Genomic DNA, 41,363 nt, shown 5'->3' with positions numbered 1-41,363 from the left:
TATCGCCCAAACTGGTTAAATTTTAACAGTGACAACTACCCTGCCAGATAGGGATGTCTCCACACTTCTATTTAAGCATTTCAATGTATCAAATAGAGACGAGTTAATCACTTACATAAAGCTCAATGGGAAACTCGACCCCGTAACGAAATCTTACGTCTTCGCAGCCACGTCAGACAAACCTGCGACGATCTATAACTCAAACAAAGATGTAATTCATTCATCTTACAGCTCCAATAGTAAGTATAAGATCCAAGCTAAACCTTTAATTGAAACTGGCTTGACGATACAAGACTATGGCGTCGAAGACACAACAACAAGTGTTCAAGTCGTATTAAATAGAAGTGATGTCAAAGTTACCGTAGGAAGTGAAGAGTTTTCTCTAACCAAAGCCTCTTCAACAAATAAAATAAACCATTGCAAAATGGATAGCGCAGCGAATTCATCAGGTCACTTAGTAACGATTGCAAACTGTACAGAAAGCCGCCTTCAAGGTGACGTGGTACAATTGGTGAATTACAAGCGAACGACAAAAACACCCTTAATTGGTGGAACTCCCTCAGTAAAGAACTCCATTACTAAGACTTCGAACTTTGAATTCAATGCTAAGCAAAGTACGCTAATTACTAAGTAATTTTACACATTGCAAAAAGAAGCCCTACTTAACACTGTAGGGCTTCATCTTTATTTATTCTGCTTAAGTTTCATTTAAGCTGTCCAGACTAAATTAGTCAGCCTTGCGCACCAAAAAGTGATCGAGCATAATTTTTTCACCTGTACTTTGAAGAGGCTTAAATTCAATGACTAACTGATCGCCTTTCTGTTCAAATGCATTCACTTTCAAAAACAGACTTTCTTTGTCCGCTTTAATGTTATGAGCGACCTGACGACCATTAACAAACACATCAAATGCAGGCGCTTTAGAATTTACAGGTATCACTGTTTCAAAAGTGTACTTTTCCCCTTCTATCGCATAAGCGGTGTTATAAATACCACCATCCGCCGTCCAGTAAGTCGCATTGAAGTCCATACTTCCCGCTTTCCAGTAGCTGTAAAACGCGTGAAGATCTTCAATGTCATTCTGGGTCGTCGGTGTCCATTTTACATCAGCAAGATTTACAGGTTTCGTATAGCTAAAACCATGCTCTTGCATGTCACTTTGTAATGAATCCAATCTTCCCAAAACATCATCGAAGGTATCTTGCCAACCAAGCTCACCATAATATTGAAGCCCTATCTCCCCAATAATATAAAACTCACCATCTCTCTCAATCGTGATACCAGAGCCTGAATCCCCATGGATAATTAACCACTGCAAGTTACTTTGAGGCATGATCACTGGGTCATATTTGTACTCAGCTAACCATTTTTTGTCTGTGTCGTTGTACTTAACAAACTTTTTGCCGCCATTACGTCCGTTATAGTTGCCAAAGCCAACGCTATTTACTTCATAGACTTCTGAATGATCAAACATCCCTTTCTCGGGCAACTTCGCCGGCTTGATACCGGTGATAGGCGTATCTAAGCGCACCAAAGCGAAGTCGTAAATACCATCGGTAAATTCATACTCCCCCCACTCACCATCAGGGTCAGTAGTCGCACGTGACGTATGAACAACATTGTACTTACCATTCTTATCTTTTTCATAAGAAGAACAAGTTACCGCATTTTCATATCCTTCACTTTTTGAACCTGACACATGATTTGCTGTGATAACCCAATACGGGTCGATTAAAGTGGCCGACCCTGCATTCATGTGGCAAGCAAAATCAAATTGAGTTTGTAAGGCAAACGCTTTGTGTTGAGTAACCGAGCGATCCATCTTGCCTATGCCCGCCTGCGCTGAAAAAGTAGCAACGATCGCTGATACCAAAATAATTTTTTTCATGTTACTGAGCCTCTCTCAATTGGATAGCTTCAATAGCGTGGTAACCCTGTCTAGCTTCAAAGTCGAACTGTCTATGTTGACGTGTATAAGTGATTTCGACGATATCATCAGGAGATTGGGATTCGAAAACTATCGTATTTTTGACACTGGTCATGTGAAAGGAGATATCATTTTTAATAGTGATACATTGCTTTTTAACACATGCGGTTACATCAGCAGAAGAGAGCCAATTGTGTGTATAAAGCTCTACAGAAAATCGCCCGCCTTTACCTGGCTGAACGTCAAAAGAGAAACCACTAGTGCCGACAAGTAAACCAGAAAAAGCTAGCTCTTGGTTGTAATCTGTAGAATCACCACCCTGCCAGTAATAACGGTTACCAATTGCGTTTTTGGTCTCTGAATTAGAAACTTGTCGTAATTCACCAATAACGTTTACGTCACCAATTAAAGCACTATTGGGTTTATCTTTTCTTTGATGCTCTCCATACAAGAAAACCCAATCTAAACCGTTCAAGTCAACGTCTCTTGCGTAACGATACTTGCCATCATTAAGTTCATAACCGATGAACTCACTAGCGATCGACAAAGTATCTGTACCAATTTCTGAAACATTACTTAATTTATTTAAATCGACCTCAACCTCACTGGCCGCTGCATTGGTTGTTAGCAATGCCAACATGCAGAGGTTCAATTTTGCACATTTTAATCTCATATTTTCGCCTCAGTATTAGTTCCAAGTAATTGTAGGCTAAAGATAAGTTGAAAATGTAAGGTGCTGTAAGGGCTTTGTTCATCACGATTCAAACCTCACCGACTGATAGTTGGCACGAATAACTACAAACCCAACCATACCAATAGTTAATGATGATAAATGGCGTTTGCCAAGCTTTTGACTAAAGGTGATTTACTTTCCAAGTAGTGACTCGACGCTCCTTACATATGCTTACAATAGGTATGGATAGTAATTGTATGTCATTAAGAATTTTTATTTCACGACGATAACAGCGATACCTATGCAAGTTCGTTTCATGTATACAACGAAAAAGCCCCACCAAATCATGGAGGGGCTCTGAAAGATCATTTTTGTGTACTCAAAAACTTAGTCGACATCTTGGTCGATAGCGTATTTTATCGCGAGACCGCAGATTGCCATCATAACGAATGGGATGGCGGCAGTCGTGTATTCTGCCCATGCCATATCAGCGAATGCTTTTGCCAGTAGTACGTGGCCGAGGATTAACAGAAGTGCACACACAATAGCAACGATAATCAACTTAACTTCGTTGCCCATAGTCATTTTCAACATAACGGTATCTCCAATATTTGGTCTATCGATATTGAATCACAACTCGTTGGTCAAGAAGGCGTACAGTTGCATCGGAATCAGTCCGTACAGTTGGAATCATTGTCTTTTTTATGAGTGACTTACGGTTTTACGAGTGCGTAAGTTGATGCGCAAGTTTACCAAGTAAGAGCAGCGCTTGCTCTTTCTCTGCTGTGAGTTCATAAGAGAAGTTCAATCTAATCGCGTTGTCTACTCTGCCCAACTCGCTAAAGAGGTCTCCAGAGGCGACGCTAATGCCTTGAGCAATCGCTAACTGATGGAATTGTTGACTGTCGAATTTGGCAGAAAAACGAATCCATACAAAGTAGCCGCCAGCTGGATCTTCTATCTCGATGGAATGTGGGAAATATTGCTTAATGACCTCTATAAATCGCTTTTTTCTCATTAGAAGATTTTTACGCAATTTACGAAGGTGATTGTCGTAGCTTTCGTGTGTCAAGAAGTGCGCAACACCAAGCTGCACAGGAGCACTACTCGACAGCGTAGAAAGAAGCTGAAGTTTTTGAATCGCATCGTTAAAACGCGAACTCACCACCCAACCAACACGATAGCCAGGGCATAAACTCTTAGAGTAAGAGCCGCATAGCAACACTAAGTCTGTTTTATCAAATGCTTTTAGCGGTTTAGGTTTATGCCCTTCGAAATATAGGTCGCCGTAAACATCATCTTCGATAATATAAGTCTTGTATTGTTCAGCAACCTCAACCACTCGGCGCTTCGCATCTTCAGACAAACTTGTCCCTGTCGGGTTTTGAAACGTCGTCATCAGCCAACACGCTTTCACATCCTGGTTTTGTAGTGCGCTTTCAAACTGCTCAATATTCAATCCATTGATTGGACAAACATCCACTTCGATAGGGTTGAGTCCTAACCTCTCGACAGCTTGCAGAGCACCATAGAAAGCGGGAGATTCAATCACAACGTAGTCACCGGGCTTGGTTACAGTTTGAAGGCTCAAGTTAAGCGCTTCCATCGCACCAGAAGTAATCACGATATCTTGATGGTTGACGGTAATACCTTGCTGCAGGTAACGTTGAGCGATTTGTCTTCTTAGGGACTCACTGCCCGGTGGCAGATTATTGATCACACTAGCACCTGTCATCTTCCTTCCCGCACTGGCGAGGTTTCGAGTCAAGGTAGGCAAAGGAAAAAGGTCAGGATCTGGGAATGCTGATCCAAAAGGAATAACCCCCTCTGCCGAACTCGATTTCAAAAAGTCGAATAAGCGATCATTAATGGCTTTCTTTTTGTGTACTAACGGCAGTTCATAATCAACGCCGTCCACACGTGGTGCAACAAAGTAGCCCGACTGAGGCTTAGCGATGATCCACCCTTCACTTTCTAACAATTGGTAGGCTTGTAAGACAGTACTATTGCTGACGCTGTAATTGCGACAACTCATGCGGACGGAAGGGATCTTTTCTCCTGAACGCCACGTGTTGTTCGCTATCTGAGTTCGAATATCCTTTGCAAGCTCTTCATAACGCGCCATCTAATTGTACTACCTAGAGAAATTCTAATAAGCCTGAGATTTTATCACTAACGTTAACAACTATTGCTGCTATCCATATGATTGAGCCTAATTTCTATAATAGTGTGAATTGGTTCACAGATAACTTTGTATGCTTTGCTAAGTTTGTAACCAAGGCGAGAGCCAAGTTCGTTCTACGCCTCTATAATTTGATGTAATCCAAAAAACATGCGAGATAAAAATGAAAAAAATAGAAGCAGACCAGTTAAGTTATAAAGGAGAGTCAAACGGTGTTCATAGTTGGACAACACCGAGTGGCCAGCCATATTACTGGCACCCAGACTGGCTCCATATCGCTGAAGATGCAACAGGCTCACATCCAAAGCAGGAGATCGATGTCGATCAAGACCAAGCACCAACTGAGAAACACGCGGTGTCTGCTATTCTGAAACACCTAAACCAATGGGCATCAGACAAACTAGCATCTCACCCAGACATTGAAACCAACTCAATTGAATCTGAAATCAATCTGAAAAAGTAATTTGATTAGAGGTAAGTAGTCGTCAATCACTCTCGACTTTACTCAAATATATCGACTGAATAGTCTCGTATTTCAACCGGGACTATTCAAGTGTCTTCATAAAAACTGCCGTAATAACACCCATCTAGCTAACAATTATCTAACACAAACCAATTTTTTGTATCATTCAACAAAAGCTATCGATAGAATCCCCGACCTTATTCACACTCGCTATACTAGCCATACATACCTACCAACCTCGTGAATTAATACACAAAATACATATTCGTAAACTTAGGAATAGTTGCGAGACCTTAAGATGAAAATGAACAAAGGCTTATCGATGGATACTTCAAATTACAATCAATCGCTAACGACTCAATTATACGTCATCGCTGGCGTGCTATTTGGCACCTACGGCAGTCGGGTATGCCCGATGCTCGAAAGCTTAACGACGTTAGAAATTTTCACCCAAGTCAGTAGTGTCTTTATCTTATTGTGGCTAGCGCGTCATTATTTGCTATCGCAACACACCTTAGTCAAACAAGGTCGATTTGCACAACTCGATACTATGTTGTTCTTTGCCGCGAGTATTCCTTTCGCGCTCTACTACAACCTAAGCTACGACTTCACGATAGACAGTAACTTGAAAGTGCTGTTCGGCATGAGCCTATTTGGTTTCTTTACCGGTACCATTCTTCAACTGAAAGCGAAGCTTAGCCAAATAGATGAAATGGAGATGACTGGGCAATTTGACTTCCACCTGATAGGTGAAAGAAGTTCACTGGTTAAACAAATGATTGGTTTGGTCATCGTGCTTCTGGTAACACTGACCACCATGCTGACTATGGTGGCCGTCAAAGACATCTTCTGGCTAGAACACAACCCCGGCCGTTTGCTAGATGGTACGGGCAAGATCAGCGTGATCAAAGAGTTCATTTATTTGGCGGTTGTACTAGGTGGATACGCGATAACCATCATGACTCTATGGAGCCAGCTGATTAGACGTATTCTTCTAAGCCAAGAGCACGCATTAAGTAAAGTAACTAATGGTGAGCCAGGCGTTCGCTTACCTATATTTAGCTACAACGAGCTTGGGTCAATAGCATCTATGACCAATACCATGCTTGATAGCCTCGAAAACGCTCAAGACGAAGTAAAAACCACACGTGACGTCGCGATTGTTAGCTTATCTGCACTAGCTGAATCTCGAGACAATGAAACTGGCGCCCATATTTTACGAACTCAAGAATACGTAAAGGTACTCGCACTGGAGCTCAGCAAATCTGAAGCTCACGCGATCTTATTAACACCCAACTATATCGAGCTGCTTTATAAATCTGCCCCACTGCATGATGTAGGTAAGGTTGGAGTACCTGACAGTGTGCTGCTAAAACCGGGCAAACTGACGGATGAAGAGTTTGAGATAATGAAAGGTCACCCTGCTATTGGCGCCGAAGCGTTATCTATTGCAGAAAAGCAATTGGGAAGCAGTTCTTTCTTAAGAGTCGCGAAAGAGATTTCTCTCACTCACCACGAGAAATGGAATGGCAGCGGTTATCCCAACCAACTGTCTGGGGAAGATATTCCTCTGTCCGGCCGCTTAATGGCATTGGCCGATGTTTATGACGCATTAATATCGAAGCGAGTCTACAAGCCAGCCTTTACTCATGAGCAAGCGAAACAGATTATCTTGGAGGGCAATGGGACCCATTTTGACCCGCAAGTTGTCCAAGCTTTTCTGGCCGTCGAACAAGAGTTCGTTTCAATTGCCGCGACCTACAAGGATGGAAAAAACATGCAAAGTGAACTTGAACGAGAAAGCTTTGTTGCTCAACCTGCTTAGTCTTTTCGAAAACCACTAACTATACAGGCTCCGACTATACAGGTTACAGTAAGTTATGGGGTGTTATACAGGCTACAATAGTTATATAGGTTAGGCCGCAGAGTGATTTTTTGAGTAAGATTCTATAAAAAACCAGCATATATATGCTGGTTTTTTTTGGTTTAGAAGAAACACTATCTTAGTAGTTGTACACCACCAAGAGCTACACCTGGGTTCTTCCCTTTGCTATCCAGATTTTCTACTTCATATGCCCATTTTAGGGTCGTGGTATCGTCTGGTAAATCAACTTGGTGAATACCGTAGCGGCCTACCTTAGTGCCTCTAGGTACACTGACTGAAGAAGAACCGATAGAAGGTAAGCTAGACCACTGATTCCCTGATTTTGCTAACGCGCCATCAATAATATTGTCACCAACGCTATATGCCTTCCATACTTCAGTGCCATTCGCGAATAATTTAAGCGTACCTTTTGGTACGTCTTGAGCACCAGTCCAGCCTTTTCCAATAACAGCGGCTCTAAAACGAATGGCCTTCCAGCTTTGTCCGCTTTCAGCTGTAACTGACACTTCAGGCTTTTTATCTTCACCACCAAGGTAGAGGTGACCTTCCCAGTTAGTGATATCGGCAGGGTTTTGTGTCCAACTATGATTAAATTGGTCAGTTGTATTGCCATCATCCCAACCAAACAGACAATCCCCATTCTTAGTGACTGTACATTGAGGGTAATTAGCACCAGAGTTTGCTTCAGCATAACTGAAAGATAAGTTCTGAATACCCGTTTTGAGTGAGTTACGAACAGACCATACTTTTCCGGTTTTACCATCAAAATCAATGCGCCAATATAAAACATCGCTTGCTGGGTCTAGATTGACAGTGTGCGAACCTGAAGCAGCAGAACTAGCACCTGATTGAACTTCTAACCAAGTGCTATTATCTGTACTGGTATACACTTTGTAAGCACTTGATTTAGATACTTTCCAAGTGAACTTATGGTTACCCTTGAATGGGAACGATTGTCCATTATATGGTCGCGGTGTATACGCATACTTTAAGCTATCATTAGCAAGCGCCACCATGTCACCATCAGACAAAGCAAATGAGCGCATCTCGATATTATCAACCAAGATATTACCTGCTTTTTGCTCAGACTTTATATTAGCTGTAGCATCTTTGCCTGCATCCATCCAAGGCTTAGAAATGATCAACCCTTGGCTTGTGCCCGCAGACAAACGGCTACCCGCCCCCCAAACACCCGCATAACCATCAGCCAACTCCATATCATCGCTTTCTTCTTTACTGCGACTGTAGTTGTTAACTAGCGTAGCTTGCTTTCCATTAACCCAAATAGAAACTTTTTGAGTGGTACGATCAACACGCACTGCGACAGTATTCCATTGACTGAGGTTAAGTGCCTCTTTGGTTGTAACAGACACCTTTCTAAGGTCACTTCCACCCGCATAAGCAGCAAGTTGACGCGAAATCATGAACCACTCTAGTGTTCCTTCGTTCGTTAACTTAAGTTGGAACCCATCAACCCAAATGCCCTTACTAACGAGATCAATTGGATGTTCTAGCTTGACTTTAGGTTTCACTTTGAGTGACAAAGTAAAATCGTCTTCACCGAAATCGAAATCATGTCCGTAGTGGAACTTATACTTATAAGATTCCTGAACATCGTTCTCTAGTAAGTTAGATTTTACTGACTCGTAAGCACCTAGTTTTAGTATTTTCGAATTCGCGTAACCTTGGTTAACCCAAACTTCAGAAACTTCCTGCTTACTCGACTCTTTTACAACAGCAACTTGTCCTGCCAATCCTGTTTGAGCGTTCACCATCCATAAGTCATCAACAGGTGCGTCTTCAAAATCGAAACGAGCATATAGATCTGGAGTCGTAACCTTGACATGAACAACGTCACGATCGAACAGTTTCTTGCCATCAGTAATGATGTAGTGGAACTCATCCTCACCAATAAAGCCTTTTGGTGCTTTATAGGTGACTTTCCCATTTGTGATACTGAGCTCAGCACCTTGTGCCGAGTATTTATCAACGTTGTGGATAGAAATCTTATCGCCATTAGCATCTACGTCATTTTTCATGACATCTAATGCCGTCGTGCTATCACGTTTTACACTAAAGTGGTCAATTTTAGCCGAAGGAGGCAGAGGGTAATCCGCAGGTCCAACAAGATTTCTTCTTAGACGGTTATTTTTATAAATATTGAAATTGATATCGTCAACGTGCGCTTCACCACCTTGAATTCCGTGGCCTTCAGCAGAAGTACTATGCCCTGTGCCTAAGTAGTGCGCGGTTTCATGCAATACAACGCCATCAGCACCAATGATGTCACCTGGAGAGCGAACAATACTTCCGAAGTTTACACCTAGAATCCAGTTACCTTTCAGCCACAACATTCTATGTTTAAGGTCCCAACCTCGCGTTTTTCTTTGTTCATCCCACCATTTTATAGCAGCGACTCTAATGGGTTCATTCTCGTGTTGGTACCCCCAAGTCTTACAAGCGTCATGAGAAGCGCTTTTTTTACAAGTTTGGTAATGGTCGTCCAGATAGCCCCAAGTTTCTATCAACACATCATTGACAGAGAAACGTAACAAAGCATCTCGACTCAAAACATAATCAACCAAGTTAATGTAGTAGTCGACGAGCACCATCGCATCATCCAAGTTGCTATCCGCTTCTTGAACAAACGCTTGGTAAGAGACATGAACTGCCACTTTTACTTTGTGCAGCTGAACTTGCGTTTTGTCTTTAGCAATTAAGTTATCTAAACCCGATGTTGGTGCACTCGGGTGCTCATCTACGGTTTTAATTGCTTTTTGCATGTTGTCTAAAATTGCAGACTGCGGCGTAACCGAAGCTAAGTTTTGAGCTGTTGCTGTTAGCTTCTTAGCGGAAAGACCGCTTATGATGTCCGCTTTTTCAATTGTCCATACTCTTTGACTACCACGGAACGCTGTCACATAGAGTTTATTTTTACTGGTCAGTGCGGCAATAACTTGCGTATTCTCATCACTGGTATCAACACCACGATAAACACGAATCGCTGGCGTATTAATAGTACTGGATGGTGCATTCCCATTAATACGGTGATCCCAAAGATATACTTTCATATCGGGCTCTCTGATCGAGTAACGATGGAGCTCTAACGTACGCTTTTTACCATTAACCGTAATTGCCACTGAAAGATCTGGGGGTGATGCTTTCGTAGGGTTGTAGACCATAGGTTTATGGCCTTCGTTTTTGCTATCTTTGCACCCACCAGCCATGACTACCGCTAGTACCACAAAACATAGACTCAGTATTTTATTCATTCTATGTGGTTCCCTTATATCGACCAGTCTAAAGATGAATAAAAACCATAGTAATAGCAATGAATTACGTTGAACAAAACAACGCCAACGTACAGCCTATCAAAGGACTGTCTTTCAAAAGGGAGCATGATTTAACTACGTAAATAAAAAAGCCCAGCGTACAAATACGCTGGGCTATTAAAGTTTAAAAGAAAAGTACTACCTTATTAGTTGTACGCCTCCTATAACGGCTCCGGGGGTCATTCCTTTGCTATCTAAGCGTGAGCTTTCATATTCCCATTCGAGCTGTGTGACATTTGCAGGGAGATCAATAAAGTGAACGCCATACATATCAGATTTCACTTTACGAGGTACACTTACTGAGTAAGTACCGATAGAAGGCAGTGACGCCCACTCTGTACCTGCTTTAGTCCAAACCTCATCACCGATATTATAAGCTTTCCATACTTCCTTCCCATTTGCATACAGCTTCAGTGTACCTGAAGGGTAATCGTCCGCACCGGTCCAACCTTTGCCCGCCGCAGCTGCTCGAAAACGAACACCAGACCACTCACCGGTTGGAGTATCAACTTGTAAGCTCAACGTTTTTTGTTTACCACCAAGATATATATGGCCTTCCCAGTTAGTAGTCCCGCCGTTGTCAATTGTCCAAGTATTACCATATAAGTCGTTATAACCATTTTGCGTTGCTGGCCAACCAAATAAGCAGGTTACACCTGATTTGACTTCACAATCAGGTATTGCGGCACCGTTACTAATTTCAGAGTGACTGAATGCGACTTCTTGACGACCATTAACTAGATTATTTCGAACCGACCACACTTCGCCGACAGAACCGTTCACGTCGACACGCCAATAAAGCGCCTCATCGGAGGCATTGAGCGCGACAGTATGTGAACCCGAACTACCATTACCAATTTTTTCAGTAGACCAAGACTTTCCATCACGGCTAATCATTAACTTGTAAGCCGATGACTTAGACAATTTCCAGCTCAGTGTTTTGCTTCCTGAGAAAGCAATGCCTTCACCATTATATGGACGCGGTGCATAAGGATACACATAATTGTTGTTGGTCAATTTTGATATCTGATCATCTGTAAGTGCAAATGACCTCAACTCTACGTTATCGATACGCAAATAGCGGCTCTGGCTTTTTTGTAACTCCTGCTTGTGTACTTCGTCCGTATCCCACCATGCTTGCCCGATAGTCAAACCTTGACTGATACTTGACGCTCTTCGGCTACCTCCGCCCCATAAACCAGCATAACCTTTAGGAAGATTAACCTCATTTTGCGCTTCATCGACAAGCGACTGTTTAACCCCATCAACCCATAAGCTTGCTTGATTCGTTGTTCGGTCAACTCGCACAGCAATTGCATGCCATGCGCTATCAGCAGGTAAAGGTGACTCCGTCGTCATTGTTACAATGCGGTAATCAGTACCGCCTTTATGCATAGCGTATTGACGAGACTTCATGTACCACTTTAGTTTTCCATCTTTCAGTAGTCGTAAGTGGTAGCCTTCTCTCTCCATTCCACGGTTAACCAAATTAATGTCATGAAGAAGTCTAGTTCCAACTTTCACTTTCAATGAAACCGTGAAGCTATCATCACCGAGATCAAATGCATGACCGTAATGAGTATTATATTTAAACGACTCAGGTACATCGTATTTGCTTTTGATTGACCTTACCGCTTCATGAGCGCCCAGCGTTAATGTCTTTCCATAGGAATCGTTAGTCACTGATTGTGAGTAATCAACCCAAACATCCTTCCCTGAACGCCAATCACGACTAACATGAAGCTGACTTGCTAGTCCGGTCTGTTCGTTAGGAATCCAAAAATCTTCAATCGCGCTTTCAAATCCGAATCTAGCGTACAAACCAGGGCTTGTTACTCTTAAATGAACCTCTTCACGATCATACAATTGTTTTCCATGATGCTTAGTTGAGTCAGTGATTTGATAAAAGAACGAATCTTCTCCCACAAACCCTTTCGGTGGGGTATAGACCAGTTTATCTCCGACGATCTTAACTTGACCGCCTTGAACGGTAAGCGAGTCCACTTTATTTATCGATATCGAATCACCATTTGCATCAAAGTCATTTTTCAACACATCTAATGTTTTCGCTGTATCACGCAACACACCAAAGTGATCAATTTTAGCCGATGGGGGTAACGGGTAATCAGCAGGGCCAACAATCGCTCGTCTGGCTACACGGTTTTTGTAACCGACAAAACCAATATCTCCCACGTGCGCTTCACCACCTTGTGAGGTTTCTTCCTCGCCACCAGTATGGTGCCCCGTACCTAAATAGTGTGAGGTTTCGTGTAAAACAACACCATCCGCTTGAATCAATTGACCCATCGAGCGAACATAAGATCCCCAGTTCACACCAACAACCCCACTGCCTACCAAATCAATCATGCGATGTCGAACATCCCAATGGCGCGTTTTTCTTTGGGCATCCACCCAACGTCGTGTTGCGTTTTTAATTGAGGTATTCTCATTTTGGTAACCCCAGTCTTTACATCTATCGTGACTGCTACTCTTTATACAGTTATTGTAGTGACTCCTTAAATGCCCCCATGTTTCAATAAGAACATCTTGCATAGAGAATCGAATTAACGCATCACGACTATACACATAGTCCACTAAGTTTATGTAGTAATCAGCTAAAACCATAGCATCATCAAAGTTACCGTCAGCTTGCTCTTTAAAAGTCTGGTAACTAATTTGAACAAATGCATTTATCTTACTCAGTTTAATGTCTGACATATTTGTTGGTAAGATATTGTCTAGACCCGAAACTGGGTTATCCGGATTTTTGTCTATTGGCTTAATCGACTTCTGAACCGCATCTAATATACTGTTTTGTCGAGACACAGAAGAAAAGCTAGACTTCAGCGGTTGAATAGTACCCGCTGATTTACCACCAGTTACCGCTGCATCCTTGATCGACCAAACTCGGTGGCTACCACGAAAAGCAGTTACATATAATTTATTTTTAGTGGTAAGAGCCGCTATAACTTGAGTATTCTCATCACTCGTATCAACGCCTCGGTAAACACGAATGTCCGGAGTTTTAATAGTACTCGAAGGGGCGTTCCCGTTAATACGATGATCCCATAGATATACTTTCATATCGGGCTCACGAATAGAGTAGCGATTCAGCTCTAACGTACGCTTTTTTCCATTAACAATAATTTCAACAGAAAGCTCTGACGGTGATGCTTTCGTTGGCTTATAGACCATAGGTTTATGGCCTTCATTTTTGCTATCTTTACAGCCCCCAGCAGTGACCACTGCTAAAGCCACGAAAAACAGACTCAGTGTTTTCTTCATTCTAAAGAGTTCCTTCATGTTTACCGCCCTAAACATGAACAAAAACAACATTGTTAGCAATGAATTACGTTAAACAAAACCGCATCGACGCACAGTCATTTCAAATGGAAATGCCGAGAAATTCCATAAATCAAATTTTCGAAGCTGTTGGTTATAAATCGTTTTAATAAATTCTAGGTTTTGAGTTGTAACAATCTTGTATGAAAGGTATAAATACCGGAGTTATTATTACCTCCCTCTCAATTGACATGGATGAAGATTATGTTTGAAAAAGTGTTAGCAGCTCCCGCCGATCCTATTCTCGGCCTTACTGAAGAATTTAAAAAAGACTCTCGTGAAGAGAAAATTAACCTTGGTGTTGGCATCTACAAAAATGAAGATGGTCAAACGCCAGTACTTAAAACAGTAAAGAAAGCAGAAGCTGCACTTCTTGAAAACGAAAAAACCAAATCTTACCTAACGATTGAAGGTACCGCTGAATACGGTCTAGCGGTTCAGAAACTGCTTTTCGGTTCAGATGCAGAGATCGTAACGTCTCAACGCGCTAAAACAGCACAAGCTCCAGGTGGTACAGGTGCACTTCGCGTAGCGGGTGAATTCATCAAGCGCCAACTGGGTGACGTGAAAATCTGGATCAGTAACCCAACTTGGGCTAACCACAACGGCGTTTTCGCTGCTGCCGGTATCGAAACAGCTCAATACAGCTACTACAACGCTGAAACCAAAGACAAAGACTTCGCAGGCATGGTTGCTGACCTAGAGAAAGCTTCTGAAGGCGACATCGTTCTTCTTCACGGCTGCTGTCATAACCCAACAGGCATCGACCCAACAACTGAAGAGTGGGAAGTACTTGCTAAGCTAGTTGCTGAGAAGAAACTGCTTCCTCTATTCGATTTTGCCTACCAAGGTTTTGCTAAAGGTGTTGAAGAAGATGCAGCTGGCCTGCGCATTTTTGCTCAATACAACAAAGAGATTCTTGTTGCTAGCTCGTTCTCTAAGAACTTCGGCTTGTACAACGAGCGTGTGGGTGCATTCACTCTGGTTGCAGAATCTGCAGACGTAGCAACAACAGCGTTCTCTCAAGTTAAGAGCATCATCCGCTCTATCTACTCTAACCCACCAGCGCACGGCAGTGCTGTCGTTACTCACATCCTTGGTGATGCTGATCTACGTGCTGAATGGGAAGCAGAAGTAGCAGAAATGCGTGACCGTATCCAAGAGATGCGCGAGCTATTCGTAACGACACTGAAATCTGAAGGTGTTGATGCAGACTTCACATTCATCGAGCGCCAAAACGGCATGTTCTCTTTCTCTGGTTTAAGCAAAGAGCAAGTAACTCGCCTGAAAGACGAATTCGCTATCTACATTGTCGGTTCTGGCCGTATCAGCGTAGCGGGCATGACGAAGTCAAATATGGGTCCTCTATGTAAAGGTATCGCTGCGGTTCTTTAATCGAAAAAGAAACCTGCACTTGCAGACCAATAGATATGCAAAAGCCAGCTATTAAGCTGGCTTTTTTGTGTCTGTCTCCTTTATATGTCAGTTTTTAAGACGCTTAGTCTATATATCGCTAACTAATACTCTAGGAAGAACTCTACACCTAGCTCGTTAGTGCGTTCACTACGAATCTTACCTTCGCCATTTCTGTGTTGATAAGAGCCACCAATCGCAAACTTGTTGGTCACGAGATAACGTAAACCCACGTGGTAAATTTCTTCATCAAACAAGTCACTTCGGTTCACTTGCACACTACCGTTAGCAATCCAACGTTTCGCAAAGCCATAGTTGAGTTCGGCTTTTATCCCTTGGATAAACTCCGTGTCTGACGAGCGAGTAATGTTAGTTCCATTATCTTCGACTTCCCCCTTAGTAATACCAAGCAGGTAGTAAGCCACTATATCTAGATCTCGCTTAATACTGTAACGGTACCCAATGCCCGGCATAAGGGTATCCATTCGAGTTGTTGATTCATCTGGGTGAATGAAACGAGCACTGTAGTCACCCAACAATAGCCAATCATCCGTTATCGCATAGCTAATACCTAATCCATAGGATGATGCATTGTTATTGCTGCCTGCATCTTCATTCAAACTTCCCGAATGAGCGGTGGCGTATATATGGTCATAATCCAGAATATCCACACGGTGAGTTTCGGCCCACGAACTTGAAGAAAACATAAAAATTGCAGACACTAAACTAAGTTTCCACTTCGGCATTCCTATCATCCTTTAACTATCACCCTATTATTTGAAAGATTAGTCTATCCCTAAGACTTTAAAAAGGTTTTAGCTCACAGATTGATTTGTGACGGCAAAATATTATCAAATGTTGTACCATGAAATCATACAAACCAATGGATGATCATTATGGATGCTGAGTTATTAGAGATTCAAAACTTTCTGGCACAATACCCCCCTTTCACAGAACTCCCAGAGGAGATGTTGGCGAAAGTGACCAGTAGCGTCGAAATTTCTTATTACCGCCAAGATACCCCTATCATTCACTTTGGTGATCAGATTAACGACCTTTACATTGTTCGAAGCGGCGAAGTAGAAGTCTATCGTCGTAAAGGTGAGCTCTATAACCGTCTGGATGAGGGACACTTATTTGGCCAAATGGGGCTACTCACCAACAATAAAGTTCGCTTCCCGGTAAAAGCAACAGAAGACACCCTACTCTACTGTATCCCTGAACCTATTTTCCAAGAACTCTACGACAACTATGATTCATTCGCTGACTTTGTCGAAGTAGAAGATAATGCGCGACTGCGTCAGGCTAACTCAGACAGCAACGACGCTAACGATCTAACCACGTCAAAGGTAAAGACGCTGCTGACTAGCGAAGCGCCAATGATCGAAAAAACACGAACCATCCAACAAGCTGCTACCATGATGGCACAAGATAATGTTTCATCTTTGCTGATCATCGACCCGGATATTGTTGAAGATGATGAAGACGATTCGACGCCCGTTATTGGCATCATTACCGACCGTGATCTGTGTACCCGAGTTTTAGCAGAAGGACTCGATCCATCGGATGAAGTATCAAGTGTAATGACAGCAGAGGTTATCTCGCTCGATCATAATGCCTATGTCTACGAAGCCATGATGACCATGCTTCGCTACAACGTGCATCACCTACCAGTACTAAAAGATAAGAAGCCTATTGGTATTATTGAAGCGACCGATATTGTACGTTACGAATCTCAAAACTCGCTGTTATTGGTAAGCAGCATCTTCCAACAGCAAAGCATCGAAGATCTTAAAGTCCTTTCTGAGCAAGTAAAAGACAGCTTTGTGCGCTTGGTTAACGAAGACGCCAACGCCCACATGGTGGGTACCGCAATGTCGGTAATTGGCCGTAGCTTTAAACAACGAATTATTGAACTAGCCGAAGATAAACTCGGTAAAGCGCCGATCCCTTATTGTTTCCTCGCGCTCGGCTCGATGGGGCGTGATGAGCAGCTGCTCGTTACTGACCAAGATAACGCCATTATTCTTGATGATACCTACGATGAGAAAAAGCACGGTAAGTACTTTGAAGAGCTGTCGACCTTCATTTGTGATGGCTTAGACCAATGTGGCTATGTGTACTGTACCGGTGACATCATGGCCACTAACCCAACTTGGCGTATGACACGTCGACAATGGGAAGAATGCTTCGCTGATTGGATTGATAATCCAAACCCGAAAGCACTACTGAACGCCTCTATCTTCTTTGATTTAGATGGTGTTTATGGCCGCTTAAAATGGGCAGAACAGTTAAATAGTTTTATTGTAAGACGTGCGCGTAAGAACAACCGTTTCTTGGCGTGTCTTGCTCGTAACGCACTCAACCGAACACCGCCTCTGGGTTTCTTTAAAGATTTCGTAATGGAGAAAGATGGTCGTCATAACAACTCGATCAATCTTAAACGTCGTGGTACCGCACCACTTGCCGATCTAATCCGTGTTCACTCTTTAGCAGTCGCATCTCGCTCTAAGAACTCATTCGAACGTTTAGATGACATTATCGACGCAGGTATTTTGCCAAAAGGTCGAGCTCAAGACTTGAAAGATGCGATGGAATTTATCTCTTTAGTTCGTATTCGCCACCAAGCACACGATGTCGACAACAACATCGAACCGGATAACAACATCGAACCAGAGAACCTTTCTGACTTCGAGCGACGTAATCTAAAGGATGCATTCCAAATATTAAGCAATGCACAGAACTTTCTTAAGTTCCGTTATCAAGCCAGCAATAAGTTTAAGTAGGCGCTATGAACAAACTATTCAGATCCCCAGCGGTTGATTGGCCATTTAAGTTTGCTCAGAAGCTCGAACGAGCGAGAGATGAACGCTTGAAGCAATTTTATAGCCAGCCTCTTCCTGCACCTGATACGCCATTATCAGAAGTGACTTTCTTAGCTGTCGACTTTGAGACAACGGGTTTAAACCCAAACAAAGATGGCATCATTACCATTGGTCTAGTTCCGTTTACGCTAAATCGAATCTACCTAAGACAAGCCAAGCACTGGACCCTGAGACCAAAGCAGAAATTGGAAGAAGACTCGGTTGTTATCCATGGCATCACTCACAACGACATCATTGATGCGCCAGACTTAAGTGAAGTATTAGATGAGATCTTAGAATCAATGGGCGGCCATATCCCAGTCGTTCATTATCGCCGCATCGAGCGTGATTTCTTGGATAACGCGTTGAAGGTCAGATTAGGTGAAGGAATTGAGTTTCCAGTCCTCGACACGCTCGAGATTGAATCTCAAATCCAAAACAAACTGGCCGGCGGTCTATGGAATAAGCTAAAAGGTAAGAAGCCTGCGTCAGTAAGGCTTGGTCAGAGCCGTCGTAGATACCACTTGCCTGACTATACTCCGCATCATGCGTTAACTGATGCGATTGCGACAGCGGAGCTTCTACAAGCACAGATTGCGCACCATTTTAGCCCTGATATGCCTGTTAAAGATTTCTGGTTATAGCTAGATAAACTAGTCGCTGTTAGTTACTGACTAATAAGTGCTCACCTCAGAACTAAAAACGCTCACATCTTCTAGATAGTGAGCGTTTTGTTTTGCGCATGATTGTCTTTTAAGCATGAATAGAAAGTCTACTCGGCTGTCGGGCCAACCAATCTCATTTCCCAATCTTCAACTTCGCCAGTTTGAAGTCGACGTTCTACGAGCGTGCCCCAAGATTCCACTAGAGGCAGCTCCGCCAATTCTCTAAGCTCTTGTTTATCCAAACAACCCGTGAACACCGCACCCATAACCCGGCTTAACGGCCATTCTGGGTAAGGTCTTTCACACAGGATAATCTCGTCGCCGGAGCCGATATCACCCTCTTCCAAAACACGGAAGTACCAGCCAGTTCGAAGGGTGTCTTGTAGCCTTTTCGCCATATCATTTTGATCGAATCGTACATTGAGCTTCCAACAAGGCATACGACCTTGTGAAACTTCCAGCAAGGTTGAACCAATTCGAATCTTATCTTTTAAACAAATGGAAGCTTCAGTCACCCCACTTGAACTTATGTTCTCACCAAATGCACCTTCAGATTGGAAGATTGCTTTGTCGCCCAACTCCTCCTGCCAAATTAAGTAGTGCTCGCTTGGGTAGATATGAAGGGCTTTCTGAATACCACCATGAAAGCGAGGGTCGCCTTGCTCATCGTTAATAAATCCAAGCTCAGTGGTGTATTGGCGCTCAGATAAAACCTGCTTATTGATAGCACTCTGTGTACCGTGAGCAAAAGCAACAACCTTACCGCCCAAAACACTGTTTACTGTACCTAACTTCTTCATACCCTTCCTTTTCAGCAAGTAAAAAAAGAGGAGCTTTCGCTCCTCTTATTGTGAAATACGCCTTAATTAAGCGTATTTCTCTTCAAAGTCTTTCATGAAGCTGACTAATACTTGCACGCCTTCCAGAGACATCGCGTTGTAAAGTGATGCTCGCATCCCACCTACCGCTCTGTGGCCTTTTAGTGATTTCAGACCAGCAGCATCAGCCAACTCTAAAAACTTAGCATCTAGCTCTGGTTTCGCTAATTGGAATGGCACGTTCATTCTTGAACGGTTTACTGTATGAACATCGTTTCTGTAGAAAGCTGAGCTATCAATCGCATTATAAAGCAGCGCAGCTTTCTCTTTGTTCACTAATTCCATCGCTTCAACACCACCTTGAGCTTTCAACCACTTGAATACGAGGCCTGATAGGTACCAAGCATACGTTGGCGGTGTGTTGAACATTGAGTCTTTTTCAGCAAGTACTTTGTAGTTAAGAATGCTCGGCAATACGTCGTTTGCTAGCTCTAGCAGATCATCACGCACGATAGCAATGCAAATACCAGCAGGGCCTATATTCTTTTGAGCACCAGCGTAGATAACACCGTACTGAGACACATCGATCTTACGAGACAGAATGTTAGATGACATATCCGCTACGATTGGCTTATCCGTTTGAGGAAGCTCACTGATTTCAATACCATCGATGGTCTCATTTGGACAGAAATGTACATACGCCGCTTCCGGGTCGATTTTCCAATCTTTAGCTGGAACAACCGCTGCTTTGCCATCAATTGACGTCTTGGCGTTGAATACATCGATTTCGCAATATTTGCTCGCTTCAGTCACTGCACTTTCTGCCCAGTAACCCGCATCAATGTAAGTCGCTTTCGTCGCGTCACCTAAAAGGTTTAGAGGAACAGCAGCGAATTGAGCACGAGCGCCCCCCTGACAGAAAAGAACTTTGTAGTTGTCTGGGATGTTCAGAAGATCACGTAGGTCCTGTTCGGACTCGTCAGCAACTTGAATAAATTCCTTGCTGCGATGGCTGATTTCCATCACGGAAGTCCCTAAACCATTCCAATCAATAAAGTCCGCTTGCGCTTGTTTCATTACCGGTTTAGGCAGTGCCGCTGGGCCAGCACTGAAGTTGAATACGTTATCTAATGTAAGTTCCATGGGGATGATTGCTCCTGCTAAATAATAACTATGCAAGTAATACCATGTTTTACCCAACATAAAAACAACAAAAGAGGTCTTAAGACCTCTTTTGTTTTGTACCGTATAAAATGTTTAAGCTTAACCTGCTAAATCACCCTATCAGTATTCAGCCTTGTTCTGTTTATTGAACAAAAACCGGCATAAGTAGAGCAATTAATGGAATTTCTTGGCCATTTTCGAACACTAGGTTTCCATTTTCAACGTCAGCACGGATTTCATAACCACTTTCTGTTTCTTTGATCATTTCCATCACAAGCAATTCATCAATACCTTCACGGATGAATGGGTACTCTTCAACAAGCTCATTTGAGAAGCTAGAGTGAACGTTACCCTTTAATGCAGGTACAATCATCGAAGGATTACTGCTGATGTTTTCGGTTCCTTCCGGTACGCTCACTAACCACTTAGATTCGAATTGACCCTTACCTAGATCTAACGACATATTGTTCATTGAAAGGTCGAAGCCTTTAGCAAAAAGGATATCGATAAATGGAATGATCTCGGCAACGTCTTCTTGCGTCATTACTGGATTAGATTGGTAAATCTCAAAGATTTTCTCAAACGATTCGCTATCCAATTTCGACATTTCGAAATCGACGTTTAGGTTGTTCAACTGGCCTTCACTGGTCTCGATGTTTGCGATATCCAGCTTAAGGTTGCTGCGCAGACGCTTAGTCGCTTCATCTAGATGTGATTCAAAATCGTACTTAGAGTTTTCAATGGTCATGAAAGGCTGCATTGCAGAGTCTGTAACCAAGAAGCTATCGATAGTAAAATTCTGAGAACCTAACCAGTAGCCTTTCGCTTGTTGACCTGAACCTACACCTTTTAGGTTTGACAGTGTTACCTCTTCACCGGTTTCAAAATCAATTTGAACTGAAGGGATTGAAAGCTCGTAATCAACTTGCCCTAAAACAGTGGCATGGCCAGACAGATTCGATTTCGTGATTGATACCGAAGTACCATTCTCATCAGAACCTTGATGATTGAACTGGCTTAACTCGAAGTTAAAGTCAGTGTTGCCGTTTAGCTCAGTGCTAGTTGTCAGAGTTAGAGGCAGAATATCAGTATTATCAAACGTCGACAGTGCATTCAGGCTCACCAAACCGTGGCTAACCGCACTATTGATGACAAACTCACTCGGCAGCCCATCAATCGCGAGTTGTTCTTTCAGGTTTTCATCGGTCACAGTTAGGCGAGTAGTTACGTTAGAAGACAGGTAACCTCTATCGTACTCCACGATCTCCGCTTGAATGCTTGAATTGTTAAGCTTTGCAACACCATCGGTAATGGCATTTTGTCCAATTTGGCCAACCGCTAGTGGCCAACAAAGTGCCAATGAGATTGCGCCGCCAATTGCACCAATTTTTCTTAACTGTTCCATGAGTTCTCTTTCTACACGTGTCTGTTTTTTTTAGTCTAACCCATCAGTAGCAAACAAGAAACATTGAGTTAAATCAGTCTATTGCTCGATACTTCGATTGCCTCAATAAATTAACGGCTAGCTCTCATCCTTATTCGGCGGTTCTTGCTAGGCTAGAGACGTCGCTACTATTAAGGTTGAGCTGTGAATCAATACGCTGTTATCTGTTTGGACAATAATCCGGTTAGCATTGAAAGAATACGTTCGGAGTTGGCTCCGTTGGCTTCTGTATTCGATATTTATACTGCCGAGAACATAGAAGACGCACATCACGCATTAGAAGATATCCATGATCACAATCAAACCGTTGCTTTAGTGATCACTCATCATCATTCGGAATTTAATGGCGTGCAATTTCTGATTGAACTGGAACAGCTGCCCCATAGTAATACCGCAAGAACGATATTAGTCAGCGCTTCGTCAGACATTCAATCCATTCTAACCGCTGTGAATGAAGGCAGGCTCAACCACTGTTTAACCAAACCGGTTCAAGATCAGGTTCTGTTCAAGTCTGCACAGAAAGAGCTGACTTCTTTTGTTATCGAGTACGACCCAGAAAACCTTTTGTCTTACAGTGATGCGTTGGATCAACAACGTTTACTAAGAGCACACATCGAGCAAAAGATTCATTCGTTCCAATCTGGCTTCATTCACGATTACCACCAGCTTTCTGACAATGCCCTTGCTGAGCGTGTCGTCAGTGCTCTGCAGGATGTCTTTTCAAAAGATGATAAAACCAAGGCCATTCGTGATTATTCACCAGAGCATCTGCTGACGGTTGAGGGCGAAGATAATCGCTTTTTGTGGCTGATCATTGAGGGTGAAGCGGCTCTTTATAAGAAAGATGAACTTGGGCAACAACGGGAAGTGGTACGTCACTCCAAGGGGAACATTGTCGGCGGGATGTCATTTGTGACAGGTGAGCCTTCGTTTTCTACCGCGATCACCCTAACGCAAACACGCGTTATCAAGCTGGATAAAGATAGCTTTGCTCAGGTGATGCATTCAAACAACACTCTGCTACCACTATTTACCAATCTACTGCTCCGTCACTTTAACCGACGCTTACAAAGAAGCATCAACAATAAGATCCAGCTTCAGCAAACGCTAGAATCGTTGGAATCTGCACATCAACAATTGATCGAGAAAGAGAAGATGGCGATGCTCGGCCAACTCGTGGCAGGTGTCGCACATGAGTTAAATAACCCGATTGCAGCGATACTGAGAAGTATTGAAACCTTGTCTGAACATCTCGATCAAATACTCGAGAACTCGGCACTCCCAGAATCAAATAAAGGGACGAATGTATTAGCACATTCAAAAATGGCGAAGCCACTATCAACGGCTCAAGAAAGACAACTCGTAAAGCACCTCACCTCTACTATCGATGATCGTGCGCTAGCCAAAAAAGCCGTAAGACTGAACCTGAGCCAAGACTCTGCGGTTTTAGATACCTTAAAAGACTCCCCTGTCGCAGGCAAAGAGCTGCTCAATGACTTAGAGCATTATCACTATGTTGGAAACTCTATCCGCTCAATTCAAGTTTGCAGCAAACGTATTGCCGATATGGTCAAAAGCCTAAAAAGCTATGCCCGAGAAGATGAAGAGGTCCGCCACTACACAGATATCCACGAAGGGCTTGAAGATACGTTAGTGATCTTTGAAAACAGGCTCAAACATCACCAACTTGAAAAACACTACGACACCGACTTACCGCTTCTATTGTGCCAGTCGCTCTCGCTGCAACAAGTGTGGACCAACCTTCTCTCTAATGCACTTGATGCTCTTTCAGAGCGAGGCAAAGTCTCTATCACCACGTCTCAAGAAACTAAAGGTGACGACACGTTTCTTGTAGTGCAAATATCGGACACTGGACACGGTATCGCCAAAGAAGACATCAACACTATTTTCAACCCAAACTTCACGACCAAAAAAGAAGGCAACTTCGGTTTAGGGATTGGGTTATCCATTTCTCAACAAATCGTTTCGGCTCATCAAGGTTTTATTTTGGTGGAGTCTGAGGTAGGCAGCCATACACACATGCAAGTGTGGCTTCCATTCAAACAAGAAGGAGCACCTCATGAATAAGTACCTAATTTTATGTGTCGATGATGAACCTGAAGTTCTCAATAGTGTCCTTCAAGATTTAGCACCATTTGAAGACAACTTTATTGTTGAAGGTGCCGAATCGGTCGATGAAGCTAAGCAAGTCATTCAAGAAATGGGACAGGAAGGTATTAAGCTCGCCTTAATCTTGTGTGACCACATCATGCCTGACAAAACGGGGATCGACTTTCTTATCGAACTTAACCAGCACGATTCTACAATGCCGACACGCAAACTACTGCTTACCGGGCAAGCCGGGCTAGAAGATACCGTCACAGCAATTAACAACGCGGCGCTTGATTTTTATATTTCAAAACCTTGGCAAGGCGATCAACTTAGAGACACGATTACTCAACAACTGACAGACTATGTCATTGCAAACGACAAGCAGTTGTTAAACTGGACTTCCATTTTAGATACTGAGCGAATACTGACATCAATGTCGGACAAGCGAACTAGTTTCGGTGAATAGCGATAGGTTGGTAAATAGAGATTGTTTACTGAATAGTGATTAGATGATGAATAGCGACTTAATCGCTATTGCACTTTTAACACGAAGTGCATTTTGAATAGCAGTGAGTAAATTAAGTGTATCTAATAGTTATCAATAACGAGTGAATGGATACTAGATTTTGTCAAATAGTCCTAAAACATGAGATCTCTGTAACAGAGCAGTACTTTACTTGCTTGTTTTTTAGCTAAATGACAAATGAATAGCATTTTTATGGGTTACTTTTCCGCGAGTTAGATTAAACTGTCTCAATGTTTATGGTTTGGCTATTTTTTATCAAACCAAAGGGATCAACACTAATAAAGGTTTACGGTCGTTATGCGCAAAATTCTACTTACTACCGCTATGCTATTGGCTTCTAGCCAAGCACTAGCTGTCGATGGACAACCAAATGAACAAGCACAAGTAATGAGCAACTTTAGCTACGATTACTTTGACGCTCGTATCGGTGCGAGCCCAATTACATTTGGTGGTGCGTTCAGTAAGTCAATCCACCCGAATGCTCACGCAGTAGCGCGTATCGATTCAGAATTTGAAGGCGATTACGACTCTGCTGTAGGTCTTGGTTTCCACGCTCCAATTAACAACTGGGCAGATCTAACGGGTGAAATGCTAGCTCGTATAGTTCAACCAGCTGCGAAAAGCTCTCCTGATGTTGGTATGGAATTCAACGTTGGTGTTCGTCAATGGCTTGGCCCACAACTAGAAGTTGGCGGCAAAGGCGGTTACGTTTCTATCGATGATAAAGATGATTGGATCGGTTCTGCTTACGTTCGTTTCCACTCTACAGAACTATTCTCTCTAGGTGCAGAAGTTCGTATCAATGATTTCTACGGTGATCAGTTAATGTTCACGACTCGTTTCAAGCTTTAAGTAAAACGAGAAAGCTCTTCATATGGGCTTAGCCTTTAAACGGGCTAGATAGATAGAAACAAAAAACCGAGGAAATCCCTCGGTTTTTATATATAAACAGTAATCTTATGCATATACAGGCGATATCTTTAGTGGCAGCTCTTTAATAATTGCTGCTTGCGTGGCTCTTGTAATAGTTTCCAGTGAATACCATCAATTGCACCCGCAAACTTCCAAAGTAATTTTAGGTCAACATCGTTTCCGTACGCTTCGCGAACCTTATTAAACACTTCAGATGCACCCAACTGCATAAACATTGAAACATCATCCACTCCAGCCTTTTTAACCATGCGTTCTAACGTCAGTTGCATGTTAGGCAAATCCCTTAATCTACGGCTCGCAGATGATTTTTTGAAGCTACGCTGCTGAATTGAATTATCGATTGAAGTACGAATAATACTATCCAATTCAGGATGCTCAGACGTAAAGAGATCCGTGATGTCGTAGTAATTCACGGTTGCTGTCGTCTGCTTTTTTACGTGACGATACTTTTCACAATCAAGCCCCGTCAGCTTTTTATCTAATAACTTCCCACCTCGAATGAATACACAATCTTCACTCAACAAAGCGAACATAGCGTCATTTTGAAAGAGGCCAATACCTCCAAACATAGAGCGCTTTTGATGTTCACCAAATTGATTCACGTAATTAATAAATGCTGTCTCGGTCATATCCGTTGATCCTTAATCAAATTACCCCGATTAGGTTGATCGCCAGACAAGCAGCTTTTTATGCGAAAAATTTTAAATCTATTTAATGTTTAGGTGAATATTATGGTTTCGTTTGTCACCTTTGAAATAAATGATACTTCGAAAAGAAAAATAAGTCAGGGCGCAGCTCACATCAATCAGTTGAATATCCTTGCTTTTAATGATTTACATCACATTAAACTATCAAATCACGCCAAGAATTTAATTCTTAATGATACCCCCGTTCAAGTTATCAAAGCTTATGTGGTTCGATGAGTATTGCCTCGCAGCATCGCGGCTTGTAAAATGGTACGACATACATGTTCTTACTCTTAATATGAATCATTTATCATTTTTCTGGCTACCACAAAATAAAGCTCTTCTCCTTAAGGGCCTAGAATCCGAGTTTGCCCAACTTGTTGGACATTCCATCTCAGCGGGAAAAATAACTCTTCCTCCGATTCCTGAGGTTGTACTTAAAATTCAAAAGCTTTGTACTCTTGAACCAACAGGCGTCGCCGAAGTTGCCGAGTGCTTACTTGAAGACCCAGGGCTGACAGCAATCGTGATCAGAGTTGCTAACTCAGTTGTCTTCAACAGACGCAATATTACTTGTGTCGATGTTATGACGGCCGTATCGCGTCTTGGTATATTGAGAGTGCGTGACATTGTCACGGCCCAGGCTATTGAACAACTTAAACATTCCGTCAATTTGAATAAAGAGTGCAACGAGCTATTGGTTCAGAGCGCTTCTGTATCAAAAGAACTCGCCGCAACTATGGTGTTAGTCACTAACCTATTTAAAGAACTATCCCCTACTGAATACCGTTATCTAGAACATGAAAAATCACTACTTGTTGGGTTACTTGCAGACATTGGCTTGTTCTGTTTGGTTAGTGAATATCACCTCTACCTAGACAACGGGAACTATTTAGATCACGACATCGCACTGCAAATATTCCAAGGCCAATGTTCAGCAACCAGTAAGTTGGTCCTTAGACGCTGGGGTTTCGACAGCGACTTTATCGATGTGTGCAGCAACACCATTAATAATCACGAAGAGCGCGAGGTGTCTTACCTTGATATTGCGCGAATAGCTAACCACCTACTGATGTTTAGAAACAAGGATGAGAACATTGATGAGCACGAAGTAGAACTAAACGTGACAGGAGCGGAAGTACTTTATAAATTAAGCAACTTGAGCAAACAGGATTTTAATGCAAAGCTAAGTGACGTGATCAATACTAGCGGCTTCTAAGTTACTGTTAAATTGCTAGTAAATGCAATATGAAGTCAATGCAATGGGGAAAGCATGTTTACAGGGATGATCTTTATATTTGCGCCACTCGTCGTGGGGTATCTTTTTTCAATTTCGAACGCTCAGACGCTAGAATTTATCAACCGCTCTACTTCGCGGTTGATCTACGTGATTCTCGCGTTAATGGGACTTAGCTTAGCCGCACTCGATAACCTAGGCAGTAACCTGCAGACAATTCTTCTATACACGGCCACTTTCTTCGTCTGCTTAAGCGTTTGTAATCTAATGGCGCTACCTGCTATTGATAAGTTACTGCCACTCCAGACAGACAGCTGTAATAAGAAACTCCCCCTGTCTTCTATGGCGATGGAGTCTGCCAAACTCATCTTAGTGGTCGGTTCCGGCCTTATTGCGGGTTTAGTTCTGCCTATTGGACTTGATTGGGTTGATACCGCGAGTGAATGGATTCTGTTTGTTCTACTGTTCTTTATTGGCATTCAGTTACGCAATAGCGGACTAACACTTCGTCAAATCTTACTCAACAAGCACGGTATGGTAATCGCAATCGCAATCATCGCCACCTCAATGCTTGGTGGTATTATTGCGGCTTATATCCTTGATATCCCTCTGTTCAAAGCCTTGGCAATGTCTTCAGGGTTTGGTTGGTATTCTTTAGCTGGTATCTTGATGGGCGACGCCTTTGGTCCTGTTTATGGCGGCGCTTCTTTCATGCTTGAGCTGTTAAGAGAGTTAGTTGCTTTGGTACTTATTCCTGTGCTGATCCGGAGCTACCCATGCACATCGATTGGTTATGCAGGCGCAACAGCGATGGATTTCACATTACCTGTCATTCAAACCACAGGTGGCGTTCGGTGCGTGCCAGTCGCCATAGTCAGTGGCTTTATCCTCAGCTTGCTTGTCCCGATTTTGATGTTGTTCTTTGTATCTCTTGCTAACTAGATCGCAGGAATAACGTTTGTTTTAGATTAGAATGCAACTCGAATACCGATGCCCAAGACACCGATACAGTTACCGAAATAAAAAGACACTAAGTGTCATTGCTCAACAAATAATGATCACGGTAATCTGTAACGACAACGTTATAAAAAGAATAAACTTACAAAAGGAACCGCTATGAAACGCCTTTGCGTCGCATTACTGCTAGCTTCAACTTCGACTTTCTCTTTTGCAGCAGATTCAATGTCTGAGACAAATCAGTGCCAAGCAAAAAAATATGATGCGTACATCGACGCCTCTTTAGGTTGGTATGCTGACCTCGCTACATTAACTTCTGAGCAATACCCAGAATTGACAGAAGTAAGCGAGTGGTTCCTAGAAGGTCGTAAGCACCACTTCGAGCTTAATCGCGCTGCGGTAAACTACTACCTTGTGAACGATTCAAGCAAAGTGGCAACAGAGCAACCAGTAGAAGGCTGGCTGCAACTGGAGCAACACGACATTAAGACGTTATCAACACGTGATGATGAGCTTGGTAAAATTGCGAAAACAACGTTCGACGACCGCCAATCAACACCTCACGCTCAAAACTACGAGCTACGTTCCGCCTTTGCTGAGCTGCTTAGTCACCCTAAGCAAATCGATACAGCACTGCAGCGTTACAACCAGTCGATCGCCAAACTAGAAGCGATTAAGTGTAAATAACCCTTAATTTACTATGCTTTTATGGGAAGTTGGATTTCATAATTAAGACGGGACATTGTTCCCGTTTTCGTTTAGATTATCCCGCTCGCGTCAATATAAGAAAAATAACTCGCTTGCTATGGTTACGGAACAAAAAACAGCAGATGTTAGCTTTGACAGTCTTCTACGTATCTTTACAGTACCAGAAGGCCCAGACTCAACACTCACTCAAATCGAAGACAAACTTTCACGAAACCTGAATCAATTCTTACGTGAACACATTGTGGCTGAAGAAAAGCCATTACGTGAGATTGAGAAAGATTTTTCGAATGCTCATATCCCAGAGCAGCCTGAGTTTGTTTCAGAACATACCGAGCATCTCCTCGATTCTCTTGTATCTCATTCTGTACATACGTCGTCGCCAAGTTTTATTGGTCACATGACGTCTGCGCTACCCTATTTCCTGATGCCGCTGTCTAAAATCATGATTGCGCTAAATCAGAATCTAGTAAAAATCGAGACCTCAAAAGCTTTCACTCCCTTAGAACGTCAAGTTCTGGGTATGTTACATCGCCTGATATATCAGGATAGCGACCAGTTTTATTCTCGCTGGATGCACAGTGCCAACCACTCTTTAGGAGCGTTTTGTTCTGGCGGTACCATCGCGAATATTACTGCGCTTTGGGTTGCTCGTAACAATGCGCTAAAAGCACAAGGTTCGTTCAAAGGTGTGGAAAAAGAAGGCTTATTTAAAGCCATGAAGCACTACGGCTACGAAGGCCTTGCTATCTTGGTTTCTGAACGTGGTCACTACTCTCTGAAAAAAGCAGCGGATGTCCTTGGTATTGGTCAAGAAGGTCTAGTGTCTGTTAAAACGGATAACGACAACCGCATTTGTACTGACGATCTAAGACTCAAGATTGAACAGCTCAAGCAGAATAAGATAAAGCCTTTCGCTGTCATTGGTGTGGCTGGTACAACCGAAACCGGTAATATCGACCCTCTAAGAGACATTGCAGAAGTGTGTGCTGAATCCGATTGTCATTTCCATGTTGATGCCGCTTGGGGCGGTGCGACTCTAATGTCGAACAACCATCGTCACCTACTTGATGGTATTGAATTGGCTGATTCAGTTACGATTGATGCACATAAACAGCTTTATATCCCTATGGGTGCTGGCATGGTTTTGTTTAAGAAGCCAGATGCGATGACCGCAATCGAACATCATGCTCAATACATCCTTCGCAAAGGCTCAAAAGACTTAGGTAGCCATACGTTAGAAGGCTCTCGTTCAGGTATGGCAATGTTAGTCTACGCCTCAATGCACATCATCAGTCGCCCTGGGTATGAACTGCTGATCGACCAGAGCATCAATAAAGCGCGCTACTTTGCTGACCTGATTAAAGATCAAAACGACTTCGAACTGGTTTCAGAGCCTGAGCTTTGCCTACTGACCTATCGCTATGTGCCTGAATCAGTCAAAGCAGCACTACTCAAGGCTAAAGCACCAGAGCGTGTTGAACTGAATGAGCTACTGAATGAACTGACCAAGTTTATTCAGAAGAAGCAACGTGAAACGGGCAAGTCTTTCGTATCGCGCACCCGCTTAAACCCCGAAATATGGGCGCATCAGCCAATCATCGTTTTCCGTGTAGTATTAGCAAACCCACTGACGGGCAACGATATTCTCTCTTCAGTGCTTGAAGAACAGCGTGAAATCTCTAAACTAGCACCCAACTTGATGAGTAAAATCACCAAATTGGTTAAGCTAATCAACGCCTAGCCATTCAATTTTAGTTGCATCAAATTGAAAATTTCTTTCTTTTTGATGTAACTTAGCTGTCAGTTCATACTCAATTTGCATTCTTTTTGCTCAAACCCTCTTCCAATTCTGTAGTTTTCTAAAATTTTGTTGAGGTTTGTCATATTCTTAAGCATTGATGCCGTGTTTTTGTATTAGTGAATAGTATCTTGGGTTTATACTGACTCTATGGTGCTAGTTAGCTTGATATCTATTTGATGCAGTAGAATTTACAATACCGAATATAAGTTTGGTTTTGTATTTTCTTATATTTGTTTCAGCCATACCCCCTGGTAAAAGATATTAACTAGCAAGTTGTTCTCTATACCCTTGTGAACACTATGAATACATTAGAAAAAATACAAAAAAACCTGGAAAACTTCAGCAAGTCTGAGCGTAAGGTAGCCGAAGTAATCATGGCTTCCCCTCAAACTGCAATTCATTCTAGCATTGCTACCTTAGCGAAAATGGCTGACGTGAGTGAGCCTACAGTTAACCGCTTCTGTCGTCGTTTAGACACAAAGGGCTTCCCTGACTTTAAACTTCACCTAGCTCAAAGCTTGGCGAACGGTACACCTTACGTGAACCGTAATGTTGAAGAAGATGACGGCCCAGATGCTTACACGCATAAGATTTTTGAATCAACTATGGCTTGTCTAGATGTTGCTAAAAACAGTTTAGACGCGATGCAAGTAAACCGAGCGGTTGACTTACTGACTCAAGCAAAACGCATTTCGTTCTTCGGACTGGGTGCCTCTTCTGCTGTAGCCAAAGATGCTCAAAACAAATTCATTCGTTTCAATATCCCAATCACTTGTTTCGAAGACATCGTGATGCAACGCATGAGCTGCATTAACTGCAGTGATAACGATGTTATTGTTCTGATCTCTCACACTGGCCGCACTAAAAGCCAAGTAGAGATTGCGAACTTAGCTCGTGAAAACGGCGCGACAGTTATCGCTATCACAGCAAAAGACTCTCCGCTAGATAAAGCGAGTTCTCTGTCTATCTCATTGGATGTACCGGAAGACACTGACGTTTACATGCCAATGGCAAGTCGTGTTGTTCAGATGACGGTTATCGATGTGTTAGCAACAGGCTTTACGCTTCGTCGTGGTTCTGGCTTCCGAGAGAACCTGAAACGAGTAAAAGAGTCACTTCGTGATTCACGTTACGAAAAGTACTCTCAGTTCTAATCTGTTAAGATGTGAGCTTAAGAATTCAATTGAAAAACGGAGCCTAGAGCTCCGTTTTTATTTGTCTGTTTAAATGGGTTTGTGCTGTGATTGATTATACTGTGTCTGGTTATGCCAAGAGCAGATTGAAGACTGTTAGATAGTCCAGCTATTGCCCTTCTCAACCACGCTGTTCTCGGACGCATAAGAATTGATAATGGTAAAGCTCGACTCGGCGGCAGGCTCTTGCTCAATTTGATTCATTGAAGCTCCCTCATGATGCCCTTCTACACAACCACACTTCTCGCAAACCTTCTTCAGAATATGTACGAGTCGTTCTTGGTTCAGCGGTAAAGGGTTCCCTTTAATCGCCACCGACTTGAGCGCGTCGGCAGACACCTCATCAAACTGGGCTTCACAGACACCAAATTCCAGTAAGCTTGGAAGCTTGAGCGTATCCAACACTTCAGACAACCAAGAAATTGCCTCTTCCTCTGTTGCTTCTACGTTACCTGTCACTATCTGAGAAATTCGCTGATAACGCGCTAGGATGTCACTCCTCTGCTGCTCCTTCGCAGCAGCTATATTCTCTAACATCACAAATGGTGCTAAACGTGCAGTTATCACACTATGAGGAGCCGAGATTTTGCCACCTAGCGCAGAAGCTAAACCATGCGCAGCGCCAAGTTTGGCGTTAGTTATCGCTATTCCCCCTAACATAGAGGAAAACGCGAGATCAGAACGCGCTTGAGGTTCATCGTAGATACACGCCTGAATGACAGAACCACTCAGCTTACGTAAGCCTTCTTCACAGATCATATCAGTCAGTGGGTTCGGTTCACCGCACACATAGGCTTCCATTAGATGGGTAAATGCGTCCATAGCACCTCGCCCCGATAAATACAGATTCGTACCATGAGTTAGGGTTGGGTCAACAATCGCAACGTCAGCCAGCATGTCTGGGTTTCTAAGGCTGATTTTCACTTGGTCTTGCCCTGATTTCAGCACCGCGTTTTTAGTGACTTCTGCACCTGTACTCGCTGTGGTTGGAATCGCAATGAACGGAAGCGGTTTGGTTTTAAGAGGGACATTACGCCCAACGACTTCAACATAGTCATACAAACTACCTTGGTTAGGTAAAACCGCGGCTAACGCTTTGCCCATATCGATGGCGCTACCGCCCCCCATAGCGACAACCATATCTGGCTTAAATCGACGTGCAGAAATAGCAGCCTCCTCAACCATTTTGATATTAGGTTCACCGGATACGGCAATGTGTTGATAGCGCATACTCTGTGCATCGAGATAGTCAGTGACTATTGAAGTGCGCTCTAATGTATTGCCAGTCACCAATAGCACGCTGTAACCGTATTGATTAAAGAGAGACAATGAAGCGGAGAGTGCTCCATCACCAAAGATGATCTTTGTAGATGTCATAAATTGAAACATGGTGCCTCCTGCGTCTATGACCGAACAAAACTGCGAACTCTTGGTTTTTAGGAAATTGGTCTCTTGGATTTCACATTTGAAATTCGATTTTCGTATTTACAACACAATCTCGGCACCCCAAATACGAATGCACTAAAACATCATTACTTCAGACTGCTTACAGAATATGGTTCCATACCTAGATAAAGGATGCCTCGTTCTGCGTTTGATTTTTTTGACAAAGTGCAACTTGTCGCACTAAATATCGACTAAAGTTGCAATCTTAGGGGTAATTCACATACTAATATTGAGGGAATTCACGATGACAGTGGCCAGTAAACAAGACTCTAGCCTTTTATGATTAATATTTGCGCTGATAGGCAAAACCTATCGTATTAAGAGGCAATTCCATCTTTATTTCCCCATGCCATTGAGGCATAGTTGGTTTTAAGAAATTTTGAGTGGCATTCATAAAAGAATAGTTAACATAAATGAGTTAACGAGCCTCATCCCGTATTTAGGAGAAATTAAATGTTTGTAGTTATTTTTGGTCGCCCTGCTTGTCCATTCTGTGTTCGCGCAAAAGAGCATGCTGAAACTCTTAAAGCTAAACGCGATGACTTCAACTACCGTTACGTTGACATCCACGCTGAAGGCATCAGCAAAGCTGACCTAGAGAAGACTGTTGGTAAACCTGTAGACACAGTTCCACAAATCTTCATCGACCAAGATCACATTGGCGGCTGCACAGAATTTGAAGCATACGCAAAAGAAAACCTAGGTCTTTTCGACTAAGCTGGAATTTCTCAAACGAAAATCGAGGCTAAAGCCTAAACAGCTGATAGATAAAACAGTTAGACTGTATGATTGATATAAAGCCCGCTCATTGCAGCGGGCTTTTTTATGACAATTTTTCAACCGGAGTAAGATTAAGGTCAATATCGAATAAAATTGAAAATAGCACTTATAATTTATTTATATTTAGATACAATTCATTCCTCAAACTGATCCTGTGTTTCACGCTAATTATTGAGCAATCACTGTGAATATCGACGTTGTCTTGCTGTTAAAACAAAACCCCATCCTTCTCATTTTTGTTGTGTTATCTATTGGCCTCGCCATTGGTAAAATTCGTTTCGGTAGTCTCCAACTAGGAAATTCAATCGGTGTTCTGATTACTTCTCTTATCATGGGACATCTTGGCTTTTCCTTTAACGCCGACGCTCTCACGATTGGTTTCATGCTCTTCATTTACTGTGTAGGTATTGAAGCTGGCCCCAACTTCTTCGGTATATTCTTCAGAGACGGTAAGCATTACCTCATTCTTAGCCTCGTTGTACTTTCTACGGCTATTGCCCTTACTTATTTTTGCAGCGAATATTTAGGTCTTGGTTTCGGACTTTCCGCCGGCATGATGGCGGGAGCACTAACTGCAACACCAATATTAGTTGGTGCGCAAGATGCACTCAATTCAGGTTTAGCTGAAGTGCCAAGAAACATGGACCTGGGTCTGGTTATAGAAAACCTCTCTGTAGGTTACGCGATGGCTTATTTAGTCGGCTTAATCAGTATGATTATGTTTGCCCGCCTTATTCCAAAGCTTCAGAAAGTAAACCTACACGACTCTGCAGAACAAATAGCTCAAGAGCGCGGCCTAGGCACCTCTGGCCAGCGTAAGGTTTACTTACCCATTATCCGAGCTTATCGTGTGGGACCAGAGCTAATTACCTGGACTGATGGCAAGAACCTTCGTGAGCTTGGCATCTATCGCCAAACTGGTTGCTACATCGAGCGGATTCGACGTAATGGTATTCTTGCCCACCCTGATGGCGATGCCATTCTGCAAGAAGGCGATGAAATCGCATTAGTTGGCTTCCCTGACAGCCACGCTCGTCTTGATCCAAGTTTCCGAAACGGCAAAGAGGTTTTTGACCGTAACCTTCTCGATCTACGAATCGTTGAAGAAGAGATCGTCGTTAAAAGCGACAACATCGCGGGTAAGCGTTTATCTGACTTAAACTTATCCGAATACGGCTGTTTCCTTAATCGCGTAGTAAGAGCTCAAATTGAAATGCCGATGGACTTAAACATCGTACTTTCTAAAGGTGATGTACTGCAGGTGAGTGGTGAAAAGAGCCGTGTTCACGGCCTTGCAGAAAAAATTGGTTTCATCTCGATTCACAGCCAAATGGCCGATTTGACGGCTTTCTGTAGCTTCTTCATTCTGGGTATTTTGTTTGGTTTGATCACCATGACATTCGGCCAAGTCTCATTTGGTTTAGGTAATGCAGTTGGTCTTCTTCTATCGGGCATCATGCTTGGCTTCTTACGAGCGAACCACCCTACCTTCGGTTACGTTCCTCAAGGGGCGTTGAATATGGTCAAAGATCTCGGTTTGATGTTCTTTATGGTCGGTATCGGCTTGAGCGCTGGTGGTAAGATATTTGAGCATTTGACCCAAGTGGGTCCGCAAGTTATCGGGATAGCACTTATCGTGAGTGTACTGCCGGTATTCTTCGCTTACCTAGTCGGCGCTTACGCACTGAAGATGAACCGAGCTCTTCTTTTTGGAGCCATCATTGGCGCACGAACTTGTGCTCCGGCGATGGACATAGTGAATGACCACGCTCGTTCAACTATCCCAGCTCTGGGGTACGCGGGTACGTACGCGATAGCCAATATATTGATGACCTTAGCGGGTACCTTTATCATTATCATTAGCTAGTTTATTCAGCGTTATAGATTAGATATTTTAAATGCACTAATTCATCGTTGAGTTAGTGCATTTTTTATTACTTAATCTCTTTTCTCATTCCACACCTCTATACTACTTTCCTCAAACTATAGACAAAAAAAATAGGCGCTCAATGAGCGCCTATTTCGTTTATTTGATTTGTGAATTAGATGTCAGCTACATCAAATTCAACAGCTGTCTCTACATCAGCTTCGTAATCAACACCGTCAACACCGAAACCGAACAACTTCAAGAACTCTTCTTTGTACTCAACGTAGTCAGTCAGTTCTTTTAAGTTTTCAGTTGTGATTTGAGGCCATAGGTTACGACAATGCTCTTGAATGTCATCACGAAGTTCTAGGTCGTCTAGACGTAGACGGTTCACTTCATCAACTTCTGCTGCACTGCCATCTGCTTTGTATAAACGTTGGCTGAACATACGGAAGATCTGTTCCATACAACCTTCGTGAATGCCTTCTTCACGCATCTTCTTGAACACCATAGCGATGTAAAGAGGCATAACAGGAATAGCAGAGCTTGCTTGAGTCACAACTGACTTAAGAACAGCAACGTTCGCAGTACCACCAGTTTGGCCTAGTTTCTCGTTAAGCGCTGACGCTGCACGGTCTAGATCCATCTTAGCTTTACCTAGCGCGCCATCCCAGTAGATTGGCCACGTTAGCTCAGTACCGATGTAGCTGTAAGCAACAGTCTTACAACCGTCAGCTAGAACACCCGCTTCAGAAAGTGCGTTGATCCAAAGTTCCCAATCTTCACCGCCCATTACAGTAACAGTGTCTTTGATCTCTTCTTCAGTAGCAGGCTCAACGCTTGCTTCGATGATCGCATCTTTGTTTGTATCTACCGCTGTAGATGTGTACGTTTCGCCGATAGGTTTAAGAGATGAACGAATCACTTCGCCAGTCTCTGGCATTTTACGCACTGGAGATGCCAGTGAGTACACAACCATATCGATTTGACCTAGATCTTCTTTGATCAGGTCAATTGTTTTCTGTTTAGCTTCGTTAGAGAAAGCATCGCCGTTAAGGCTTTTTGAATACAGGCCTTCTTCTTTAGCTAGCTTATCGAACGCTGCTGAGTTGTAAAAACCAGCTGTGCCCGGCTTTTTCTCAGTACCGGCTTTCTCGAAGAAAACACCGATAGTTGAAGCGCCGCCACCAAATGCAGCCGCAATACGTGAAGACAAGCCGTAGCCACTTGAAGAGCCAACAACGAGTACACGTTTAGGTGCATTTGCGATTGGGCCTTGAGCTTTTGTGTAAGCAATTTGTTCTTTTACATTAGCTTCACAACCGACTGGATGTGTTGTAGTACAGATGAATCCGCGAATTCGAGGTTTGATGATCATATTCAACTTCCTTAAAAAATCAGGTTAAGGATAAGAGTTTCGTGCGCAAATGGCATCTAATTTCTGTAAAAATGTGGTGAAAATGCAAGTGGTTGGAGCACTCAACTGATATTTGCCGACTAAGTCACCATTTGTTAACGCTTCTATTGCGACTTCTACGACAAAAACAAAAAAGGCACCTTATTAGGTGCCTTTTATCATTTCGTTATCTAAGCAACGCTATTTAGCTTAGGTTTTAACTCTTTTCGCGTCAAAGTTTCACTAAAGTCATGACTGAAGTGATCAACTTGAATCGCTGTGTAACGCAGTTTATCAGCAGCAACAATTTGGTCGACTTCTACTTGTGTCAGAACGTCAGCAGCAAGTGCTTGAGCCAGTTTGTCTGCCAACAAGCCTTTACGAGCCACTTTGCCCTCTTTCACTGCTTTGAAGATCTTACGCTCCAGAGGCTTGATGCTGTACATCGCATTGAAAGCATTCTCCATAAGGCCAACACTATCATCCTCTTCCTTGCCGATGTAGCAAAGGTGAGTCAGACGTTCACGGTGTGCGCCCGGAGTCATCAAGCTTTCTGCTAGTTGAACTGTTAGGTTATCACTCGGTTTTTCGAAGTGGTTACCAACAGGGAAAACTAGACCTTTAAGTACTTTACCAACCATCTTGTTCGGGAAGTTACGGTACGCTTCTTGTAGTGATTTAGCCGCATTGTGGAAACAGTGTTGAACCGCGTAGTGTACGTAGTCTAGGTCAGCTTGTTGGCGACCTTCGTCTTCATACTTCTTAAGTGCAGCAGAAGCCATGTATAGGTAACTTAGACCATCACCCAAACGTGCAGAGATAAGCTCTTTACGTTTCAGCTCGCCACCTAGTGTCAGCATTGCGAAATCCGCACTCACTGCAAGCGCACGGCTCAAACGAGTCAAATCTTGGTAGTAAGGCTTAGTTGGGCCGCTCATGTCGGCTTTAATGAACTTAGAGCCAGTCAGTGCTGCACCAAATGCGCCAAACGTGTTTTTAGTTGCGTGTGAGATGTGCTTGAACAACAAGCTATCAAAGTCTTTTGCACCTTGCTTCTCGTCTGGGTTCGCTGCCGCTTCCATTTCGCTCAATACGTATGGGTGACAACGTGTCGCACCTTGACCGAAGATCATCAGGTTACGAGTTAGAATGTTCGCACCTTCTACTGTGATAGCAACTGGAATACCTAGGTAAGGCGCAGCCAAGTAGTTCATTGGGCCATCTTGAATTGCACGACCTGAATGGATATCCATTGAGTCATTCAGAATAGTACGAGCCATCTCTGTCATGTGATATTTGGCGATAGCCGTTACGATACCCGGCTTCTCTTTCATATCCAGTGAAGTGGTTGTCAGTGTACGAGTCGCTTCTAATAGATACGTTAAACCACCAATACGGCCTAAACTCTCTGCAACACCTTCAAATTTACCAATCGACATACCGAACTGCTTACGAACATAAGCATATGCGCCGGTCGTTTTCGCTGTTAGGTGGCCCATCGCCGTACCAAGTGCGGGTAATGAAATACCACGACCTGCAGACAGACATTCCACCAGCATACGCCAGCCTTTACCTGCGTAATCTGCGCCACCGATTAGCCATTCCATAGGAATAAATACATCGTGACCGCGTGTTGGACCATTCATAAACGCAAGACCAAGTGGATCATGGCGCTCACCAATCACAACACCTTCGTGGTCTGCCGGGATAAGCGCACAAGTGATACCGATGTCTTCTTTGTCACCCAGTAGTTTTTCTGGATCGTGCAGTTTGAAAGCCAAACCAAGTACCGTTGCCACTGGTGCTAGCGTAATGTAACGCTTGTTCCAGTTAAGCTTGATGCCTAGTGTCTCTTTACCTTCGTGCATGCCCATACACACAGTGCCGACATCAGGGATACCACCCGCATCAGAACCTGCTTCAGGGCCTGTTAGTGCGAAACAAGGGATATCTGTACCGTCAGCTAGACGTGGAAGCCAGTAGTCTTTTTGATCTTGAGTTCCGTAGTGAGACAGTAGCTCACCAGGGCCAAGAGAGTTTGGAACCATTACCGAAACCGCGGTACTGATACTACGCGTTGCAATCTTAGTTACGATTGTAGAGTTGGCGTGCGCCGAAAATTCACGGCCGCCGTACCCTTTCGCGATAATTAGCGAGAAGAAACGCTCTTTGCGTAAAAAGTTCCATACTTCCTCAGGAAGGTCTCGGTCTTCTTTGACAATTTTGTGGTCATCGAGCATAGCGAGCAAAGTTTCAAGTTCATTGTCCATGAACGATTGCTCTTCTGCTGTCAGCTGAGGTTTTGGGTACTGGTGAAGCTTAGTGAAATCTGGTTTACCAGAAAACAGCTCTCCGTCCCACCACACGCTACCCGCTTCCATCGCTTCTTTCTCGGTGCTAGATAGGGGTGGTAGTACTTTTTTAAAGAGTTTAAAAGCTGGGTCACTTACCCATTTTTGTCTTAGAGAGCTCATAGTTCAGATCCTTTTGTTCACTATATTGTTTGTGAATATTTTGCTTTTTATTGTTTTATTCTTTTGCTGACATGCCAGCGGCCAAATATGGAATAAGAATATCGACCACTGCCTTAGCATCTATCTTTCTGTCATAGTCATTCTCTGCAATTTCTATTAGAGCTTGGCTAGATGCCATGGTGAATACACAAGTCCCTAGGGTGAAGTGCAATCGCCAAAATAACTGTTCTTGAGTGAGGTTGGGATTAGCTTTCATTACTGAGTTGGTAAACAAAGTCAGTACTTCGCTATAACGAGTAGTAATGAACCAACGCAAATGGCCTTGCACATCTGTATAGCCTCGACCGATGAGTAACATAAATCGGCTCGTACCATTTGGCCTTACATCATTGAGTGCCCTTAGTGGCTGTCTTAAAGACTCAAACACGTCACTCATAGAATACGTTTCGTTCAAATTTAAGTTCACTAGTGCATCTTGCAATGCTGGCATAAATGCTTCTAAGTAACGATTGAGTACCGCACGAACCAGAGTCTTCTTATCGCCAAAGTGGTAGTTCACTGAAGCAAGATTGACATTGGCTTTACTCGTAATCGTGCGTAAAGAGGTGTCATTAAAACCGTGCTCAGCAAATAAGCCTTCAGCCACATCTAAGATTTTGTCTTTGGTTGTACTTCTTGGTGCCATTTCAATCACTCGTATTAAACAACTGTTTGAAATATACGCTTAGAACATTTATTTAACAAGCAAGCAACATCACATTTTCACAAATTGGTCGTACCAGTTGTAAGCATTACGTTCTAAGCGATTGAATAGAGACGCGTTTAATTAAAAAGAGAAAATTAATGAATTTTTGGGGAACTGAAATGGTAATCGAGGGTCATAAATTAAGTAGAAAACAGAGTATTTAGATGTTTAACAGGCCGTCAAACTTGTTTCTCACTGTTTTCTTAATTACTGCATTTTCCTTATTAACTCCTATACTTGTATCCGCCCAAACCGCGTTGGTTTGGGCTTTTTTTTGGTTCATCGCGGCTTTCCGGGGAAAGCCGCTTTTATCTTCAAGAAGAAGTAGTC

31 protein-coding genes are annotated in these 41,363 nt (G+C 43.0%); 16 read left to right on the top strand and 15 right to left on the bottom strand.

The annotated features are described in order from the left end of the window. The first annotated feature begins 28 nt into the window (after nucleotides 1-28). A complete protein-coding gene (locus tag ACED53_RS15365) occupies nucleotides 29-634 on the top strand; it encodes a hypothetical protein (RefSeq protein ID WP_371692876.1) in 606 nt (201 codons plus the stop codon). A gap of 93 nt (nucleotides 635-727) precedes the next feature. On the opposite strand, the gene ACED53_RS15360 is transcribed toward ACED53_RS15365, so the two are convergent. From ACED53_RS15360 to ACED53_RS15345, 4 genes are all read right to left on the bottom strand, one after another. Continuing rightward, the gene (locus tag ACED53_RS15360) at nucleotides 728-1,888 is read right to left on the bottom strand and encodes a serine protease (RefSeq protein ID WP_017101478.1); all 1,161 of its coding nucleotides are present in this window, start codon (nucleotides 1,886-1,888) and stop codon (nucleotides 728-730) included. 1 nt (nucleotide 1,889) lies between these two features. Further along, nucleotides 1,890-2,567: a hypothetical protein gene (locus tag ACED53_RS15355; RefSeq protein ID WP_017096733.1), complete on the bottom strand. Its 678-nt coding sequence runs from the start codon at nucleotides 2,565-2,567 to the stop codon at nucleotides 1,890-1,892. A 420-nt stretch (nucleotides 2,568-2,987) separates the two neighbouring features. After that, nucleotides 2,988-3,194, bottom strand: a complete 207-nt coding sequence (locus ACED53_RS15350) for a hypothetical protein (RefSeq protein WP_004734707.1) — start codon at nucleotides 3,192-3,194, stop codon at nucleotides 2,988-2,990. 127 nt (nucleotides 3,195-3,321) lie between these two features. Beyond that, complete coding sequence (locus tag ACED53_RS15345) at nucleotides 3,322-4,725, bottom strand: PLP-dependent aminotransferase family protein (protein ID WP_017101477.1); 1,404 nt, start codon at nucleotides 4,723-4,725, stop codon at nucleotides 3,322-3,324. Between the two features lie 220 nt (nucleotides 4,726-4,945). Here ACED53_RS15345 and ACED53_RS15340 point away from each other — a divergent pair, with 220 nt between their 5' ends. Next, on the top strand, nucleotides 4,946-5,245 hold the full coding sequence (locus ACED53_RS15340) for a hypothetical protein (RefSeq protein ID WP_009847048.1): 300 nt from the start codon (nucleotides 4,946-4,948) through the stop codon (nucleotides 5,243-5,245). 298 nt (nucleotides 5,246-5,543) lie between these two features. Next, entirely contained in the window at nucleotides 5,544-7,070 is a 1,527-nt protein-coding gene (locus ACED53_RS15335) for an HD-GYP domain-containing protein (protein ID WP_029225545.1), read from the top strand. Between the two features lie 173 nt (nucleotides 7,071-7,243). Here ACED53_RS15335 and ACED53_RS15330 read toward each other — a convergent pair whose 3' ends face one another. Beyond that, on the bottom strand, nucleotides 7,244-10,402 hold the full coding sequence (locus tag ACED53_RS15330; RefSeq protein WP_017101475.1) for an Ig-like domain-containing protein: 3,159 nt from the start codon (nucleotides 10,400-10,402) through the stop codon (nucleotides 7,244-7,246). A gap of 198 nt (nucleotides 10,403-10,600) precedes the next feature. Beyond that, a complete protein-coding gene (locus tag ACED53_RS15325) occupies nucleotides 10,601-13,747 on the bottom strand; it encodes an Ig-like domain-containing protein (RefSeq protein WP_017101474.1) in 3,147 nt (1,048 codons plus the stop codon). Between the two features lie 261 nt (nucleotides 13,748-14,008). On the opposite strand from ACED53_RS15325, the gene ACED53_RS15320 reads away from it, so the two are divergent. Then, nucleotides 14,009-15,199 (top strand): amino acid aminotransferase, encoded by a 1,191-nt coding sequence (locus ACED53_RS15320; protein WP_009847051.1) that lies wholly within the window; start codon nucleotides 14,009-14,011, stop codon nucleotides 15,197-15,199. A 122-nt stretch (nucleotides 15,200-15,321) separates the two neighbouring features. Here the strand turns inward: ACED53_RS15320 and ACED53_RS15315 are convergent, their stop codons facing one another. After that, on the bottom strand, nucleotides 15,322-15,963 hold the full coding sequence (locus ACED53_RS15315; RefSeq protein WP_009847052.1) for an outer membrane beta-barrel protein: 642 nt from the start codon (nucleotides 15,961-15,963) through the stop codon (nucleotides 15,322-15,324). 150 nt (nucleotides 15,964-16,113) lie between these two features. Between ACED53_RS15315 and ACED53_RS15310 the strand changes: the two genes are divergently transcribed. Both ACED53_RS15310 and ACED53_RS15305 read left to right on the top strand, forming a co-directional pair. Further along, complete coding sequence (locus tag ACED53_RS15310) at nucleotides 16,114-18,003, top strand: DUF294 nucleotidyltransferase-like domain-containing protein (RefSeq protein WP_017101472.1); 1,890 nt, start codon at nucleotides 16,114-16,116, stop codon at nucleotides 18,001-18,003. A 5-nt stretch (nucleotides 18,004-18,008) separates the two neighbouring features. Continuing rightward, nucleotides 18,009-18,725: a 3'-5' exonuclease gene (locus ACED53_RS15305; RefSeq protein WP_012604226.1), complete on the top strand. Its 717-nt coding sequence runs from the start codon at nucleotides 18,009-18,011 to the stop codon at nucleotides 18,723-18,725. A 128-nt stretch (nucleotides 18,726-18,853) separates the two neighbouring features. On the opposite strand, the gene ACED53_RS15300 is transcribed toward ACED53_RS15305, so the two are convergent. The 3 genes from ACED53_RS15300 to ACED53_RS15290 form a co-directional block, all read right to left on the bottom strand. Continuing rightward, nucleotides 18,854-19,546 (bottom strand): MOSC domain-containing protein, encoded by a 693-nt coding sequence (locus ACED53_RS15300; protein WP_029222858.1) that lies wholly within the window; start codon nucleotides 19,544-19,546, stop codon nucleotides 18,854-18,856. Nucleotides 19,547-19,612: 66 nt separating this feature from the next. Further along, nucleotides 19,613-20,707, bottom strand: a complete 1,095-nt coding sequence (gene serC, locus ACED53_RS15295; protein WP_009847056.1) for a 3-phosphoserine/phosphohydroxythreonine transaminase — start codon at nucleotides 20,705-20,707, stop codon at nucleotides 19,613-19,615. A gap of 163 nt (nucleotides 20,708-20,870) precedes the next feature. After that, a complete protein-coding gene (locus ACED53_RS15290; protein WP_017101469.1) occupies nucleotides 20,871-22,133 on the bottom strand; it encodes a DUF945 family protein in 1,263 nt (420 codons plus the stop codon). A gap of 183 nt (nucleotides 22,134-22,316) precedes the next feature. Here ACED53_RS15290 and ACED53_RS15285 point away from each other — a divergent pair, with 183 nt between their 5' ends. The 3 genes from ACED53_RS15285 (at nucleotide 22,317) to ACED53_RS15275 (ending at nucleotide 25,662) form a co-directional block, all read left to right on the top strand. Further along, nucleotides 22,317-24,260, top strand: coding sequence for an ATP-binding protein (locus ACED53_RS15285; RefSeq protein ID WP_102580051.1), 1,944 nt, complete (start codon nucleotides 22,317-22,319; stop codon nucleotides 24,258-24,260). Further along, complete coding sequence (locus ACED53_RS15280) at nucleotides 24,253-24,750, top strand: response regulator (RefSeq protein WP_017101467.1); 498 nt, start codon at nucleotides 24,253-24,255, stop codon at nucleotides 24,748-24,750. The genes ACED53_RS15285 and ACED53_RS15280 overlap by 8 nt, the downstream gene beginning before the upstream one ends. Nucleotides 24,751-25,107: 357 nt before the next feature. After that, nucleotides 25,108-25,662, top strand: coding sequence for a hypothetical protein (locus tag ACED53_RS15275; protein ID WP_009847060.1), 555 nt, complete (start codon nucleotides 25,108-25,110; stop codon nucleotides 25,660-25,662). Between the two features lie 128 nt (nucleotides 25,663-25,790). Here the strand turns inward: ACED53_RS15275 and ACED53_RS15270 are convergent, their stop codons facing one another. Beyond that, entirely contained in the window at nucleotides 25,791-26,372 is a 582-nt protein-coding gene (locus tag ACED53_RS15270; protein WP_009847061.1) for a TfoX/Sxy family DNA transformation protein, read from the bottom strand. Nucleotides 26,373-26,727: 355 nt separating this feature from the next. Here ACED53_RS15270 and ACED53_RS15265 point away from each other — a divergent pair, with 355 nt between their 5' ends. The 5 genes from ACED53_RS15265 (at nucleotide 26,728) to ACED53_RS15245 (ending at nucleotide 32,286) form a co-directional block, all read left to right on the top strand. Then, nucleotides 26,728-27,648 carry an HDOD domain-containing protein gene (locus ACED53_RS15265; RefSeq protein WP_012604233.1) on the top strand — a complete coding sequence of 307 codons (921 nt, stop codon included), beginning with the start codon at nucleotides 26,728-26,730 and terminating at the stop codon, nucleotides 27,646-27,648. A 54-nt stretch (nucleotides 27,649-27,702) separates the two neighbouring features. Further along, nucleotides 27,703-28,608: a lysine exporter LysO family protein gene (locus ACED53_RS15260; protein ID WP_009847064.1), complete on the top strand. Its 906-nt coding sequence runs from the start codon at nucleotides 27,703-27,705 to the stop codon at nucleotides 28,606-28,608. Nucleotides 28,609-28,782: 174 nt separating this feature from the next. Then, complete coding sequence (locus tag ACED53_RS15255; RefSeq protein ID WP_017101465.1) at nucleotides 28,783-29,310, top strand: hypothetical protein; 528 nt, start codon at nucleotides 28,783-28,785, stop codon at nucleotides 29,308-29,310. A 118-nt stretch (nucleotides 29,311-29,428) separates the two neighbouring features. Further along, the gene (gene panP / locus ACED53_RS15250; RefSeq protein ID WP_017101464.1) at nucleotides 29,429-31,072 is read left to right on the top strand and encodes a pyridoxal-dependent aspartate 1-decarboxylase PanP; all 1,644 of its coding nucleotides are present in this window, start codon (nucleotides 29,429-29,431) and stop codon (nucleotides 31,070-31,072) included. A gap of 359 nt (nucleotides 31,073-31,431) precedes the next feature. Continuing rightward, complete coding sequence (locus ACED53_RS15245) at nucleotides 31,432-32,286, top strand: MurR/RpiR family transcriptional regulator (RefSeq protein ID WP_004734686.1); 855 nt, start codon at nucleotides 31,432-31,434, stop codon at nucleotides 32,284-32,286. A gap of 135 nt (nucleotides 32,287-32,421) precedes the next feature. Here the strand turns inward: ACED53_RS15245 and ACED53_RS15240 are convergent, their stop codons facing one another. Continuing rightward, nucleotides 32,422-33,714 carry an iron-containing alcohol dehydrogenase gene (locus ACED53_RS15240; protein WP_017101463.1) on the bottom strand — a complete coding sequence of 431 codons (1,293 nt, stop codon included), beginning with the start codon at nucleotides 33,712-33,714 and terminating at the stop codon, nucleotides 32,422-32,424. A 510-nt stretch (nucleotides 33,715-34,224) separates the two neighbouring features. On the opposite strand from ACED53_RS15240, the gene ACED53_RS15235 reads away from it, so the two are divergent. Together ACED53_RS15235 and ACED53_RS15230 are read left to right on the top strand one after the other, a co-directional pair. Further along, nucleotides 34,225-34,488, top strand: a complete 264-nt coding sequence (locus ACED53_RS15235; protein WP_009847069.1) for a GrxA family glutaredoxin — start codon at nucleotides 34,225-34,227, stop codon at nucleotides 34,486-34,488. 247 nt (nucleotides 34,489-34,735) lie between these two features. Further along, nucleotides 34,736-36,418 carry an aspartate:alanine antiporter gene (locus tag ACED53_RS15230; RefSeq protein ID WP_012604238.1) on the top strand — a complete coding sequence of 561 codons (1,683 nt, stop codon included), beginning with the start codon at nucleotides 34,736-34,738 and terminating at the stop codon, nucleotides 36,416-36,418. Nucleotides 36,419-36,593: 175 nt separating this feature from the next. On the opposite strand, the gene fabV is transcribed toward ACED53_RS15230, so the two are convergent. From fabV to ACED53_RS15215, 3 genes are all read right to left on the bottom strand, one after another. Further along, complete coding sequence (fabV, locus tag ACED53_RS15225; RefSeq protein ID WP_009847071.1) at nucleotides 36,594-37,796, bottom strand: enoyl-ACP reductase FabV; 1,203 nt, start codon at nucleotides 37,794-37,796, stop codon at nucleotides 36,594-36,596. A 209-nt stretch (nucleotides 37,797-38,005) separates the two neighbouring features. Then, entirely contained in the window at nucleotides 38,006-40,288 is a 2,283-nt protein-coding gene (locus tag ACED53_RS15220; RefSeq protein ID WP_017101462.1) for an acyl-CoA dehydrogenase, read from the bottom strand. Between the two features lie 55 nt (nucleotides 40,289-40,343). Beyond that, complete coding sequence (locus ACED53_RS15215) at nucleotides 40,344-40,973, bottom strand: TetR/AcrR family transcriptional regulator (protein ID WP_009847073.1); 630 nt, start codon at nucleotides 40,971-40,973, stop codon at nucleotides 40,344-40,346. Between the last annotated feature and the right edge of the window lie 390 nt (nucleotides 40,974-41,363).

The organism is Vibrio sp. 1F169, assembly GCF_041439605.1.
Classification (GTDB): Bacteria; Pseudomonadota; Gammaproteobacteria; order Enterobacterales; family Vibrionaceae; genus Vibrio; species Vibrio tasmaniensis_A.
This window is presented reverse-complemented; position numbering and strand designations above follow the sequence as displayed.

Bases quoted from the DNA above. Each gene is read 5' to 3' on its own strand.
- ACED53_RS15360 (WP_017101478.1), bottom strand. From the start codon at position 1,888: ATGAAAAAAATTATTTTGGTATCAGCGATCGTTGCTACTTTTTCAGCG.
- ACED53_RS15355 (WP_017096733.1), bottom strand. From the start codon at position 2,567: ATGTTGGCATTGCTAACAACCAATGCAGCGGCCAGTGAGGTTGAGGTC.
- ACED53_RS15350 (WP_004734707.1), bottom strand. From the start codon at position 3,194: ATGTTGAAAATGACTATGGGCAACGAAGTTAAGTTGATTATCGTTGCT.
- ACED53_RS15345 (WP_017101477.1), bottom strand. From the start codon at position 4,725: ATGGCGCGTTATGAAGAGCTTGCAAAGGATATTCGAACTCAGATAGCG.
- ACED53_RS15340 (WP_009847048.1), top strand. From the start codon at position 4,946: ATGAAAAAAATAGAAGCAGACCAGTTAAGTTATAAAGGAGAGTCAAAC.
- ACED53_RS15335 (WP_029225545.1), top strand. From the start codon at position 5,544: ATGAAAATGAACAAAGGCTTATCGATGGATACTTCAAATTACAATCAA.
- ACED53_RS15330 (WP_017101475.1), bottom strand. From the start codon at position 10,402: ATGAATAAAATACTGAGTCTATGTTTTGTGGTACTAGCGGTAGTCATG.
- ACED53_RS15325 (WP_017101474.1), bottom strand. From the start codon at position 13,747: ATGAAGAAAACACTGAGTCTGTTTTTCGTGGCTTTAGCAGTGGTCACT.
- ACED53_RS15320 (WP_009847051.1), top strand. From the start codon at position 14,009: ATGTTTGAAAAAGTGTTAGCAGCTCCCGCCGATCCTATTCTCGGCCTT.
- ACED53_RS15315 (WP_009847052.1), bottom strand. From the start codon at position 15,963: ATGCCGAAGTGGAAACTTAGTTTAGTGTCTGCAATTTTTATGTTTTCT.
- ACED53_RS15310 (WP_017101472.1), top strand. From the start codon at position 16,114: ATGGATGCTGAGTTATTAGAGATTCAAAACTTTCTGGCACAATACCCC.
- ACED53_RS15305 (WP_012604226.1), top strand. From the start codon at position 18,009: ATGAACAAACTATTCAGATCCCCAGCGGTTGATTGGCCATTTAAGTTT.
- ACED53_RS15300 (WP_029222858.1), bottom strand. From the start codon at position 19,546: ATGAAGAAGTTAGGTACAGTAAACAGTGTTTTGGGCGGTAAGGTTGTT.
- serC (WP_009847056.1), bottom strand. From the start codon at position 20,707: ATGGAACTTACATTAGATAACGTATTCAACTTCAGTGCTGGCCCAGCG.
- ACED53_RS15290 (WP_017101469.1), bottom strand. From the start codon at position 22,133: ATGGAACAGTTAAGAAAAATTGGTGCAATTGGCGGCGCAATCTCATTG.
- ACED53_RS15280 (WP_017101467.1), top strand. From the start codon at position 24,253: ATGAATAAGTACCTAATTTTATGTGTCGATGATGAACCTGAAGTTCTC.
- ACED53_RS15275 (WP_009847060.1), top strand. From the start codon at position 25,108: ATGCGCAAAATTCTACTTACTACCGCTATGCTATTGGCTTCTAGCCAA.
- ACED53_RS15270 (WP_009847061.1), bottom strand. From the start codon at position 26,372: ATGACCGAGACAGCATTTATTAATTACGTGAATCAATTTGGTGAACAT.
- ACED53_RS15265 (WP_012604233.1), top strand. From the start codon at position 26,728: ATGAATCATTTATCATTTTTCTGGCTACCACAAAATAAAGCTCTTCTC.
- ACED53_RS15260 (WP_009847064.1), top strand. From the start codon at position 27,703: ATGTTTACAGGGATGATCTTTATATTTGCGCCACTCGTCGTGGGGTAT.
- ACED53_RS15255 (WP_017101465.1), top strand. From the start codon at position 28,783: ATGAAACGCCTTTGCGTCGCATTACTGCTAGCTTCAACTTCGACTTTC.
- panP (WP_017101464.1), top strand. From the start codon at position 29,429: ATGGTTACGGAACAAAAAACAGCAGATGTTAGCTTTGACAGTCTTCTA.
- ACED53_RS15245 (WP_004734686.1), top strand. From the start codon at position 31,432: ATGAATACATTAGAAAAAATACAAAAAAACCTGGAAAACTTCAGCAAG.
- ACED53_RS15240 (WP_017101463.1), bottom strand. From the start codon at position 33,714: ATGTTTCAATTTATGACATCTACAAAGATCATCTTTGGTGATGGAGCA.
- ACED53_RS15235 (WP_009847069.1), top strand. From the start codon at position 34,225: ATGTTTGTAGTTATTTTTGGTCGCCCTGCTTGTCCATTCTGTGTTCGC.
- fabV (WP_009847071.1), bottom strand. From the start codon at position 37,796: ATGATCATCAAACCTCGAATTCGCGGATTCATCTGTACTACAACACAT.
- ACED53_RS15220 (WP_017101462.1), bottom strand. From the start codon at position 40,288: ATGAGCTCTCTAAGACAAAAATGGGTAAGTGACCCAGCTTTTAAACTC.
- ACED53_RS15215 (WP_009847073.1), bottom strand. From the start codon at position 40,973: ATGGCACCAAGAAGTACAACCAAAGACAAAATCTTAGATGTGGCTGAA.